Origin of the sequence: Bhargavaea massiliensis (assembly GCF_050480245.1) — a bacterium.
Lineage (GTDB): Bacteria > Bacillota > Bacilli > Bacillales > Anoxybacillaceae > Anoxybacillus.
Genome location: NZ_JBCNEQ010000020.1, coordinates 1 through 47,835, shown reverse-complemented (window position 1 = coordinate 47,835; position 47,835 = coordinate 1). Strand labels below are relative to the sequence as shown.

Genomic DNA, 47,835 nt, shown 5'->3' with positions numbered 1-47,835 from the left:
GGCATGGCCATCGTCCTTTCCCTCATTCTTTCCCTTACCCAATCATATGAAAACAATGAAAGAAATGTGCTCCATAAAAAGAAAGATGTATTATAATATTTCTGAAAAATAATAATTTTTAGACATGAAAATAAGGGGGATTGGGGATGGACGTTCCATTAGTATTAACTCATTTTTTAGATCGTGCCGTGTCGCTTTACGGAGACAAAATTGGCGTCATTAGCGAAGGAAGATCGTTTACATATCGTGAGCTCAATGAGCGCGTCAATCAATTGTCTCACAGGTTAAGTGCTTTAGGGGTAAAAAAGGGGACCGTGTCGCTTATTTAGCGCCAAATACGTTAGAAATGCTCGAAGGATTTTACGGCGTATTTCAAACAGGAGCGATCATGGTGCCGCTTAATATTCGCTTAAAACCAAAGGTGTTTGCCCATGAAAGTCTTGTGGAATTAGAGTCAGTATCCATGCGAAGGTATGGAAGAAGCTCTATAGTACACAAGAACCCCGTGGCTTTAGCCATCGGGAGGTTCAGCGGTATGACATTCGTTCAAGAATTGCCAAAAACGGCATCAGGAAAAATCCAAAAAAAGTGTATTTGCGCAACGAATATTGGCAATCACTCGGAAAAATGGGGAGATATTTGAATTAACGAGGAGGAGTCGTTGTCGATTGACAGGCGGCTCTTTTTTCTTTACGCTGAAATGGAAAAGGAGGAAGATGATGCGTATTTCAACGATGGATGCGGTGCGTGGGGTGGCGTTGCTTGGCATTTTGCTTGTGAACGTTCTCGATTTTTCACTTCCGACGATGTATGTCGACGCTTCAGTATTTGCGAACGATGATGTTGATCGCTTGTTGCTTATGGGTGTTGATCTATTTGCGCAAGCGAGCTTTTATCCGCTTTTTTCGTTGTTGTTCGGTTGGGGAGCGTGGATGATGCTTGAAAAAGGTGGCGAACGATTTCGAGTGACTTTTTTGCGCCGTTTGCTTGCGTTGTTGTTATTTGGCGTCATTCATGCGTTTTTCATTTGGCATGGCGATATTTTAATCGGGTATGCGATCGTCGGGTTGTTTCTTTTTCCGTTTTTTCAAGCGAGCGCAAACACGTTACGTAACTGGGCGCTTTCGCTTTGGAGCAGTTGGGCTTTCGGTTCAACGATACTCATGTGGCTGATGTGGAAAGTAAGTGGTGATGTCGATTTTTCGGAGCCAGAGCTGGCAAAGCAGGCGATCGCAAATTATCAACAAGGCACGTGGGAACAAATTTTTATGCAACGGGTAGCTGATTGGCTATACGTCAATTCGTTGACCCAAACATTCATTTTTGTTTTAACGATTTTGCCATTTTTTTTATTTGGAGCATATATTGCAAAAGAAAAATGGTTTCATCATGTGGCACAACATCGCGAAACGATTCAAAAATGGTGCATCGGTTCATTCGTCGTCGGCATGGCGTTTAAATTATTGCCATATATCGAAAAAAATATCGTCACAACGTATGCCCAAGATATGATTGGTGGACCTGCCCTCGCTTTATTTTATTTGACCGCCTTCTCATTTGTATCAGCGAAAGTGATTCATTTTTTTGCCCCTGTCGGCAAAATGGCGTTCACAAACTATTTGATGCAATCAATTATTTGTACAATGATTTTTTATTCTTACGGCTTCGGATTATATGGGAAAGTAACGCCAAAACAAGCGCTCGCTGTGGCGCTCGGTGTATATGTCATGCAAATATGTTGGAGTCATTGGTGGTTGAAAAGACATCGCATCGGGCCGCTGGAGCGCGTATGGCGATGGATGACGTATGGAAAAAAGAAAACGACATGAATGAATCATGTCGTACATGGCTTGTCCTCTTTTTCTTTATGAGAAAACACGGCCTCTTTTAAATGCTTATTTAACAATTCATCGAGCTCTTGACTGCATTGGATCGTTTCTTTCGCCGAAAAACCGTACATTTGCGCCAATTCAATTAATTGGCGTCTTTTCTTTTCGATGAGGGAAAGAGACATAAGATTCACCAACATTTCTCACTTTCGTTAAAAAGCTGTAAACAACTGTATGTATAAACTATTATACATATTCTGAAGAAAAAGGAAATAGGATAATGTGTTGGAAAATGATTTTTTTCAAAGGAGTTTAGTTATAAAAAAGAGAACATAATGATGTTCGATCATACGAAAAAGGGGATGAGAACATGAAATTTGTTACAGCGCACGTCGGATCAGATGTGTTTGTTGGAGCTGTACATGAAAACGTGATCGTCCATTTATCGAAAGCAGATGAAACGATGCCGCATACGATGATCGAATGCATAGAACTTGGTGAATCGTTTATTGAAAAAGTGCAACTTGTGCTAGAACGTGTGCGACCGGAGTGGACGTATGCGCTTTGCGACGTACAGCTTCTTGCTCCGATTCCGCGTCCGACGAAAAATATTTTTTGTATCGGGAAAAATTATGCGGATCATGCGCAAGAAATGGGCAGTGAGGCTGATCGGGAAAATATAATCGTATTTTCAAAAGCGCCAACGGCGGTCATCGGGCATGAGGCGGACATTTTACGCCATGCGGATGTGACCGATCAGCTCGATTATGAAGGAGAGCTTGCGATTGTTATTGGGAAAAAAGGGAAAGCGATCCCGAAAGAACAGGCGCTCGATTACGTGTTTGGTTATACAATTATAAACGATGTAACAGCGCGCGATTTACAAGAAAGACATAAACAATATTTGCTCGGCAAAAGTTTAGATACATCATGTCCGATGGGACCTTGGATCGTTCATCGTTCCGCTATTTCGGATGCGCATGCGTTACATATCGAAACGAAAGTCAATGGTGAAGTGAGACAATCGGCAACGACGGCACAATTTATTTTTGACATTCCGACGATAATCGCAACATTATCGAAAGGGATGACGTTAGAGCCGGGCGACATTATTGCGACAGGAACACCAGCAGGAGTCGGAAAAGGCATGACGCCTCCGCGCTTTTTACAGTCGGGTGATGTGATTGAAATAACGATTGAACAAATTGGAACGTTGCGCAATCGGGTAAAGTAAAAAGCTGGGATACCCCAGCTTTTTACTGTTCAAATACTTTTTTCACTTTTTCAATTGCCCAATCGAGCTCTTCTTTTGTAATAACGAGCGGTGGTGCGAAACGAATGACTGTGTCATGCGTTTCTTTACATAATAGCCCTTCTTGTTGCAGTTTTTCGCAATACGGACGCGCAGGGACGTGTAATTCGACGCCGATAAACAATCCTCTGCCGCGCACTTCTTTAATGTCTGGATGATTGATTTCGCGCAATTTTTCTTGGAAGTATTGACCGAGCTCAAATGAGCGCTCTGGCAATTTTTCTTCTATGATAACATCAAGCGCAGCGATCGAAACGGCACAAGCAAGCGGGTTGCCACCGAACGTCGATCCGTGCGAGCCTGGATTGAATACACCAAGAATGTCGCGGTTTGCGGCTACGCATGAAATTGGGAATACGCCCCCACCGAGCGCTTTGCCGAGAATGTACATGTCTGGCTCAACTTCTTCCCAATCGCACGCAAACATTTTGCCGGAGCGGCCAAGTCCTGATTGAATTTCGTCCGCAATGTATAAAACGTTATGTTGTTTACATACGTCGTATGCGGCTTTTAAAAATCCTTCTGGCGGAATGTTAATGCCTGCTTCTCCTTGAATTGGCTCAAAAATAAATGCGGCTGTATTTGGAGTGATCGCTTGTTTTAGCGCCTCTACATCGCCGAACGGAATGACTTTGATGCCCGGAAGCATCGGACCGAATCCGCGTTTGTATTCTGGATTAGATGACATCGACACCGCTGTCATCGTCCGACCGTGAAAGTTATCTTCACAAACGATAATTTCGGCTTGATCCGCAGGAACGCCTTTTACGTCATATGCCCAGCGGCGCGCTGCTTTTACGGCTGTTTCGACCGCTTCAGCGCCCGTGTTCATCGGTAAAACCATCTCTTTTTTTGTTAATTTCGCAACTTTTTCATACCATGGACCGAGCTGGTCGTTATGGAATGCTCGCGATGTTAATGTAATTTTATTTGCTTGTTCAATAAGTGCTTGCACGATGCGCGGATGGCGATGTCCTTGGTTCACCGCTGAGTAAGCACTTAACATATCCATATAACGATTACCTTCAGGATCTTCTACCCATACACCTTCGCCTTTCGATAAGACGACTGGAAGTGGATGATAGTTATTTGCACCGTATTTTTCTGTTAATTCAATGATTTGTGCTGTTTTCACGTTAATCCCTCCTATTTCGACGGTCACATATATAACATACTTGAAGTGAATACAGAAAGTAAATAGAAAAGGCGAGCGTTTTCTTTTTCAATTGTTGTATGGACGTGCTATGATAGACATATATGAATTTGAAAGAGAAAGGAGCATGATTATGACACATGCACATATTACGACGTGGGTTGTTGCGCTTATTTTATTTGTCGTTGCGATTGTTTTACAGTCGAAAGGACATGAAAAAACAAAAACGTTACACATGTTGTTGCGCCTATTTTACGTGTTCATTATTGCGACAGGAGCGTGGATTTTACATAGCATGTCCTCCTTCCCATTTCTTTATATCATTAAAGTGATCGTTGGGATATGGGTGATTGGAACGATGGAAATGATTCTCGTTCGGACAGCGAAAGGAAAAAATACGAATATTCTTTGGCTTCAGTTTTTTGTAGCGTTCGTGGTCGCACTATATCTTGGATTTAAGTTGCCGTTTGGTTTTTCATTCTTTTCTTAAAGTTGGCATATTCGCCAACTTTTATCTTTTTCTACCATATGAAAATGTGCTATAATGAAGATTAAGTGATAATTCTAAAAATATAAAGAGAAAGAAAGAGTGGGAAAAAGGGGATGAAATTATTTCAAACGGTTTGTAAAACGTTTGCCGATTGGGAACGATGGGTGAGCGACTCTCGATTATATGAGTATGACCAACTAACGATTTTCGTTTCTTCGCTTTCTCCTTCGTTTCGCATGCAAGTCGAACGGTACGTGCAACATCATTTGCCCCAAGCACAACTGTTTCCAATGATTGGGGATGCATCGGAACATGCCATCATTTGTGCCCTCGTTTTTGACGATTATCGAGCAAATATGGACGAGATACGTCAAAAAATGAAGCTATCTGAACAATATTACCGCTCTTTATTTGAACATAATCCAGACATTGTATATTCCACCGATTTAGAAGGCAATTTCACAAGCGTCAATCCTGCGTTTGAGCGCGTGTTTGGGTATAAGGCAGACGAAATTTTGCATACAAACTCGCTTGATTACATCAAAAAAGAAGATATTGCGCGCGTGCGCCGCTATTTTTATCGCGCGTTAAAAGGAAAGGTGCAACAATACAATTTAGAAATTCCATCGAAATCAGGAGAAGTGTATTTATTCCAAATTAAAAACGTTCCGATTATCGTTGACGGAAAAAAGGTTGGCATTTATGGAATCGGACGCGACATTACCGAACAAAAGCGCGCAGAAGAACATATCAAATATATCGCATATCACGATAGCGACACGGGGCTACCGAATCGGCTGCAATTTACAAATATCGTGAAAAACGCAATTGACAAAGCGAAAGAAACAGGCAGTACACTTGCTGTTTTATTTATTGATATGGATCGTTTTAAAATGGTAAACGATACGATCGGTCATTACGGTGGGGATGAAATATTAAAGCAAATGGCGGAGCGAATAAAAAACATATTGCCATCTGGCGCGCATTTAGGCCGTTTTGGCGGAGATAAGTTTAGCTTATTGTTGACAAAACAAACGGATGTGCAAACGGTCGTTGAATGGGCGAAAAAACTGCTCCAACATATCGCTTCGCCAATTGTGTACGAAGAAAAAGAGTTTTTCTTAACCGCAAGTGTCGGTGTAAGCTTTTATCCAACGGATGGGGTCGATGCGCAGTCGTTATTAAAAAATGCGGATACAGCGGTCAATCGGGCGAAACAAAAAGGCGGCAACAGCGTGAAGTTGTACGCCACAAAAATGAACGAACAAGTGATGTATCGCGTCGAGCTTGAACGATATTTGCGAAAAGCGCTCGAAAAAAGCGAATGTTTTCTCGTTTATCAGCCGCTTCTCGATTTAATGACGGGAAAAATTATTGGGAGCGAAGCGTTGTTGCGTTGGAAACATCCGAAAATTGGGCTCGTTTCTCCACTTGATTTTATTCCGATTGCAGAAGAAATTGGCTTTATTCACGATCTCGGGCGGTGGGTGTTAACAGAAGCGTGCATGCAAACGAAAAAATGGCACGATCTCGGCTTTGATTCGTTAATGATTTCTGTCAACGTCTCAGCGACGCAATTTCAGCATCCGACGTTTTTTGAAGACGTCCAACAAGCGCTCAAGCAATCGCAACTGCCTGCGCATTGTTTGCATTTAGAATTAACGGAAAGTTCGATGCTGCGCAATATGTATTACAGCATTCAGGTGATGAAACAGCTGCAACAACTAGGTGTACACGTGTCGATTGATGATTTTGGGACAGGCTATTCCTCGCTTAGTTATTTAAAAGATTTGCCGATTAACACGTTAAAAATTGACCGATCGTTCATTTACCAACTTCATAAAGACCGTTCGGATATTGCGATCGTCAAATCTATTATTACGATGGGACATGGCTTGTGTTTAAAAGTTGTCGCAGAAGGTGTCGAAACGGATGAACAAATGAAATTGTTGAAACGATTAAAATGTCATTATGCGCAAGGGTATGCAATTTTTAAGCCGCTTTCTGCGGAACAATTTGAACAACAAGTGTTACAAGGGAACGTGGTCATTCAATAATCGAGTTGGACACCGATCACTTTTTTCCCTGATTGTAACGTCAGTTCAAAGCGATGTTGTTTTTCGTCAAAATAATGGTGAACACTACACATGTCAACCGAGTTATCAAACATTAAAAAATTAACCCCTTTTTCAGCAAATAACATATAGTTGTAACAATACAAACAGTCGTACACCGAGAAATTCCACTCGTTTATTAAATGAATAAAATGGAAAAACGCGTGATCGGTTAGCTGAGCAAGCCATTGTTCGTATGCGTGCGACAACGGTTTCATGTAGCGAAGACGATCACCGTTTTTTAATACATAACGTTCTGATATATATATGTCTCCATGTTCTCCGAGCCACCCTTTGATCCATTGACCAAAGCGAAACAATTCCACTTCTTCTGGCAAACTTGTTAGTTCATGCGCTTCATCATCTTCGTCAAAAAATACCCATTCGCCATTTACTTGTTCAACGACACCGTAGATGTAAGCTCGTTTTTGTGTGCGTAATGATGCAAGGCGATCCATTTGTTCCACTCCTTTCGTATCAATTCCCTCCGTACGCCATTATAGACAACTCATCATTTATCTAAACGATGCATAAAATAAAAGCATGCTTCATACTTGTTCACAACAGAAGGGAATGATTGACATGTGTGGAATTACCGGATGGGTTCATTTTGGGCGTCATTTACGTCAAGAGAAAGAAACGGTGCTCAAGATGGCCAATACGCTCTCTTTCCGAGGGCCTGATGATACAAACGTTTGGCTTGACGACCATGCCGCATTTGGACATAAGCGGCTTGTCGTTGTCGACCCAGCAGGCGGCGTCCAGCCGATGACGCGAATAAAAAACGGTTATGCCTATACGATTTGTTATAATGGCGAACTGTATAATACAGAAGATATTCGCAAACAGTTATTGCAAAAAGGATATACGTTTCAAGGGCATTCCGATACAGAAGTGTTGCTTACCGCATACATGGAATGGCGTGAACAATGTGTCGATCATTTAAACGGCATTTTTGCATTTGCGGTTTGGGATGGTGAGCGCCGTCATTTGTTTTTAGCGCGCGATCGTTTAGGAGTGAAGCCGCTCTTTTATCGTCATGAACAAGGAGAGTTTTTATTCGCTTCGGAAATTAAAGCGATTTTAGCGCATCCAAACGTTCGAGCGGAAATTGATCGCGAAAGTTTATGCGAAATTTTAGCGCTCGGTCCGTCACGCACCCCGGGACATGGCGTATTTCGAACGATTCATGAACTGCGCCCGGCTCATGCGATGATCGTTGCCCAACATGGCGTGCGTCAATGGCGATATTGGAACGTCAAAAGCGCACCGCACGTGCATTCATTTGATGAGACCGTGGAACATATTCGGACGTTGCTCATTGATGCGATTACGCGTCAACTCGTTTCGGATGTCCCTGTTTGTACGTTTTTGTCTGGTGGCGTCGATTCGAGCGCCATTACAGCGATTGCTGCGCAGGCGTTTGAACGAGAAGGGAAAGGACCGCTTCATACGTATTCCATTGATTATGAAGAAAATGAACAATATTTTACAGCGAACGCATTTCAACCGAACAGCGACGGACCGTGGATTAAACAAATGTCCGATGCGTTTCAAACCGTTCATCATACGTGTGTCATTTCGCAACAACAGTTAGCCGATGAGTTAAAAGCGGCAGTGATCGCACGCGATTTGCCAGGCATGGCGGATATCGATTCGTCGCTTCTCTGGTTTTGTCGGCAAATTAAGCAACAGTTTGTTGTTAGTTTGTCGGGGGAATGTGCCGACGAAATTTTCGGGGGATATCCGTGGTTTCATAGAAAAGAAGATTTTGAGCGCGACGGATTTCCGTGGATGCGGTCGTTAAATGAACGGTTTGATCTTTTAAATGAAACGTGGCGAGAAAAACTGCCGCTTCATGAGTATGCGCATATGCGTTATAAAGAAACGCTTCGTGAAGTTCCTCACGCAGACGGAGAAAGCGCAGAAGAAGCGCGCCGCCGTGAATTATTTTATTTAAATATGATTTGGTTTATGACGACGCTTTTAGATCGAAAAGATCGAATGAGCATGGCGGCAAGTTTAGAAGTGCGCGTGCCGTTTGCCGATCATCGCCTCGTTGAGTATGTATGGAACGTTCCGTGGGAGATGAAGATGCACAACAATCGTGAAAAAGGCATTTTGCGTAAAGCGTTGGAAGGGATTTTGCCAGATGGCGTCTTGTATCGGAAAAAAAGTCCGTATCCGAAAACGCACCATCCGCGTTATACCGACATCGTTGCTGAACGGTTAGGGACGATTTTAACGAATCGTTCGTCCGTCTTATATGAATTGTTTGATGAAAAGAAGTTAAAAGAACTAGTTGAGACAAAGGGAAACTCGTTCCGCATCCCATGGTTTGGCCAGCTTATGTCTGGGCCGCAACTTTTAGCGTATTTTATTCAGTTTCATGAATGGTTTGAGCATTATAACATTCATTTAAAAGAAAACTGAGAAAACCCGAACAACGTTGTCGTTGTTCGGGTTTTTAAGCTGTCGCTTCCTTTTTGACGAACGATTTTGTGCGCCATACGTTTGATTTCCAGCGCCAATAGACGAGCAAGCCGCGCAGCCATTCGTCCGCTGTAAAGGCGAGCCAGATGCCGACTAAGCCGAGATCGAATAAAATGCCAAGCACGTAAGCGAGTGGGACGCTGACGCCCCACATCGAAGCGATGCCGATATAGACGGGAAATTTCACATCGCCAGCAGCGCGGAGGGAGTTAATAATCACAAGGTTAAACGAACGACCAGGTTCAAGAAGCATCGTAAGTAAAATGAGCGTCCCGCCTGTTTCAATCATCCGTTTATTGCTTGTGAAAATGGAAAACAATTGATCGGAAAAGACGGAAAACAACGCTGCCATCGTAAACGAAATGATAATTGCAAGTCGCAAACTCCGCAAGCAACGGGTATATGCTTCTTGGAAACGTTCTGCACCGACAAGATGTCCGACGATAATTTGTGTGCCTTGCCCGATGGCGACGCTAAATAAAAAAATAAACATCATGATGTTTTGTGTATATACCCTTGTCGTTAACGCTTCTGTGCCAAGCATTGTAATAAAATATGTGATCGCAAGTTGTGACGTATTGTAAGCGACATGTTCGCCAGCTGATGGAACACCAATTTTTAATAATTGTTTGACGTAAGTAAATGAAAGCGCCTCTTTCGCCCAAAGTGGAAGAGGGTACGGGAGGCGTTTCAGCACAACAACAAATCCAACGACAAGACCGATGATTCGGCTGATGGTCGTTGACCAAGCGACGCCTTCTACACCTAAAACAGGTAAGCCAAACGGTCCGAACAACACGAAATAGTTGCCGATAATGTTTAATATATTGATCCCGATTGTAATATTCATCATATCACGTGTAAAACCGTAACTGCGCAAAATGGCGCCGAGCGTCATAATGAGCGCTTGCACAAATAAAAAGCCGCCAACAATCCATAAATACGCGCGCGCATCAGCCATCAGCTCATGCGGTACATTCATCAAGTGAAGAAGCCAATCGCTTCCTGCCCCAAGCGCAACACTTAATGCGATGCCAAATAACAAATTCGCCCAAATGGAAGCCGCTCCGATATAAGAAGCTGTTTTTTCATCGTTTGCCCCAGCATATTGTGCAATTAAAATCGATGTTCCGGTCGCAATAAAACCAAACATGACAACGACCATAGACAATAGTTGATTTGCTACACCGACTGCCGCAACCGCTTCATCTGTGTAGTGGCTAAGCATAAACGTATCGGCATTACCGGTCAACATGTGAAGCGTCAATTCAATAAAAATGGGCCATGTGAGCGCAAATAAAGAAAGTTTTTTTGCCAAACAAGACAACCCCTTTACAATTTCCGACTTACAAACTGTTTTTAGTTTAATAGATTGGATATAATGATGAAAAGAGAAAAAGGCGATGACTTTTATACATTTCCGACTTGAAGGAGGAATTGGATGTATATATCGTTTTCCGTTCCGCCATTTCCGATTTTTATTAAAGGTGGCGAAGCGATGTTTCGCAAAGGAATGAAACATTTTCGTCGCACGTTTTCCGTATTTGATTTACTGTATGTGCAAAAAGGGACATTATATATGACGGAACAACAAGAAACGTTCGCTGTCCGTGAGGGGGAATACGTCATTTTATGTCCATGGTTTGAACATTATGGACATGAGCCTTGTGATGAGGATACATATTTTATTTGGGTTCATTTTTCGGTCCCGCAATACGAGCGCGTGGAAAAACAGCCATACGGATGGGGCGATATTATCGAACGAGAGGCGACGTATGTCGATTATGCGCAATATCGTCTGTTTATTCCACAATATGGAAAGTTAAAACAAATAGGAATGGAGACGATGTTGCAACATATCGTTCGTGAGCAACAAACACCGGATCATTCGTTGGCGCAACAGCTGTTATTTGCACAATGGATCGTTCAATTGCAAAAACAAACGCTTCATATTCCGACAGCTGCCGAGCATGTATGTAGAGAAGCGATGGAATATATTCACCGCCATTATGATGAACCGTTTGAAATGGAGCATCTTGCTTATGCGCTTCGTCTTCATCCCGACTACATTTCGCGCTGCATGCAAAAAACGATTGGAATGAGTGCGCTGCAATATGTAAACGATTATCGACTGCAGATGGCAAAGAAAAAATTAGCCGCGACGAATGAGACGGTCGCGGCGATTGCAAAACAAGTCGGATTTGAAGATGGTGCGTATTTTTCTCGTGTATTTAAAAAAATGGAAGGGATGACCCCGAGCGAGTATCGTCGTTTTATACAGCGGACGTAGGCTGTACAAGTAGCATGAGAAATCCGTACGGCTCAATTGTCATCGTTTGCTTTGTAAGGAACTCGTTCGTCCAAAGATTTGTGATCGTTTTGTCTTTAAGTGAAAATGGAACGGTCCATGTAAGCGGTGTTTCCGCATTGTTTAATACGCAAACGATCGTCTCATCGTCGTATGTTTTGACATAAGCGATATGATTTGTTTCATCGTTTGTTTCTAACACATGAAATTCCCCAAATCGCAAGGCGCGATACTGTTTGCGCAACGCAATGAGCGTTTGTACGTGTGCGAATATATCGCGGTCTTGCTTTTCTTTTTCCCATATCATACATTTGCGGCAAAGCGGGTCTTGGCCGCCAGTTAAGCCGATTTCATCGCCGTAATAAATGCATGGAGAGCCGCTGAAAGAAAGCTGGAATGTAAACATGAGCTTCACTTTTTCTTTTTGTTCACCGCATTGCGTTAAAATGCGCGGCGTGTCATGGCTGCCGAGCAAGTTAAACGCGACTTCGTTTACGTTGTGCGGATAGTTATGCAACACATTTACGATCGTATAAGCAAATTCGCTTGCACGTACGTTTCCTTTCGCAAAGTAGTTGAGCGCCCCGTTTGTAAACGGATAGTTCATCACGGCGTCAAATTGATCTCCGCGTAGCCACGGCATTGCATCATGCCAAATTTCCCCAAGAATATAAACGTCCGGTTTGATCGCTTTCACCGCTTGGCGAAACTCGCGCCAAAATTGGTGATCGACTTCGTTTGCAACGTCTAACCGCCAGCCGTCAATATCGAACTCGCGAATCCAATATGTTGCGACATCTAATAAATATTGTTTCACTTCCGGGTTTTCTGTATTTAATTTCGGCATTTGTGGCACAAACGCAAACGTATCGTAATTTGGAATTGGTTCGGTTTGAAGCGGGAATTCACGAATATGGAACCAATCTTTATAGCGTGATTTCTCACCGTTTTTCAATACATCTTGAAACGGAGCGAAATAATAGCCGCTATGATTAAATACTGCATCAAGCATAACGCGAATGCCTTTTTGATGGCACGCATGAACGAGACGTTTAAATGTTTGTTTGTCGCCAAATTGCGGATCGATTTCGAAATAGTCGATCGTGTCGTATTTATGGTTCGATGGTGCTTTGAAAATAGGTGTAAAATAAATGCCGTTAATGCCGAGTTCGACAAGATAGTCTAATCGTTCAATAATGCCTTCGAAATCGCCACCGAAAAAGCTCGTTGTCGTTGGTTCCACGCTTCCCCATGGCAGTGTATTTGGCGGGTTTAAGCGCGGATTGCCGTTAGCGAATCGTTCAGGAAAAATTTGATACCATATTGTATTTTTCACCCAAGCAGGTGCGTCAAAGACGTCGGCACGATTTAAAAACGGGAAGCAAAAATAATAGGCGGTATCGTCCGTCGGCGCTTCTTCGTAAAAACCTTTTTCCGTATATATGAGCATATTGCCTTGAGCATGTAACTCAAAACCGTAGCGCAGGCGGCGATACGGGGGCTGCACAGCGATAAACCAATAATCAAATAGCGCGTCACAACCGCTTTTTTGCATTGGTTGTTTTTCAAACTGCCATGCGCCATCTTTCCAAACGTACGGATCGCCAAATAACAAATATACAGCATCGACATCGTCTTTTTTTGTCCGCAAACGAATATGTAGCGTTCGTTCGTCGTATGCATAAGCAAACGCATCTTTTGGACGATGGTAAATCGCTTCTTTCAACATGTTTCAACCACTCCTCTCAATTTTACGCGCAATCGATTGCGCTTTTTGTCACATGTTTAGGTGTTCCCGTTTTTCTCTTTTACAGAAGCGTATACAACCTTTATGTCAAGCGTAAAATCAACGGAAGTAAAAAGTCAACATTCATTCAAAAAAAGATGAAAAAAATAGTTGTCAAAACGGAAAATGATTGTATAATGAAGATGAAGATTGTGCAATCGCTTTCGCAAAAAAATGAAAGCGTTTGTACGTACTGCTTAAAACATAGGAGGGGTCGAAATGAAAAAGACAGTGTCCATTTTTTCATCGCTTGCGTTACTTGCAGGTGTGATGGCAGGTTGTGGTCCACAAGATGAGGCAAAACCGAAAGAAAATGAAAATGAAGGAAAAACTGAAGTGTCAGAAGATGGCATGCCGCCGAAACCGGAAAAGCTTGTCGTTTGGGAAGACCTGAAACGCGGTGTGGCGTTAGAGCCAGCAATTAAAGCATTCGAAGAAAAGTATGGTATTAAAGTAGAGTACAAAGAAGTTGAAATGGCGACAAAAATGCGCGATCAGCTTCGTTTGGACGGTCCAGCAGGAACAGGTCCTGACGTTATTACTGTTCCACACGACCAAATCGGTCAGCTCGTTACTGAAGGATTAATTCGTGAAATTCAAGTCGACCAAGCTGTATTAGATAAGTTTACAGAATCTTCTATCACTGCGCAAATGTATGATGGAAAATTGTACGGACTTCCAAAAGCGGTCGAAACACCTGTGTTCATCTACAATAAAAAGTTGATGGACAAAGCGCCAGAGACGATGGATGAGCTATATCAGTTCTCAAAAGAGTTTACAAAAGGAGGCAAATACGGTTTCTTAGCGCTTTGGGATAACTTCTATTTTGCACACGGCGTCATTGCTGGTATGGGCGGCTACGTATTTAAAAATAACAACGGTGCGTTAGATCGCAATGACATCGGTCTAAATAACGAAGGTGCAGTAAAAGGGACAGAATACATTCAACAATGGTATAAAGAATTGTTCCCGAAAGGTATTATCGGTGAAAGCGGCGGTTCAGCGATGGACGGTTTATTCAACGAAGGAAAAGCGGCATCTGTCATGAACGGTCCATGGGCGTTCCAAAGTATGCGTGATGCAGGCATCGATATCGGAGTGGCGCCAATGCCAAAACTGCCAAACGGCGAGCCTATGAAAACATTTATGGGTGTAAAAGGATGGCACGTATCAGCGTTCTCGAAACATCCTGAATGGGCAACAAAATTAATTGAGTTTATTACAAACGAAGAAAATGCGAAAAAACGCTTTGAGTTAACGCATGAAATTCCGCCAGTAAAATCGCTCATTGACGATCCGGTAATCGCAGAAGACGAAGGAGCGAAAGCAGTCGCAATTCAATCTCAATACGCTGTTCCAATGCCAAACATTCCAGAAATGGCAGAGGTATGGGGTCCAATGGCGACAGCGCTTCAGCTTGTAGCGACCCAAAAAGCAGAGCCGAAACAAGCGCTTGATGAAGCTGTAAAAACAATTAAGACGAACATTGAAACAAACCATCCAAGCAATTAAGAAACGAGCGGTATCTCTCTTGTAGAGGTACTGCTTCAACTTTCTATCGTTTGTTTATTTATTCACAATGCAGGTGGGCTCCTCGCAATTGGTCAGAAAGGAGACAAAGTCAATGGAAGCACAAATGTATCAATCGAACCATCGGAAAATTGCCCTCGGTTTATCCATTATTCCGGGATTTGGTCAATTGTATAATCGTCAATATGTGAAAGGTATTTCATTTTTTATTTTAGCTGCGTCTTTTCTTATCGTGTTTAAAGATTTGTTAAATATGGGATGGTGGGGGTTATTTACGCTCGGTGAAGTTGTTGGACGAGACCATTCTATTTTCTTGCTTGTTGAAGGAATTTTAGCTGTTATCGTATCTGTTTTTGGGTTAGGATTTTACGCATTCAATTTACGCGATGCCTATAAAAACGGGCAAAAGCGTGATTTAGGTTTGAAAATTAGCTCGCTGCGCGAGCAATATCGTGCGCTCGTTGACAACGGCTTTCCATATTTAATGATTTCACCAGGATTTATTTTGCTTGTGTTTGTCGTTATTTTCCCGATTATTTTCGTCGTCTTATTGGCGTTTACAAACTATGACTTATATCATTCACCGCCAGCGAAACTTGTTGACTGGGTTGGGTTTCAAAACTTCATTGACTTAGTGAAGCTCGATCTTTGGCGGAAAACGTTCATTAACGTCCTCGCATGGACGATCGTTTGGACGTTCGGTGCAACGACGTTACAAATTGCGCTCGGTATTTTCTTAGCGATTATTGTGAACCAAAAAGATTTAAAAGGAAAAGCGATCATTCGGACGATTTTCATTTTACCTTGGGCAGTTCCATCGTTTGTAACGATTCTCGTTTTCTCAGGTATGTTTAACGAATCGTTCGGAGTGATTAATAAAACGATTTTGGCGTCGTTAGGCATCGAACCGATTGAATGGATGACCGATCCGTTTTGGACGAAAGTGGCGTTAATTCTCATTCAAACGTGGCTCGGCTTCCCGTTCGTCTTTGCGATGACGACAGGAGTATTGCAAGCTATTCCGAACGAATTGTATGAAGCGGCGACAGTTGATGGCGCATCAAGTTGGCAAAAGTTTACGAAAATTACCCTTCCGCTCGTGTTGTATGCGACAGCGCCAATTTTAATTACGCAATATACGTTTAACTTCAATAACTTTACCATCATTTACTTATTTAATGGTGGTGGCCCTGCGATATCTGGGCAAAATGCTGGTGCGACTGACATTTTAATTTCGTGGATTTATCGTTTAACGATGACATCCGCCCAATATTCGAAAGCAGCTGCCATTACGTTACTTCTTTCCCTCGCTGTCGTATCAGTAGCGCTATGGCAATTTAGAAGAACAAAATCATTTAAGGAAGAGGATATGATGTAAGATGGATATGAAAGGACAAAAACTCATTCGGTTGACGTTGTCGTATGCAGTCGTTTTGGTGATGACGATCATTATCGTCTATCCGCTTCTTTGGGTCGTTGGCTCGTCATTTAATCCGGGACAAAGCTTATCTGGGTCAAAAATGATTCCAGACAACGCCACGCTAGCGCACTATAAAGAATTGTTCGATACATCGCAAAGCGATTATTTGACTTGGTATTGGAACTCGTTAAAAATTGCGACGTTGACGATGATTTTTTCCGTTATTTTAGTAAGTTTAACGGCGTATTCGTTTTCCCGTTACCGCTTCGTCGGGCGTCGAAACGGATTGATGACGTTTTTAATTTTGCAGATGATCCCAAACTTTGCGGCGCTCATTGCTATCTTCATTTTAGCGCTTTTAACAGGATTAGTTGATACGCATTTAGGGTTAATTCTCGTATACGTCGGTGGAGCCATTCCGATGAATACGTGGCTGATGAAAGGATATTTAGATACGATTCCGAAAGAGCTTGACGAATCGGCGAGAATTGACGGAGCGGGGCATTTGCGCATTTTCTTCCAAATCGTTTTGCCGCTTGCGAAACCAATTATTGCGGTTGTGGCGCTCTTTACGTTTATCGCTCCGTTTGGCGATTTCATTTTAGCGAGCGTGTTGCTTCGCAGCAAAGAAAAATATACGCTTGCGGTTGGATTATACGATTTAGTGGCAAAACAGTTCGGCAGCGAATTTACAACGTTTGCGGCAGGTTCCGTTTTAATTGCGGTGCCGATCGCTATTCTCTTCCTTTCATTCCAAAAGTATTTCGTCTCTGGCTTAACGGCGGGTGGAACAAAAGGGTGAGAAACGAAAGGAAAGAATCGTTTTGGTTCTTTCCTTTCTTACTATTTTATTTAGAGATATGTTAACATAAGAAGCTTTGGAATGAATGGGGAGTGAAATGAAATGAAACGTGTATTTCGCGCGCTACTTATTTTTGTTTTGTTGTTGTCCGTGACGGCGCCGGTAAGTGCGAAAACGGAGCGAACGTGGCAAGATGAACGCATATATTTTATTATGGTCGACCGTTTTAATAACGGCAATCCAAAAAATGACTATGAAGTGAACGTGCATGATCCAAAAGCATATCATGGCGGTGATTTGCAAGGAATTATTGACAAGCTTGACTACATAAAAGGAATGGGCTTTACAGCCATTTGGCTCACGCCTATTTTTGCGAACGAAAAAGGCGGGTATCACGGTTATTGGATTGAAGATTTTTATAAAGTGGAAGAACATTTTGGTACGCTCGATGATTTCAAACGGCTTGTAAAAGAAGCACATAAGCGCGATATGAAAGTCATTTTAGATTTTGTCGTCAATCATACAGGATACAATCATCCGTGGCTGAACGACCCTGCGAAAAAAGATTGGTTTCATGAGAAAAAAGACATTTTCAATTGGGCAAATCAACAAGAAGTTGAAAATGGCTGGCTGTTTGGTCTCCCAGATTTAGCACAAGAAAATCCGGAAGTGAAAGCGTATTTATTTGATGCGGCTAAATGGTGGATTCAAGAAACGGACATTGACGGCTATCGTTTAGATACGGTCAAACATGTGCCAAAGTGGTTTTGGGACGAGTTTTCTAAAGAAGTGAAATCAGTGAAAAAAGACTTTTTCCTTCTCGGTGAAGTGTGGCATGACGATCCGCGTTATGTAGCGGAATATGGGAAGCACGGAATTGATGCGCTCATCGATTTTCCGTTTTATAAAGAAGCGTCAACGATTTTTTCAAACGTCGATCAATCGCTTGAACCGCTTTACAACGTATGGAAGCGAAACGAGGCGTTTTATGACCGTCCGTATTTACTTGGCACGTTTTTAGATAATCATGATACCGTTCGTTTTACACGGTTAGCATTGCAAAATCGCATCAATCCGGTGACGCGTTTAAAGCTTGGATTGACGTATTTGTTTTCGGCACCAGGCATTCCGATTATGTACTATGGAACAGAAATTGCGCTTGATGGCGGGGAAGATCCAGACAACCGTCGTTTAATGAATTTCCGTACAGATAAAGAGCTCATTGACTATGTCACAAAGCTCGGTGAATTACGCGAGAAGCTTCCGTCACTCCGCCGCGGCGATTTTGAGTTGCTTTATGAAAAAGACGGCATGGCGTTGTTTAAACGAACGTATGAAAACGAAACAGCGGTCATTGCGATTAACAATACGTCAAAAACGCAAAAAGTAACGCTCGATGACGAATTAGAACAAGGAAAAGAATTGCGCGGGTTGCTTGCAGGAGATTTAGTGCGAAGCAAGGACGGGAAGTATGACATCATTTTAGATCGTGAAACAGCGGAAATTTACGTACTTGCGCCAAAAACAGGGTTAAACATTCCGTTTATCGCGGCACTTCTTGCGGTATATACAGCATTTGGACTGTTTTTATACTTAGCGCGAAAACGAAAAGCACGATGAGAATGTGGGGGTAAGCGTGTATGCTAGAAGATACGAGTTTTGCGATTCGGCCGATTGATCGGACCGACGAGAAAGAAGTGTGGCAACCGATTGGGGATGTGCAAAAAATTGAAGAAAAAAAACAAATATTTGCATTTACTTGTGATCAAGCATTAGGTAAAATACGTTTTTATCGTGACGATATCGTTCGGGTGACGATCGATCCGTTCGCTGGGAAGTACGATTCCGTCAGCCCAGCGGTGATCGCAACGCCAGAAAAAGTGGACGTGCACGTTCGTGAAGGAGAACATGGCTGGGAGCTGCAGACGAAACAGCTGACGGTCGTCATCGAGCGAAGCCCGTTTCGGTTAGCGATATACGACAATGAAGGAACGTTGCTTGTGCGCGATGAACAACCTGTATGTTTTCAAGCAAAAGGGCGTATACGCTGTGCACACGCGCTCACCCCAACAGATGTCGTATATGGATTAGGAGAAAAAACAGGTGTGTTAAATAAGCGCGGTGCAGTATGGACGATGTGGAATACGGATGTGTACGCGCCGCACAATTTAGAAACAGACCCATTATATCAGTCGCATCCATATATGATGATGTTAAAAAACGGGCATGCGCACGGCATTTTTTTCGATCATACGTACAAAACGACGTTTGATTTACGCCATGAATCGTTTTATACGTTCTTGGCGTATGCGTGTCGCATTTGTTGGTGATGTACCGTTCACAATTGTTGTTAATGGGGAACAACGAGTCATCGATGAAGCGACAAACACGTTTGTTTTGTAAGGGGTGGGGGATTTTTATGACAGTAACGATTAAAGACGTAGCGAAGCGAGCGAATGTGGCGCCATCGACCGTTTCCCGCGTCATCGCAGATAGCCCGCGCATTAGCGAAAAAACGAAGAAAAAAGTGCGTGAGGCAATGAAAGAGCTTGGCTATCATCCGAATTTTATCGCGCGCAGCTTAGCGAATAAATCGACGCAAGTGATCGGGCTCGTCATGCCAAGTTCAGCAGATAAAGCGTTTCAAAACCCGTTTTTTCCGGAAGTCATTCGCGGCATCAGCAAAGCGGTGCATGACCGGCAATATGCTTTGCAGTTGTCAACGGGGGAAACGGAAGCGGAAATTTACGATGGCGTTGTGCATATGGTGCAAGGAAAGCGCGTCGATGGTGTCATTTTGCTGTATTCGCGTGCGAACGATAAAATTATGGCGTATTTACAGAAAGAAGATGTACCGTTTGTTGTCATTGGGAAACCGCATAAAAAAGCGGAAGAAATTACGCATGTTGATAACGATAACGTTCGGGCGGCGCGTGAGGCGACAGAATATTTAATTGAACTCGGTCATGAGCGCATCGCGTTTGTTGGTGGAAACGTCAATCTCGTTGTAACAATGGATCGTTTGCGCGGTTATGAAAAAGCGTTAAAATCTGCAGGTCTTGTATATCGAAAAGATTACATTGTGCATGAAGAATTTTTAAAAGAAGGCGGACAAGAGGCGATGAAAGAGTTGCTTTCACTTGCTGAACCGCCAACCGCGCTCGTTGTGGCGGACGATTTAATGGCTCTTGGGGTATTAAATACGCTTGCTGAAATGGGGTTAAGCGTGCCGCGAGATGTATCGATCGTCAGCTTTAACAACGTACTTTTATCGGAAATTTCCCGTCCTCCGTTAACGTCGGTAGACATTAACATTTTCCAACTTGGCTTTGAAGCGGCAAGAAATTTAATACAACAAATCGAAAACCCAAATGAGCCGATTAAGCGAATCGTTATTCCACATACGATCGTGAAACGATTTTCGTGCGATTATTACAAAGCGCCTTCCAAATAGGAAGGTGTTTTTTTTGTAAACAGGCTAGGCGAGGAGGAAAAAATAGTGTATGATATTCTTAACATTCATGCTCTTTGAAAAACAATATACGATGAGCAAGTACGGTGCATACGTTCGTATGCTTAAAAGGGAAGAACGGTGCAAAGCCGTCGCGGTACCCGCCACTGTGATGGGGAGTTTCGCTGCAACGTGCCACTGATTTTTTGGGAAGGCGCAGCGAAATGATGAACCTAAGCCAGGAGACCTGCCTGCTTGCGATACGTCGGCTGCCTACGGGAATATAGGGAGACGTGCGGGGACGATGGACGTTATATATGCTTAGTGACGTATGCTCTATTTTTTGAATCTTTCGTTTTTTCTGCACCTCTGTCTAGAGGTGCTTTTTTATTTTGAAAAAAGGGGCGACATATATGGCAACATGGAATTTACAAGGAACGACACATCACGTGCTTATTTGCAACGGAGGAAGCTGCATGAGAAAAGGAGGGGAAGAGGTGACGCAAGCGATTCGTGATGAAATTGATCGATTGCAATTGCATGCCCACGTTCATACAACTCGAACACGATGCAACGGTCGCTGTGAAGATGCGTGTGTTGTTATCGTGTATCCAGAAGGTGTTTGGTATCGTACGATTGATGAACAAATAGGGAGGGACATTGTACGAAAACATGTAAAAGACGGAGAAGTGTTGCATAATTATGTGACGTATACGTACGATGAGGGTTTTGTTATACCTGAATATAGCGTAGCAACAGGTGGGAAAGAAAAGTGAAGAAATCGTTGTTTTGGATCGTTAGTGCGTGCTTTACTATGTATATTTTATTTGCACTTTCACCTTCTGTCTATGCGATGCACATTATGGAAGGATTTTTGCCGTGGCAGTGGGTGCTCGTTTGGTGGTTGTTATTTTTGCCGTTTTTCTTTGTAGGCTTGCGGACAATGACGCGCATCGTAAAGCAACAGCCGGAAACGAAAATGCTGCTTGCGCTAGCGACCGCATTTACATTCGTTCTTTCCGCTTTAAAAATTCCATCTGTCACAGGAAGCAGCTCGCATCCGACAGGGACAGGCCTCGGTGCGCTGTTATTTGGGCCGTTCGTCATGACGGTCATCGGTACGGCTGTGTTAATGTTTCAAGCATTATTGCTTGCGCATGGTGGATTGACAACGCTCGGTGCAAATGCGTTTTCGATGGCGGTGGTCGGTCCGTTTGTAGCGTACGTGTCGTTTGTTGCATGCCAAAAGCTTCGCATTTCGATGCGCCTTTCTGTTTTTGTGGCGGCGATGTTTGCCAATTTAGCTACGTATGTGATGACATCGATACAACTTGCGCTAGCATTTCCAGACGCAACAGGCGGGGTATGGGGGGCGTTCTTAAAGTTTGCTTCCATTTTTGCTTTCACTCAAATACCGCTTGCAATTACCGAAGGGCTTCTGACTGTTGTTGTATGGAATTTTTTACATACGTACACGAAACAAGAATTAAATATATTGCAACAGAAAGGGGCGTCTGCTAAATGAACAATCGACTATTGCTTTTCCTTGCCGCACTTTTGATCGTTTTGCCGCTCGTCGTTGTAAAACATACGGAGTTTGCTGGGGCAGATGCGCTTGCGGAGGAGATGATTCAACAACTTGCGCCCAATTATGAACCGTGGTTCGATGTGTTTTTTGAACCGCCCGGCGGGGAAGTAGAAACATTGCTATTTTCATTGCAGGCGGCAATTGGAGCGGGAGTGATTGGCTACATTATCGGCTTGTATAGAGGGCGAAAACGAAATGGTTAGCTGGCTTGACGAATGGGCGTATCGCAATCGGCTCGCGAAACTTCGGGCGACATTTAAACTGACATTTTCATTTATTTTGCTTATATGGGCGATGATTGGAACGAATGTCGGTCGGCTGCTTATGATCGGATGGATGCTCATTTGGCTCATTGTTTATGCGCGCTTACCGTGGCGTGCTTGCTTACGTGTTTGTTTACTTTTTTCGCTCGTCATTCTTTGGAGTAGCGCACCGCTTCTTCTTTCATTTGATGGTGATGTTGTGGACGTTTCCTATGTAGGTACGATTTGTTTACGAGCGTTTACATGCTCGCTCGTTCTTTTTTTTCTTACCGCAACAACGCCATTTTTTCGCTTGGCATGCGCACTGCAAACATTGCGCATCCCGCGTGTACTAATAGAGTTTCTATTGTTAACGTACCGTTTCATTTTCATGTTGGAAAAGGCAGCAAGGGAGTTGTTTGTTACGGTGCGCGTGAGACAAGGGGAACGAAATTGGCGGATCGCTTCACTTGCTGTTGCACAATTGTTACGCCACACATTGCATCAATATGAGGCGATGGTCATTGCGCAAAGAGCGCGCCACGTCTCTTTTACAGTTCCGCGGTGCATGGACGAGCAATTGCCAAAAAGGTATGTCATTGAAGCATCGCTTGGCATCGTTGTTTTACTCATCGTGGAGGGATTATATGTTGCAGTTTCATGATGTTCACTATACGTACCGAAACGGTGCGCACGTCTTAAAAGGAGTATCGCTTACGATCGAACGCGGAAAAAAATATGCATTGATCGGAAAAAACGGTTGTGGAAAAACAACATGGTTGCTTCATACAAACGGCATTTATCGCCCAACAAAAGGGGAGGTGTATTGGGAAGGAAAACGTGTAAAGGAACATTTACGTCAACATGTCGGCGTCGTTTTTCAAAATCCAGAACATCAATTTTTAGCACCAACGATTGAGGAAGAGCTTGCGCTTAGTTTGCAAGGTAATAGCGAACGGATCGAACGAGCGATAAAAACATTTTCGCTTGCTGAATGGCGAGACGTGCCCATTCATCATCTCAGTCTCGGACAAAAAAAGTGGTTGTCGCTCGCTGTAGCGATGGCCTCTCAACCGGAGTTGCTTATTGTCGATGAGCCAGCTGCTTATTTAGATGCTGCACAGAGCGAGCGCCTCATCATGAAACTAAATGAGTGGCACGAAGCAGGTACGACGCTCGTTGTCATCACTCATGATTTTGATTTCGTATGGCAATGGGCAGACGAAGTGTTTGTCATGCATGATGGACGCATCGTTTTGCACGGTACACCTGCGTTTATATTTTCACAAGCGGATATTTTTCACCAGCTTCGTTTGCCGCTTCCTCTTCTTTTACGCATATGGATGAAGGAAAATAAGACGTGTACAGAACAACAACTGTTTGAATGGATCGAACGATGGAAAAAGGGGTGAAAACATAATGGGAAAATTGTTTGTTGTCGGTTTTGGCCCAGGAAGTGTTGATCATATGACGAAACGGGCGCGTGAAGCGATTGAAGAAAGCGATGTTATCGTTGGTTATAAAACTTATATCGACTTAGTTGTCGATTTAATCGATGGAAAAGAAGTGATTAGCACAGGGATGACGGAAGAGGTGAGTCGAGCACAAGAAGCTGTAAAGCAGGCGGAACGCGGAAAAAACGTCGCTGTCATCTCGAGCGGAGATGCCGGGTTGTACGGAATGGCTGGGCTTGTTTACGAGGTGTTAATTGAGAAAGGATGGAGAAAAGAAACGGGAGTGGAAGTAGAAATCATTCCGGGCGTTTCTGCAATTCATTCTTGTGCCGCTTTGCTAGGGGCACCGATTATGCACGATGCATGCACGATTAGTTTGAGCGATCATTTAACACCATGGCACATCATCGCAAAGCGAATTGAGGCAGCCGCAGCAGCTGACTTTGTTATTGCGCTATACAATCCGAAAAGCGGTCGCCGTACCCAGCAGATTGTCGAAGCGCAACGTATTTTATTAACATATCGTTCACCACATACACCTGTTGGTCTCGTCAAAAGCGCGTACCGCGAACGACAACATATTGTATTAACAAGTTTAGGAGACATGTTAGAGTACGACATCGGTATGTTAACGACCGTTATTATTGGGAACTCTTCCACATTTGTTTACGATGGACTGATGATTACACCCCGTGGTTATGAACGGAAATATAAGCTAGCGAGCGCTGTTCAACCGTTAAAGCCACATGAACGGTTGCGACCAGAGGCGGAACCGTGGTCACTCGCAAACGTGCGCGCGATTGCCGAAGAAGCGTACGAAAAAGTGAGTGCTCCAAAACAGATAGAAAGATTAGAAATAGCAATTAGTCCAGGGGTGACAAATAAAACGTTAACAACGAAACAAATGATAGACATTGCACGCATCGTTGGTGAAAAAGGAACGATTACGTACACACCAGATCATTATCTTAAAGTGACGATGGAAACAGAACGACCAGACGAAGTTGTTCGTGAGCTTTTAGAAGCTGGTTTAACCGTCGCCCCAACAGGAAATGTATTTGTTATGAAAGCGTGTGATTTTTGTGACGGAGAGAAAAAAGACGCCATTCCTTATGCTGAACAATTATACAAACAATTTGGCGGGATGGAATTGCCAAAAGAATTGCGGCTTGGATTTAACGGGTGTGGCATGGCTTGTTATGGCGCTGTCCATGAAGATATTGGCATCGTCTATCGGAAAGGAGCATTTGATTTATTTTTAGGAGGAAAAACTGTAGGAAGAAATGCGCATCCCGGTCAGCTTGTCGCCGAAGGCATTCATCCAAATGATCTTGTTGAAACAGTTGCTCGTATTGTTAGGCAATATAAAGAGGAAGGATATGCGAATGAACGTTTCCATAAATTTTTTGAACGAAAAAAAGAAGTCGGCGGTTTTGTTTACGGTGAAACGTTAAAAACAGAGCCAGCGGCATGTGGGGAGTGAGGCAAATGAGAGCAATTTTATTTGTTGGGCATGGAAGTAGGGATGAAGAAGGAAACGAGCAAGTACGTCAATTTGTTCAACACATTCGTCCGCAAATTGATCAGACGTTTTATGTGTACACGTGTTTTTTAGAGTTCGGTGTCCCATCTGTTATAGATGGCATTGCTCACTGTGTGGAACGAGGGGCAACGAGTGTTACTGTTATTCCGATCATTTTGCTTCCGGCTGGACATTCGAAGTTGCATATTCCGGCAGCGATTGATGAGGCAAAAGAACGTTACCCGTACGTCTCATTTACGTACGGAAGACCACTCGGTATTCATGAAGAAACGTTTACCATTTTAAATGATCGTCTGCAAGAAGCAAACGTTGCGATAGATGAGCAGACGGCGGTCATTTTGCTTGGGCGCGGTGGGAGCGATCCAGATGCCAATAGCGATTTGTATAAAATTGCTCGTTTATTTTGGGAACAAAACAAACAAGCAATCGTTGAGCCAGCGTTTATGGGGGTAACAAATCCATCGTTAGATGAGGCAGTGGAACGATGTGTAAAACTCGGGGCTAAAACAATTGTCGTTTTACCTTACTTTTTATTTACAGGCGTACTTATAAAGCGGTTAGAAAAGCGAGTTTCCGAGTTTCAAAGCACATACTCGGACATTTCGTTTGTGCTTGCGCATTATTTTGGATTTCATCCATCGCTACAGACGATTGTGCTCGATCGGTTGCAAGAAGCAATAAGCAATTCGGTTCGTATGAATTGTGATACGTGTCAATATCGTCTTCATGTCGCCGAACATCATCACCATCATCACCATTACGATCATTGAGGTGAAGCACATGATTATGATGTTATCAGGAACAAGCGATGCGAGACAGTTAGCGCTAGCTATTCGCGATGCGGGATATGACATATTTGCGACCGTCGTTACCGAACATGCGGCAGAGCAGATGGCTCATGTCGGCATTCATGCGCACGTCGGACGATTAACAGCGTCACAAATGATTGCGCTCATGAACGAACATAAAGTTAAGGCGATCGTTGACGCGAGCCATCCGTTTGCGGAAGAGGCGTCGCGGCAAGCGATGCAGGCAGCAGGGAAAGCAAATGTCCCGTATATTCGTTATGAAAGAAAAGAAAGTGTGATTACGTATGATCGTGTCACATTTGTCGATAGCTATGAAGCGGCGGCACAGTATGCAGCAAAAAAAAGAGGAGTCATTATGCTTACGACGGGAAGCAAAACGTTACACATTTTTGCAGAGCAGTTGCTTCCGCTTCCCGATGTTCGCCTCATTGCCCGTATGTTACCGCGGAAGGACAATATGGAAAAGTGCGAACAATTGGGCTTTCCACAAGAAAATATTATTGCGATGCAAGGTCCGTTTACGAAACAGTTAGATGTTGCACTTATGAAACACTTCGGAGTGACGCTTCTTGTGACGAAAGAAAGCGGACGAGTTGGCTTCGTTGATGAAAAAATTGCTGCGGCGCAAGAACTCGGTATTGAATCAGTCATCATTCGCCGCCCAAAACTTGCTTATCCAAACGTGTACAATGAGTTTTCCGACATCATTCGCGCACTTGAGCGCGAGATAAAAAAGGAGGAAAAGTAAATGTTTCGTCCAATAACTGTGCAACCAGAACAAATTGAGCAAAAAAGCTTTCAAATCATTGATGAAGAAATAGGGGAGCATCCGTTTTCAGAAGAGCAATACGCCATTGTTCAACGCGTCATTCACGCGAGCGCGGACTTTGAATTAGGGAAAAGTTTGTTGTTTCATCCGCGAGCGGTTGAAGCAGGAGTGGCTGCGATTCGTGCGGGGAAAAAGATTGTGGCTGATGTACAAATGGTGCAAGTTGGAATTAATAAAGCGCGTATTGAAAAATATGGTGGGAGCGTTCATGTATACATTTCTGATGAAGATGTGATAAAAGAAGCGAAACGATTAAACACAACGAGAGCGATTGTTGCGATGCGCAAAGCGGTGCAAGAAGCGGAGGGGGGCATTTTTGCCATTGGTAACGCTCCGACAGCTCTACTAGAACTCATTCGACTAGTGAAAGAAGGGGAGGCGCGCCCAAGTCTCATTATCGGGTTACCCGTCGGATTTGTCTCAGCAGCAGAATCAAAAGAAGAATTGGCGAAATTGGATGTTCCGTTTATCACAAATATCGGGAGAAAGGGAGGGAGTACGGTAACTGTCGCCGCATTAAATGCGTTGTCCATTTTAGCGGAGCGAGAATAAGTATGGAAAAAGAAAAGTTGCGTGAAGGATATACGACAGGGGCGTGTGCAACGGCTGCGACGAAAGCAGCGTTATGTGCACTCATTACTGGTGTAAAACAGACAGAAGCAACGATTATGCTGCCGATCGGGCGTGAGGTGACGTTTCCCATCGTTGCTTGTGAAATAGAGAAAGATCGAGCGAGCGCGACTGTGATTAAAGATGGGGGAGACGATCCTGACGTGACGCACGGTGCTTCCATTATTTCAACTGTAAGATGGGCGAAGGAAGGGATTCATATTGATGGGGGAGAAGGTGTCGGAAGAGCAACGAAACCGGGATTACCTATTCCCGTTGGCGAAGCAGCGATTAATCCGGTACCGCGACAAATGATGACGGAAGTTGCTATTGAGCTGCTTACACAATATCGTATTCATCAGGGAGTGCACATTGTCATTTCTGTTCCAAATGGAGAAGAAATTGCGAAAAAAACATTAAACGGCCGTCTTGGTATCGTTGGAGGCATTTCGATTTTAGGTACGCGTGGGATCGTCGTCCCATTTTCGACGTCTGCTTACCGAGCAAGCATTGTACGTGCGCTTGAAGTTGCGGTCGCTTGTGGCTGCGATCATGTTGTTGTCACCACGGGTGGAAGAAGTGAAACATATGCAATGAAACAATATCCTCATTTGAAAGAAGAAGCATTTATTGAAATGGGGGATTTTGTTGGATTTACATTAAAACAATGTAAGCGGCTCGGGATAAAAAAAGTGTCGCTCGTTGGGATGATGGGGAAGTTTTCAAAAGTTGCGCAAGGAGTAATGATGGTTCACTCAAAAAGTGCGCCTGTTGACTTTCAGTTTTTAGTAGACGTTGCGAAACAATCGGGTGCCCCGATCGATCTTGTTGAAGCAATTAAACAAGCAAACACAGCGTCGCAAGTTGGCGATATGATGTATGAAGCTGGACATTTGTCATTCTTTCATTTGTTATGTGACTATTGTTGCCAACATGCGTTGCGGGAAGTGAATGGCGGACTTCTTGTTGAGACGACGTTATATACGCTGAAAGGGCAATGTTTAGGAAAGGCGGTGCGAAGCGATGGAGCGAATGAAGTTAATCGGGATTGGTGCTGACGGAGCAGCATCCCTCCCTACGCTATATAAACAATGGATTGATGAAAGTGAACGGCTTGTTGGTGGGGAACGGCAATTATCTTTTTTTCCTTATTATCGAGGGGAAAAAATCGTTATTCGAAACAACTTAACGTCACTTTTAGCGACGTTAATAAGCGAACCGAAAAAAACAGTCATTTTAGCTTCAGGGGATCCGATGTTTTATGGAATCGGTAGTTATTTAGCAAAAAAAGTGCCGATTGAAGTATATCCTTCTGTAAGCTCGCTACAATGGGCGTTTGCGAAAATGGGAGAAAGTTGGCATGATGCATACATCGTTAGTTTGCACGGGCGTACGATGAAAGGGTTCGCGCAACGAATTGACGGAAAGGAAAAAGTGGCGGTTTTGACGGATGATACGAATGATCCACGAGCGATCGCTTCGTACTTATTGTCATACGGAATGACGGAATACGAAGCATTTGTTGGAGAAAATCTCGGAGGTGAAAACGAGCGCTGTCGTCTTTTGACGCTAGAAGAAATGAAAGATGCTTCTTTTGCTCCGTTAAATATCGTTATTTTACGACGTACAAACAAAGATCCAAGCTGGACGTTTGGAATTAATGATGAGGAGTTTTGGCAAAGGAAGCCAGAGAAAGGGCTTATTACGAAAAAAGAAGTGAGGGTATTAAGTTTGCAGGCGCTTCATCTTCATGAAAAAAGCGTTGTATGGGACATTGGCACATGTACAGGGTCGGTAGCTATTGAAGCGGCAAAAATTGCTCGTGAAGGAGCAGTATTTGCAATTGAGAAAAACGCCTATGATATCGAGATATGTCAGAAAAATATGAAAAAATTTCGCGTAGATTTTACACTCATTCACGGCCGCGCGCCAGAACATTTGGAGCAGTTTCCTGATCCAGATGCGATTTTTATTGGCGGCACATCAGGGAGTTTGCGTGACATTATTGCTGTTTGTTGTACGCGATTAAAAAAAGGTGGGCGCATCGTCATCAATGCGGTCACGGTCGAAACGTTATATGAAGCGATCGATGCATTACGAAGCTATGGATATACTGTTGATATTTTGCTCGCCCAATTTTCACGTAGCAAACCGATTTTACAATTGACGCGTTTTGATGCATTAAATCCAATATATATCATTTCAGCATGGAAGAGGGATACAGAATGATTGGTACGTTATACGGCATAGGAGTTGGTCCGGGGGACCCAGAACTACTAACAGTCAAAGCGTTTCGTAGATTGAAAGAGGCGCACGTCATTGCTTATCCAAAAAAGGCGAATGGCAGTAAAAGTTATGCGCAACAAATTATTGATGCGTACTTTTCTTCAGAGGAAAAACATATGCTTGGTCTTGTATTTCCGATGACGAAAAATGAAGATGTATTGCGCAAAAAGTGGGATGAAACGGCCGATGCTGTATGGGAGTATTTACGCGCAGGAAAACATGTTGCGTTTGTGACGGAAGGAGATCCGCTTTTATATAGCACATGGATTCATTTTATGCGCACGATGCAAATGAAATATCCAGACGTTTCGATTGAAATTGTACCTGGCATTTCATCAATGAATGGGGCGGCAGCACGTTTGCAGTTGCCACTAGCGGATGGGGATGAGACAGTTGCCATCGTCCCAGCACGAGATGATTATGATGCGATGAAAAAAGTGATTGAAACGCACGATTGCGTCATTTTTTTAAAAGTCGCAAAAGTGATGTCGCTGCTTCTTGCCATTTTAAGGGAGATGAATATAACAAACAAAGCAGCAGTTGTGACAAAAGTGACATCTCACGAAGAGGTCATATGGAATATTGAACAGTTGGAGCAAGTGTCATTACCTTATTTAACATTAATGGTGGTGAGAAAGTGAAAATATATATTGTCGGCGCTGGTCCGGGAGCGAGCGATTTAATTACAGTCAGAGGAATGAAGCTGTTGCAGCAAGCGGATGTCATTTTTTACACGGATTCGCTTGTTAACGATGGGTTGCTTACATATGCCAAAAAAGACGCGCGTATTTTTTGTACTTCGGGCATGCATTTAAAGCAAATCGTTTCACTTATGTGTGAAGAAGTGAAAAAAGGGAACATGGTCGTCCGTCTTCATACAGGAGACCCATCCGTTTATGGAGCAACGATGGAGCAAATTGTGCTGTTGAAAAAAGAAGGCATTGACGTTGACATCGTGCCGGGGGTTAGTTCTGTATTTGCTGCCGCCGCTGCGGCACAAGTAGAATTGACCGTACCGAATTTAACGCAAACGGTCATTTTAACGCGAGCAGAAGGAAGAACCCCAGTTCCTGAAAAAGAACAGCTCGCTTCGTTGGCGCAACATCATTGTACAATCGCTCTTTTTTTAAGCGCAACGTTAACGAAAAAAGTGACTGCAGCCCTTCTTGAAGCAGGGTGGAGTGAGCATACTCCTGTCGTTGTTGTGTATAAAGCAACGTGGCCAGACGAAAAAATTGTACGCACAACGGTTGGCATGCTTCATGAAGAGATGCAGCGCCATGGCATTCGCCAACACGCTCTTATTTTAGCGGGATGGGCACTTTCGAATGAACTAGATGCATCGTATCGCTCAAAATTATATGATGAAACATTTACGCACGGCTATCGCAAAGGGAGGGAGTAGAGATGTATGCGGTTGTAGCGATTACAAAGCATGGGGTAGAAATAGCGAGAAAACTGCACGAAAAACTTCCTGATGCGCACATTTATTATACGGATAAGTTTGCCAAAGGTGACGAAGAGCAAAAAGGTATTCGTTTATTTTCAGGGAACGTTCGCGTTCATTTAGCAACGTGGTTTGCGACGTATCGCGGGCTCATTCTTATTATTTCGCTCGGTGCCGTTGTACGCATGATTGCGCCGTTGTTAAAAGATAAAAAAACAGATCCAGCCGTTGTCGTGATTGATGATAAAGCGGAGCATGTCATTAGTGTGTTGTCCGGCCATTTAGGTGGGGCAAACGAATTAACGCGCCAAGTAGCGGCATTGCTGCATGCCCGTCCAGTCATTACGACAGCATCCGATGTGCAGCAAACGATTGCGGTTGACTTATTCGGTCACTCGTTCGGATGGGAATGGGAAAATGAAAACAATTTGACACCTGTGAGCGCCGCCGTTGTGAACGAGCAACACGTCGCGATTGTCCAAGAATCAGGGGAGCGGCATTGGTGGACATATGATGCACCGCTTCCAGCGAACATTCGTACATATGGGTCGATTGCGGAAGCGCTGAAAGCAAGGCCTGATGCAGCATTAGTTGTGACGCATCGGCTGCTCGAGAAAGAGGAACAAGCCATTTTACAACATGGAGTGTTGTATCGTCCGAAAGTGATTGTTATTGGCATCGGGTGCAATCGTGGGACAAGCGCACAAGAAATTGAACAAGTCATTTGCGATACGTTACAACAGCTTCGTTTTTCGCTAAAAAGCGTGAAAGCATTATGCACGATCGATTTAAAAAAAGATGAAGAAGGGTTGCTAGCCGTCGCAAACAAATATGGATGGCCGCTTATTTTTTATACGCCCGAACAATTAAACGCCGTTCCGATTGATGAACCGTCTGAAACAGTATTTCGCTATACTGGGGCATATGGTGTAAGCGAACCTGCAGCGAAGCGATATAGCGGACAAAATAAGCTTGTGTTAACGAAAAAAAAGAGTGGGAATGTGACGATTTCTGTTGCACTATGGGAGGGACAAGAGTGAGGAGAATTGTCGTTGCAGGAACGGGAAGCGGTGTCGGCAAGACGACGGTGACGCTCGGCTTAATGAGCGCATTTAAACAAAAAGGATATGTTGTGCAAGGTTTTAAGTGCGGGCCTGATTATATTGATCCGACGTATCATACAGCGGTAACAGGAAGACGTTCGCGCAACTTAGATAGTTGGATGGGGAACGAACAAATTGTGCGCCACGTATGTAGCCGTGGGAGCGAAGGAGCGCATTTGTCGATCATCGAAGGGGTGATGGGACTATTTGATGGGAAGCGAGCGACGGCAAATGAAGGTTCCACTGCAGAAATTAGCATCATCACGGAAAGCCCGGTGTTGTTAGTCGTTGATTGTTCAGGAATGGCGCGAAGTGCGGCGGCTGTCGTGCGCGGGTTTCAACGGTTTGATGAGCGCGTTCGCATCGTTGGAGTTATTGCGAATCGCGTTGGGAGCGAAGGGCATTTTCGCCTCGTCAAAGAAGCGATTGAACAACGATGCGGTATTCCTGTCGTTGGCTATTTGTTAAAAGAAAACGATTTGAAGATTCCAGAGCGTCATTTAGGGCTTGTTCCTTCTGTCGAGCGGGGAGAACTTCAGCCGTTTTTTAATGAGCTTGGCAAGCTAATAGAGAAAACGGTTGATTTGGATGCGATATGGGACTTAGCCGAGGCGAATGAGCTGACGAGCGCTCCATTTTTTCAGCCGAAGCAAACGTACGATGTGCGCATAGCTGTCGCGAGAGATGCTGCATTTCATTTTTATTACGAAGAAAATTTAGAAATGCTTCGGGCGTATGGGGCAACACTCGTTTATTTTTCTCCACTCGTCGGTGAATGCGTTCCGCACGATGTACACGGGTTATATATTGGAGGGGGATTTCCAGAGGAATTTGCAGCTGAACTTGCCCGTCATGAACAAGCGAAGCGTTCGATTGCCGAGGCGATTCACCGCGGTTTGCCGACGCTTGCGGAGTGCGGCGGATTTATGTATTTAACGGAAGGAATTATGACGACAACTGACGAACGATATTATGAGATGGTCGGCGTCATCCCAGGATACGTACGTATGCAGCAAAAGCTCGCTGCTCTCGGATATCGCGAAGTGACGGGACGAAAGGGGAACTTTTTGCTTGAATATGACAGAGCAAAAGGTCACGAATTTCATTACTCGACGTTTGTCCCACGCAAAGAAGAAAAGTTTGCATATGAAGTGAAAGGGTTGCGAGGATGTAAATTAGATGGCTATATGGATAAACGTCTTATTGCCGGCTACGTTCATTTTTATTTTCCATCAAATCCTTTGCTTGTTGAGCGATGGCTCAAGGCGTGTAGCGAGGTGAAAGACGATGCGTAAGGCGCTTCCAATTATGTTTCAAGGGACGCATTCAGATGCCGGAAAAAGCATCCTTGCCACTGCTTTTTGTCGCATCTTTGCACGAAAAGGATGGAAAACGGCTCCATTTAAATCACAAAATATGTCGCTTAATTCATATGTGACGGTTGACGGAAAAGAAATCGGGCGCGCGCAAGGGGTGCAGGCGGAAGCAGCAGGCGTGTTGGCGACGACGCATATGAATCCGATTTTAATTAAGCCAAGCCGTGATCAAGAAGCGCAAATTGTCGTACATGGAAAACCGTACGGAAATATGAAGGCGAGCGACTACCGAAGCGAGTTTTTTCATACTGGACTTCAGCTTATTCAACAATCGCTTGATATGTTGATGAAGCAATACGATCGGCTCGTCATCGAAGGAGCCGGAAGCCCCGCAGAGGTAAATTTAAATGATCGGGAGCTTGTGAATATGCGTGTAGCACGCATGGCGAATGCGCCGGTCGTGCTTGTTGGTGATATTGAACGCGGCGGAGTGTTTGCGAGTTTAGTCGGCACGTTGCAGCTATTAGAGGAACAAGATCGCCACCGCGTCATTGGTGTCATCATTAATAAATTTCGCGGCGACCTTTCACTTCTTCAACCGGGTCTGCGATGGTTTGAGCAATATACAGGCGTGCCGGTGCTCGGGGTTGTGCCGTATGTGCCTATGCGAATCGATGCTGAAGATTCGGTGACGCTTTCTCGTTATACGACAAAAAAAGACGATACGAAAGCGATCGATGTAGCGGTCATTCAATACCCACGTTTGTCAAATTTTACAGACATTGATCCGTTTTTTGCAGAGCCAGACTGTTCCGTGCGGTTTGTGTCGGATGCGTCGTCGTTAGGCGAGCCAGACATACTCATTTTGCCTGGAAGTAAAAATACGATTGAAGACGTTCGTTTTTTAAAAGAAACCGGTTTATTTTCTCACATTCGCCGTTTATATGAACGATCGGATGTGACAATAATCGGTGTTTGTGGCGGATATCAAATGCTTGGACAGTGTATAAAAGATCCGTTTCATGTTGAAACACCGCTCGATGACATCGATGGATTAAGTTTGTTGCCGATTGAGACGACACTCTCGTGTGAAAAAACGACAGTATTATGTGAAGGAACATTAGTGTACAAAAACGAAATGTTTTATGTAAAAGGTTATGAAATTCATATGGGACGTTCGATCGTAAAGCAAGGTGATCCACTTATTTTGTTAAAAGGAAAAACAGACGGGTGTAAAACAAAAGATGAACGCATCATTGGTACGTATATGCACGACATATTTCATAACGACGCGTTTCGTCATTATTTGCTAAATGATGTGCGAGGAAAAAAACAACTTTCACCGTTAATGGAGCGCCCACATTATCGGCAATTGCGAGCGCAAGCATTTGATGACTTAGCTGATTGTGTTGAAAAACATGTCGATGTGAAAGCGATTGAACGAAAAATGATCGAATTTCAAAAGGGGAGATATGGTGATGCATAAAGGAAAAGTGTACATTGTCGGGGCAGGCCCAGGGAATCCGAAGCTCATTACTGTTTATGGACGAGAATGTATTGAAAAGGCGGACGTTATTATTTACGATCGCCTCATTAGTCGCGAACTGTTGGCTTACGCGAAAGAAGGGACAGAATTTGTATATTGTGGAAAAGAACCGAAAAAGCATGGAAATATTCAACAACAAATTCACGAATGGCTTGTACAATATGCGTTGCAAGGAAAAACAGTCGTACGATTAAAAGGCGGCGATCCGTTTATGTTCGGTCGCGGTGGCGAAGAGGCAGAACATTTACGCGCACATGGCATTCCGTATGAAATTGTCCCCGGGGTGACAGCTGGTGTGGCCGCGCCAGCATATGCTGGCATTCCGGTGACGCATCGCAACTATGCGGGTGGGGTGACGTTCATCGCTGGACATCAAAGCGGAGAGCGCGATCGCATTCGTTGGGATGCATTAAGTCAAGCGACAGATACGATCGTATTTTATATGGGGATGGCAAATATCGCTTACATTTGCGAACAGCTGAAACGTCATGGAAAAGATGAGCATACGCCGGTGGCGGTCATTGAATGGGCAACGACAAATGAGCAACGAACGGTCGTAGGTACGTTACAAACGATTGTTGACATCGTACAAGAGAAAAGACTTTCTTCCCCTGCTATTATTGTCGTCGGGGATGTTGTGAAACTGCACGATCAGTTAAAGTGGATGGAAGAAACATGGTGATTGTTTATACAGGAGACGGGAAAGGAAAAACAACTGCCGCGGTCGGTCTTGCCGTTCGTGCGGCAGGTCATGGGAAAAAGGTGATCGTCATTCAATTTATTAAGTCGCCGCACCGTCCATATGGCGAAGCGAAAATATTACAGCAGCTCGGCATCGACGTGCATCAAACAGGTGTAGGATTTACATGGACGAAAACGCCAGCTGAGCATCGCGAAGCGTTACTAAAAGGGTGGTCGTTAGCGAAAGAACGTGTGCAATCGGGGATATACGATGTCGTCATTTTAGATGAGTTAAATGTGGCGTTAGCAATTACATCGTTTCCAATTGACGATGTTTTGCCAATACAAGATGTTGTGCATACGCTAATGAACAAGCCTGCGCATACGCACGTTGTCGTAACAGGAAGAGGTGCAAAAGAGGACATCATTCAACTTGCTGATTTAGTGACGGAAATGAAAGAAGTGAAACATTATTACCATGAAGGCGTTCATGCGATCAAAGGGATTGATTTGTGAAAAAGCTGACTAAAGTCAGCTTTTTCACAACACATTAAAGTATCTCGCTTCCGGATGGGCGAAGACGATCGCTGAAACGGATGCTTCTGGTTCCATCATATAGCCTTCCGTTAAATGAATGCCGATTTCTTCTGGGCGTAAAAGGCGGAATAGTTTCTCTTGGTCTTCGAGATTTGGACAAGCAGGATAGCCGAAAGAAAAACGTTGTCCTTGGTATTTTGCTGCAAACCGTTCTTCCATCGTAAAATCAGGCGAATCAGGAAAGCCCCAACGGTCGCGCATAATTTGATGAACGCGCTCTGCTAATCCTTCCGCTAGTTCAAGCGCTAACGCTTGAATCGCATGGCTCTTTAAAAACTGCCCTTCTTCTTTGAAACGTAATGCTAAATCGCGTACACCTGCTCCAGCGGTGACAGCAAATAGCCCGACGTAGTCGATTTGTTCATTAGAAAGATAGTCTGCTAAACATAAATACGGTGCTTTCGTTTGCCTTGGAAACGTAAACGTTTCAATGACCGTTTGTTGATCGCGCGGGTCGTAAATGATGACCGTATTGCCGTCGCTTTTCGCTGGGAAAAATTGATATACCGCTTTTGGTGCAAGTGACGTTGTTTGTTTTGCTTCAGCGAGCAGTTCATCGATCAACTCTTTTAACATGATCGCTTTTTCGTTTCCTTCCGCCAATAGCTTTTTTACATTTCCTTTTAAACCGAGATGGTGGCCAAGAAGCATTTGCCAATTGACGTACGGTTCAATATACGAAAGCGGAATGTGTTGCAATATATGTCGCTCTGTATCGGTCGGAACATAAACGGGCGCCGGCTTCACGTTCGATTTTGTCATGACGGCGACGGCGCTTTGTCGTTCCGTTACACGTTCAATTTTTTCTTTTTTCTCATAGGCGATGTCTTGTTGGACGATGCGATTCGCAAGCGTAAGTCCTTCCATCGCGTCTTTGGCGTATAAGACGATGCCGTCATATTCGGGGGCAATTTTCGTATCAGTAAACTTGCGCGATAGAGCCGCGCCACCAACTAAAATCGGTAACGAAATGCCGGCTTGTTTTAAGTCTTGCGCGGTAAGCACCATTTGTTGTGCCGATTTCACAAGCAGCCCCGACAAGCCAATCATATCTGGCTGTTCGTGACGCACCGCTTCGATCAGTTGTTGTGGCGTCACTTTAATGCCTAAGTCAACGACGCGGAACCCGTTGTTGCTTAAAATGATGTCGACTAAATTTTTGCCGATGTCGTGCACATCGCCTTTGACGGTCGCAAGCAGCACCGTTCCTTTCGTGCTCGTTTCATTTTTCTCCATATACGGCTCTAAAAAGGCGACCGCTGCTTTCATCACCTCCGCGCTTTGCAGTACTTCCGCAACGATGAGCTGGTTATCATTAAACAAGCGACCGACTTCATCCATCCCTTTCATCAACGGACCGTTAATAATGTCAAGCGGACTGTACGTTTGTAAAGCGAGCGTCAAATCTTCGATCAGTCCGTCTTTCGTTCCTTCGATGACGTATGTGGCGAGCCGTTCTTCTAACGTCATATGGACGTTTGCTTGTTTCGGCTGTTTCGTTTTATCGCGATAAAATTGAATAAACGCGTTTAACGTTTCATCGTTTGTGTCGAATAACAATGCCTCGGCTAAGCGTACTTCTTCTTCTGGAATGGAAGCGAATCGCTCTAATTTTTCCGTATTGACGATCGCATAATCGAGCCCGGCTTGTGTGCAATGGTATAAAAAGACGGAGTTTAACACTTCGCGTCCGACAGGTGGCAAACCGAAGGACACGTTACTAATGCCGAGTATCGTTAAACAGTTTGGTAAATGTTGTTTAATGAGACGAATGCCTTCGATCGTCTCTTTTGCTGCGCCAATATATTGTTCGTCTCCTGTGCCGATCGGAAAAACGAGCGGATCGAAAATAATGTCGTGCGGTGAAACACCGTATTTGTTGACGAGTAAATCGTATGAACGAAGGGCGATGTCCAGCTTTCGTTTCGCATCAATCGCCATCCCTTGTTCGTCAATCGTGCCGACGACGACCGCTGCCCCGTATTGATGAAGGAGCGGAACAATTTTTTCAAACCGCTCTTCTCCGTCTTCTAAATTAATGGAGTTAATGATCGCTTTTCCTTGTGAATACGACAATGCGCAGGCGATGACGTCTTCATCGGTCGAGTCGATAACAAGCGGCACTTTTACTTTTTTCACGACTTGTTGAATAAATTGCTCCATATCTTCTTTTTCATCGCGGTCAGGGTCCGCTAAACAAATGTCGATGACGTGCGCCCCGTTTTTGACTTGAGCGCGAGCAATTTCTGCCGCTTCTTCATATTTTCCTTCCGCAATGAGCCGTTTAAACTTGCGCGAACCGATGACGTTTGTTCGTTCTCCGACAAAAAGCGGGCGCATCGTTTCGTCGTAAATGAGCGCATCAATGCCAGAGACGGCGTGCATTGCAAACTGCTTCGGAATCGTACGCGGTGGAATGTCGCGAACGGCTTCGGCGATCGCGCGAATATGTTCTGGCGTCGTGCCGCAACATCCGCCGACGATATTTAACCATCCTTTTTCGGCAAATTGGCGAATTTTTTTCGCGAGCATTTCCGGTGTTTCGTGATAACGCCCTTCTTCGTCTGGAAGACCTGCGTTCGGATAACAGCTGACAGCCGTGTTCGCTATTGAAGCGAGTGAGCGCAAATGATCGGTCATAAATTCAGGACCTGTTGCGCAGTTTAAGCCGACCGCCAATGGTTTCATATGTTGAATAGAAATAAAAAACGATTCGATCGTTTGACCCGCAAGCGTCGTTCCCATCGGTTCAATCGTTCCAGAAATCATAAGCGGCACTTGTTTTCCGACCGCTTTAAACGCTTCTGTTATGCCGATAAAAGCTGCTTTGACGTTTAACGTATCTTGGCACGTTTCTAACAACAACAAATCGACGCCGCCAAGCAATAAACCGCGCGCTTGTTCTTCATAGGAAGAAACGAGTTCAGCGAACGTTGCTCCGCCTGTGACAGACAACGTTTTTGTCGTCGGGCCCATCGAGCCAGCTACGAAGCGAGGCCAATCGTTCGTTGTATATTTTTCTGCCACTTGTTTGGCGAGTTTAGCGGCTTCGATATTTAATTCAAGCGCCAAATGGCCGAGGTTGTATTCGTCTAAGACGATGCGTGTCGCACCAAACGTATTTGTTTCGACGATGTCCGCACCTGCCGCAAAATAAGCTTCATGAATACGCGAAATGACGTGCGGGGCAGTGAGCGTTAAATATTCGTTACATCCTTCAAACGCTTCACCGCCAAAATCGTCCGCTGTTAAGTTGGCCGCTTGGATCATCGTTCCCATCGCACCGTCAATAATTAAAATTTTCTTTTCGAGCTGTTCAAATAAACTAGCCATGGTAAACCGTCCTTTCTTTTGCGAGCCGCTCTTTTTCATGAATGTAGCGAACGAGTTCGACCGTCATGTCGTAGCGTAAAAATGGTGTAATTAAATAGATGCCATGGAATAAATCGAATGCTGCATCGATGAGCGATTTGGCGATTGCCAATCCTTCTTTTGTTGCTTGAATCGGGTCGTTGGCACAAGCGGCCATGCGAGCGCGAATGTCATCAGACAATGTAATGCCCGGCACTTCATGGTGTAAAAAGTCGGCGTTGCGCGCGCTTGTCAAAGGCATAATGCCGATGTAAATCGGTGTTGATAAATGCTTTGTCGCTTCATAGACGTCTTCAATTTGTTTTTCGCTATAAAGCGGCTGTGTTAAAAAGTAGTGCGCCCCGCATTCGATTTTTTTCTCTAGCCGCTTGACCGCTTTATCTAGATGGCGTACGTTCGGGTTAAAGGCAGCGGCGATCGAAAAATTCGTTTTTTGTCCGAGTGGTTTGCCCGAATACGAAAGCCCTTCGTTAAATTGCCGAATTAACGAAATAAGGTCAAATGACGATAAATCGTATACGGACGTTGCCCCCGGAAAGTCGCCGACTTTCGATGGATCGCCGGTTAAAGCGAGCACATCGGTCATGCCGAGCGTATAAAGCCCCATTAAGTGCGACTGCAAGCCGATCAAATTGCGGTCACGGCATGTAATATGAATAAGCGGGCGCATGTTCAGTTGTTGTTTCACGATCGTTCCGACAGCGACGTTGCTAATGCGAGGTGTTGCAAGCGAGTTGTCGGCAAGCGTTAACGCATCAATGTGTGCTTCTTTTAATGCTTTTGCGCCTTCTAAAAATTTTGTTAAGCCGAGTTTTTTTGGCGGATCGAGCTCGACGATAATCGACCGTCGCGTGCGTGCGATGTCGGCGAGGGAAGGCTCTTTCGTTTGTTCTGCTTCTTGAACGATGATCGTATGTCGTTGTTTTACTTCTTTTTTATATACAGGTGTGCGATCGGAAAGAGCGCGGGCGATTGCAGCAATATGTTTTGGCGTCGTGCCGCAACAGCCTCCGATGAGCCGAACTCCTTGCTCGCGAAAGGCACGCGCCGTTTCTTCAAAATATTGTTCGCTCGTTTCGTAAATGAAGCGGCCGTCGCGATATTGCGGCAAGCTTGCGTTTGGATATACCGATAAAAAAGCGCGTGTCGGAATCGGCACTTCTTCAAGCGAGCGCAACATATGATATGGGCCGAGATGACAATTTAAGCCGACGACATCGGCGCCAAGTTGTTCTAATTGATAAAGCGCTTCAGCAAGCGGCGTGCCATGTTGCAAGACGCCAATGTCATGAAGCGTGACGTGGGCGATGATCGGCAACGTCGTTTCTTTACGAGCGATGGAAAGAACAGTTTGTAATTCTTCGAAATCGTAATACGTTTCAAGTAAAAGTCCGTCAACATTTTCGTTTAACAACACATACAGCTGTTCACGGAACGTCCGTTTCACTTCTTCAAGCGAAATCGTGCTTTTGTTTGTGCTGCGCAATCCTCCGATCGTACCGAGCACGTAGGCGCGTCCTTTTGAGGCTTGTTTGGCAAGTTGGACAGCCGCTTTATTGATTTCTTTCACATCGTCTTGCAAGCCGTAGCGAGCAAGTTTTACATAGTTGGCGCCATATGTGTTCGTTTGGATCACTTCAGCTCCTGCTTCGATATACGCTTCATGAATATGAACGATTTCTTCCGGTTTTGTTATGTTTAATTCTTCAAAGCAACGATCGATGCCGTGCGCATATAATAATGTCCCCATCGCTCCATCGGCGATGACGATGCGATGTTTTAAATCGTCTAACAGTCCCACGTCCATTCCTCCGTTTCTTTTTCAAACTAAAAAAGTCTTCTCCATAAGAAGAAGACGTTGTGCGCTCCTTCTTATCTTCCAAGCGAATCGCTTGTCTGGACTTAGCACCTTGACGATCGTCAGGTTGCTGAAGGTTCATCGGGCCAGTCCCTCCCCTTCTCTCGATAAGACGTTATATGAAGTTACTCATAAATGTAACTGATTTTTTAGAAATATTCAACTATTTTATTTAAAAATAAAAAAGAAGGCGTATTACCTTCTTTAGCGATAGTTGACGAATTGGACGTCGATTGGCAAGTCTGCTTCGCGAATGGCGGCGATGACTTTTTGCAGGTCGTCTTTACTTTTGCCGCTGACGCGAATTTGATCTTCTTGAATTTGACTTTTTACTTTTAAGCCTGTATTTTTAATGATTGTGTTAATTTTTTTCGCATTTTCTTTGTCGATGCCTTGGACGAGTTTTGCACGTTGGCGCACCGTTCCGCCAGAAGCAGGTTCGATTTTTCCGTACTGAATGTTTTTCGTTGGTACGCCTCGTTTAATAAGCTTGCCGATGAGCACATCTTTGAGTTGTTCGAGCTTAAATTCATCGTCAGAAATTAAAATGAGTTCATCTTTTTCAAGCGAAATGTCGCTTTTGCTCCCTTTAAAATCATAGCGGTTTTGAATTTCTTTTAACGCGATGTTGACGGCGTTTGTTACTTCCGACAAGTCGACTTTTGACACAATATCAAATGAACTTTCTTTTGACATCATTATCACCTCAACATGAATTCGTTGTGTTTCCATTATAGTCGATTGTTGGCATATGAACAACTTTACAAAATATTTATATTAAAAAGTAAACAAACTGTCGAATGTTGTCGATATAATAAATGAAGTGAGATTTAATCGAATAGTAAGGAGATGAGGAAATTTTATGAAAAAAGTATTTTCACTCATCGTGGCAATCGTTTTGCTCGTTGCCGCAGGGTGTTCACAAACGAGTTCCTTTCAACCGAAAGAGCGTGTAAAAATTGGCATTATGTTATCAGACGTTGGACTTGGCGATCAATCATTTAGCGACTCCGCGTTTAAAGGATTGATGAAGGCGCGTGATGAACTTGGCGTCTTTTTTGATTATCGCGAGTTAAAAGAAACGGGAACGTATGAAAAAGGGTTAACGGAACTTGTTGAAGCTGGAAACGATCTCGTCATCGGACTTGGGTTTATGGTGCAACAAGATTTAGAAAAAGTCGCGAAAAAATATCCGAAACAACAATTTATATTAATTGATGCGGTGTCTGATTTACCAAACATCACTTCGATTACGTTTAAAGAAGATGAAGGAAGCTTTTTAGCGGGCGTCGTCGCTGGCATGTTGACGAAAACGAACAACGTTGGCTTTGTTGGCGGAGCGGATGTGCCGTTAATTCGCAAGTTTGCGAATGGCTTTATTCAAGGGGTAAAAGCGGTGAAACCAGAAGTAAACGTGCAAGAAGTGTATGCCGGCAATTTCGGTGATGACAAACTTGGGGCACAAATCGCCAAACAAATGATTGCCAATGGGGCAGATGTGTTGTATGCAGCAGCAGGGTTTACAGGCGTTGGGGTGTTACGCGAGGCGGAGATGAACAAAAAGTACGCGATCGGTGTTGATAGTGACCAATATTTTTATGCGGAAAAAGCGGTTGTCACATCGATGTTAAAAAATGTAGATGTGGCATTATATACGGTCATTAAACAGTATGTTGAAAAGAAAGAAGTGCCGAAAGGAACGGTTGAACTTGGCTTAAAAGAAAACGGCGTCGATTTAGCACCGATTCGTGTCGTGACGCTCAGTCCAGAACAACAAGCGACGCTTGAAAAATGGAAAGAAAAGGCGACAAGCGGCATAGCACAATAAAGGAGGGATACGATGTCGATTAAACAACGATTATTATTTCATTCATTAGCAACGCCAATCATTGCCGGCGCCATTATCGTGTTTATTATTATGAACATGCTTTCGATTCAATCGTCCAATCGGGATTTCGTGCCGCTTATGATGAAGGCGCAACATCTACAAGCAGAGCTGAAAGCGACGAAGCAAAGTTTAAGCAACTATGCTTATAGCCCGACAGAAGGAAACAAACAAGAAGTGCTCGTTCATCTCGAAGAATCCGAAAAGTTACTTCACGTATTAAATAAAGGGCTGACACAATCGTACGTTCGCCCTGCGCTTGAACAAGCCAATAAAAAATTTGCCGCGCTAGCAAAAGAATCAAAAGTAGCGCTTGACGAACGGAATGTCGCAGAAATTCGCCGCCAGTCGATGCGAGCAGAAGGGGTATTAAACGATATATACGTCGTAAACACATATGTCGCTGAATATTATGCGTATATGCAACAAACGTTACAAAAACAAATTGAGCGCGTCATTACGATTTCGCTTGTTGGGATTGCTGTTTTGTTATTGTTTGCGGGATTTAGCGGATTCCGACTAACGAAAAAAATTACAACTCCTCTTCGTCATATTGCACAAAATGCGAAACAAATTGCAAGCGGCGATTTGCGTATTGAACGTGTTCAATATGACGGAAAAGATGAGCTTGCTGATTTAAATGCGGCATTTACAACGATGGCTGATCAGCTCAATAGCTTGCTTCAGTCGATCGATACGGTAAGCAAGCAAGTCGAGTCGTTTGCAAAAGAAATTGATGAAGAAACAAAAACGTTAACAGAAATTAATAATCAAGTGGCTGTATCAACAAATGAATTGTCGGCTGGAGCGCAAAGCATTTCCGAAGATTTACAACATGCAGTACAGCTCATTGAACGAATGGAACACACTGTACAAGAGAACGTAGGGCGTACCGAACAAACGGCTCGTTATAGCGATGAAGCGGTCGAAGCGATTGAGCACGGTCAAGCGGTGTTGGCGGAACAAAAAGCGTTTATTGATGAAAATGCACAAGCGACTGCCTCCATTGAACAATCGACTGAACAGTTTGCGACGTATGCAAGAAAAATTGAAGATATGGCAAAAGCAGTATCCGACATTGCGACGCAGACGAACTTATTGGCGCTAAATGCGGCGATTGAAGCGGCGCGAGCAGGGGAAGCAGGCAAAGGATTTGCAGTCGTCGCCGAAGAAGTGCGCAAGCTTGCGGAAGAATCATCAAAAGCGACAAGCCAAATTTTTGAGATGGTTCACCTCATTCAATCGGGGTTAACGAACGTCACCGAAGCGGTTCGCCGCGCGGTAGATATTGCTGAGGCGCAAACAAAAGCAATTGAAACAACGACAGAGGCGTTTAGTGCCATTGAGAAAAAAGTACACCATATTACGACCGATATTCAAGCGCTTGTCATCGGCATGAATGAATCGAAAGAGCTTGGCAAAAACGTCTTGCAAAATGTTGAAAGCATTAGTGCGGTCGTTGAACAGTCGGCAGCAGGCAGAGAAGAAATTGCCGCGTCGATGGTGGAGCAGTTAGAAGCATTCAAAAAAATGAGCGAAAAAGTGACGACGTTGCGTCAACTTACCGATGATTTACAACGGACGATGGCAAAGTTTCAAATGAAATAGAAAAAGATGCTCCGCGCGAGCATCTTTTTCTTTACAAATGATTCGTTTCTTTCGAGTAGGCGCGTTTGCCAGCTTGGCGGTTTTTTTCGCGCTCCATATTTTTTTCGTGTCGTTTCGCGTTATTGTCTTTTGCTTTTTTGTCATTATCGCTCGTCATCGTTTCGCCCCCTTTGAGAGGTAGTGTAATCATTGCTCGAGTTGCTTATTCAAGAAAAAGAGGGCGATCGTGCCTGGGCCAGCATGCGCTCCGATGGTGCAGCCAATTTCAGAAATGAAAAATTGTTTGCAACCGAACGTTTCTTCAATCATCGCTCTGAGTTCAAGCGCCGTTTGTTCATCGTCGCCGTGGCTAATGCCGATCAGTTGATTTTGAACGTCTGCCCCGCGCTCTTGCATGAGCTCGATCATGCGTTTAAGTACTTTTTTCCGTCCGCGCACTTTTTCAATCGGAATTAATTTTCCGTCCTCGACGTGAAGAAGCGGTTTAATGTTTAATACTCCGCCAACAAACGCCGCCGTTTTGCTGACGCGGCCACCGCGTGCTAAATATTGCAAGTCATCGACGGTAAAAATATGTTCCATGTGGCGACAATACGTTTCAATGGTTGTAACGACATCTTCATACGCCATGCCGCTTTCCGCTAGCTCGACTGCTTTTTTCACGACAAGTCCAAGACCGAGCGATGCGCATTTTGAGTCGATGACTGTCAATTTTGCATGGGGGTATTGTTCAAGCACAGCGTTTCTCATCATAACAGCCGTTTGATACGTGCCGGATAAAGCAGAAGAAAAAGCAATATAAATGGCAGGAATATTTTCTTTTGCAAATGTCGTAAATAGTTCTTCCATTTGTGAAGGTTTCGCTTGCGATGTTTTCGGCACATCTCCGTTGCGCATCGCGTCGTACACTTGCTTAGGCTGAATCGTCAGCTGGTCGTCGTAGTCGCGGTCGTTTATATGAACGACTAATGGGAAAAAAGCAATTTGTTTTTCTTGTATAAAAGAAAGTGGCAAATCGCACCCGCTATCCGCTATAATTTTAATATTCACTTCCATCACCCCTGTGTATGTACTTACTTTTAAGTGTAGCGATTATCATGAAAAAAAACAATTTTATCGCTTTATTAGGAGGATGCTTTGTGAATGTCAAAAAATTATTTGTCGTTGCCATTGGCGGACTGTTGAACGCCATCGGCATGAATTTATTTTTAATTCCAGCGAACGTATATACGAGCGGATTTGCTGGCGCTGCGCAGCTCATTTCAAAAGTTGTTGGCGACTATACGCCTTATGCTATTTCGACAGGTTTGTTGCTCTTTTTATTTAACATTCCTGTGGCCATTTTAGGATGGAAAAAAGTAGGGAAGTCGTTTACGTTTTATAGCTTTTTAAGCGTCGTATTTATGTCTTTATTTCTTGAACTCATTCCCGTTCGTCCGCTTTCTGAAGATATTTTATTAAATGCGGTATTCGGCGGGGTCATTGCGGCAGCTGGAACGGGCTGGACGTTAAAATGGGGGGCGTCAACAGGCGGATTAGATATTATTGCGCTCGTATTGTCGCGTGTAAACGATCGTTCGGTCGGCACGTACATTTTTGCGTTAAACTCGATTATTATTTTAACAGCTGGATATGTGTACGGATGGGAAAAAGCGTTATATACGCTCGTGACGTTGTATGTGACAACGCGTGTCATTGATGCAATTCATACGCGCCATCAAAAATTGACAGCGCTCATTATTACGACAAAAGGAGAAGAGATGAAGCAAGCGATCAAGTCACAAATGATTCGTGGCATTACCGTCATTCCGGCGAAAGGAGCATTTTTAAACGAAGATAAAGATATGCTTATGATCGTTATTACACGTTATGAGTTGTTTGATTTAAAACGAATTATTAAAGAAGTCGATCCAAAGGCGTTTACAAATATTATGCAAACGACAGAAGTTGTCGGGTTTTTCCGAAAAGATTAAAGCTGCGCGTGACGCGCAGCTTTTTACAATGTATCGAGCTCATCTTGCAAATTGTGCAACTGTCTTCGCTCCGCATCGTTCGCATTCGCAAAAGCGGATGAGAGCGCATTTTTCGCTACAGCGATGGCGCGTTCTGTTTTTTCCTCTTTTGCTTTAGCGACAGCTTTTTTCGCTTGTTGAAATAACGGATTGCCCATATTAAAATCCCCCAAGGTTTGTATGATCCGCTTTTTCTGCTTTGCGTTGTTCCGCTTCTTCGTATGTCATATGATACGGAATGCGTTCATCATGTTTATATACCGCATCGGCGCCCTGTTGAATGAAGCGCTTTGATTTATTTCGTTTGCCCACATGACATTCCCCCTTGTTTGCCGCTTGTGACTCATATTTCGCACCTTGGT

The 47,835-nt window shown here is 44.0% G+C and carries 45 protein-coding genes, 1 pseudogene and 2 riboswitches; of the genes and pseudogenes, 34 read left to right on the top strand and 12 right to left on the bottom strand.

Features of this window, described 5'->3' with window-relative positions:
- Positions 1-146: 146 nt before the first annotated feature.
- Positions 147-418: pseudogene (locus ABEV15_RS05955) on the top strand (AMP-binding protein); the annotation flags it as partial.
- Positions 419-719: 301 nt separating this feature from the next.
- A complete protein-coding gene (locus ABEV15_RS05950) occupies positions 720-1,829 on the top strand; it encodes a DUF418 domain-containing protein (RefSeq protein WP_498852650.1) in 1,110 nt (369 codons plus the stop codon).
- A 5-nt stretch (positions 1,830-1,834) separates the two neighbouring features.
- On the opposite strand, the gene ABEV15_RS05945 is transcribed toward ABEV15_RS05950, so the two are convergent.
- Entirely contained in the window at positions 1,835-2,014 is a 180-nt protein-coding gene (locus tag ABEV15_RS05945) for an aspartyl-phosphate phosphatase Spo0E family protein (protein WP_498852653.1), read from the bottom strand.
- A 185-nt stretch (positions 2,015-2,199) separates the two neighbouring features.
- Here ABEV15_RS05945 and ABEV15_RS05940 point away from each other — a divergent pair, with 185 nt between their 5' ends.
- Positions 2,200-3,063 (top strand): fumarylacetoacetate hydrolase family protein, encoded by an 864-nt coding sequence (locus ABEV15_RS05940; protein ID WP_498852649.1) that lies wholly within the window; start codon positions 2,200-2,202, stop codon positions 3,061-3,063.
- A gap of 22 nt (positions 3,064-3,085) precedes the next feature.
- Here the strand turns inward: ABEV15_RS05940 and ABEV15_RS05935 are convergent, their stop codons facing one another.
- A complete protein-coding gene (locus ABEV15_RS05935) occupies positions 3,086-4,276 on the bottom strand; it encodes an ornithine--oxo-acid transaminase (RefSeq protein ID WP_429631336.1) in 1,191 nt (396 codons plus the stop codon).
- Between the two features lie 151 nt (positions 4,277-4,427).
- On the opposite strand from ABEV15_RS05935, the gene ABEV15_RS05930 reads away from it, so the two are divergent.
- Both ABEV15_RS05930 and ABEV15_RS05925 read left to right on the top strand, forming a co-directional pair.
- Positions 4,428-4,784 carry a YisL family protein gene (locus tag ABEV15_RS05930; RefSeq protein ID WP_429631537.1) on the top strand — a complete coding sequence of 119 codons (357 nt, stop codon included), beginning with the start codon at positions 4,428-4,430 and terminating at the stop codon, positions 4,782-4,784.
- 113 nt (positions 4,785-4,897) lie between these two features.
- Entirely contained in the window at positions 4,898-6,841 is a 1,944-nt protein-coding gene (locus ABEV15_RS05925; RefSeq protein WP_429631338.1) for a putative bifunctional diguanylate cyclase/phosphodiesterase, read from the top strand.
- Here the strand turns inward: ABEV15_RS05925 and ABEV15_RS05920 are convergent.
- Positions 6,835-7,356, bottom strand: a complete 522-nt coding sequence (locus ABEV15_RS05920; RefSeq protein ID WP_498852648.1) for a DUF2777 family protein — start codon at positions 7,354-7,356, stop codon at positions 6,835-6,837. The two genes, ABEV15_RS05925 and ABEV15_RS05920, sit on opposite strands and share 7 nt — an antisense overlap.
- A gap of 124 nt (positions 7,357-7,480) precedes the next feature.
- Between ABEV15_RS05920 and asnB the strand changes: the two genes are divergently transcribed.
- The gene (gene asnB, locus ABEV15_RS05915) at positions 7,481-9,331 is read left to right on the top strand and encodes an asparagine synthase (glutamine-hydrolyzing) (protein ID WP_498852652.1); all 1,851 of its coding nucleotides are present in this window, start codon (positions 7,481-7,483) and stop codon (positions 9,329-9,331) included.
- 34 nt (positions 9,332-9,365) lie between these two features.
- Here the strand turns inward: asnB and ABEV15_RS05910 are convergent, their stop codons facing one another.
- A complete protein-coding gene (locus tag ABEV15_RS05910) occupies positions 9,366-10,709 on the bottom strand; it encodes an MATE family efflux transporter (RefSeq protein WP_498852647.1) in 1,344 nt (447 codons plus the stop codon).
- Positions 10,710-10,832: 123 nt separating this feature from the next.
- Between ABEV15_RS05910 and ABEV15_RS05905 the strand changes: the two genes are divergently transcribed.
- Entirely contained in the window at positions 10,833-11,681 is an 849-nt protein-coding gene (locus ABEV15_RS05905) for a helix-turn-helix domain-containing protein (protein WP_498852646.1), read from the top strand.
- Here ABEV15_RS05905 and ABEV15_RS05900 read toward each other — a convergent pair.
- Complete coding sequence (locus ABEV15_RS05900; protein ID WP_498852645.1) at positions 11,665-13,428, bottom strand: alpha-glycosidase; 1,764 nt, start codon at positions 13,426-13,428, stop codon at positions 11,665-11,667. The genes ABEV15_RS05905 and ABEV15_RS05900 overlap by 17 nt on opposite strands.
- Before the next feature lie 276 nt (positions 13,429-13,704).
- Here ABEV15_RS05900 and ABEV15_RS05895 point away from each other — a divergent pair, with 276 nt between their 5' ends.
- The 24 genes from ABEV15_RS05895 (at position 13,705) to cobO (ending at position 36,657) form a co-directional block, all read left to right on the top strand.
- Positions 13,705-14,997, top strand: coding sequence for an extracellular solute-binding protein (locus tag ABEV15_RS05895; RefSeq protein ID WP_498852644.1), 1,293 nt, complete (start codon positions 13,705-13,707; stop codon positions 14,995-14,997).
- A 112-nt stretch (positions 14,998-15,109) separates the two neighbouring features.
- Complete coding sequence (locus ABEV15_RS05890) at positions 15,110-16,393, top strand: carbohydrate ABC transporter permease (RefSeq protein ID WP_498852643.1); 1,284 nt, start codon at positions 15,110-15,112, stop codon at positions 16,391-16,393.
- Position 16,394: 1 nt separating this feature from the next.
- On the top strand, positions 16,395-17,237 hold the full coding sequence (locus ABEV15_RS05885) for a sugar ABC transporter permease (RefSeq protein ID WP_498852642.1): 843 nt from the start codon (positions 16,395-16,397) through the stop codon (positions 17,235-17,237).
- A gap of 102 nt (positions 17,238-17,339) precedes the next feature.
- Complete coding sequence (locus ABEV15_RS05880; RefSeq protein ID WP_498852641.1) at positions 17,340-18,857, top strand: alpha-amylase family glycosyl hydrolase; 1,518 nt, start codon at positions 17,340-17,342, stop codon at positions 18,855-18,857.
- Between the two features lie 20 nt (positions 18,858-18,877).
- Positions 18,878-19,567, top strand: a complete 690-nt coding sequence (locus ABEV15_RS05875; protein WP_498852640.1) for a hypothetical protein — start codon at positions 18,878-18,880, stop codon at positions 19,565-19,567.
- Between the two features lie 89 nt (positions 19,568-19,656).
- A complete protein-coding gene (locus ABEV15_RS05870) occupies positions 19,657-20,691 on the top strand; it encodes a LacI family DNA-binding transcriptional regulator (protein ID WP_498852639.1) in 1,035 nt (344 codons plus the stop codon).
- 84 nt (positions 20,692-20,775) lie between these two features.
- A riboswitch (cobalamin riboswitch) is annotated at positions 20,776-20,957 on the top strand.
- A gap of 144 nt (positions 20,958-21,101) precedes the next feature.
- Positions 21,102-21,464 (top strand): (2Fe-2S) ferredoxin domain-containing protein, encoded by a 363-nt coding sequence (locus tag ABEV15_RS05865; protein ID WP_498852638.1) that lies wholly within the window; start codon positions 21,102-21,104, stop codon positions 21,462-21,464.
- A complete protein-coding gene (locus ABEV15_RS05860) occupies positions 21,461-22,213 on the top strand; it encodes an energy-coupling factor ABC transporter permease (RefSeq protein ID WP_498852637.1) in 753 nt (250 codons plus the stop codon). The genes ABEV15_RS05865 and ABEV15_RS05860 overlap by 4 nt, the downstream gene beginning before the upstream one ends.
- Positions 22,210-22,479, top strand: coding sequence for an energy-coupling factor ABC transporter substrate-binding protein (locus ABEV15_RS05855; RefSeq protein ID WP_004891947.1), 270 nt, complete (start codon positions 22,210-22,212; stop codon positions 22,477-22,479). The genes ABEV15_RS05860 and ABEV15_RS05855 overlap by 4 nt, the downstream gene beginning before the upstream one ends.
- Positions 22,472-23,182 (top strand): CbiQ family ECF transporter T component, encoded by a 711-nt coding sequence (locus ABEV15_RS05850; RefSeq protein WP_498852636.1) that lies wholly within the window; start codon positions 22,472-22,474, stop codon positions 23,180-23,182. The genes ABEV15_RS05855 and ABEV15_RS05850 overlap by 8 nt, the downstream gene beginning before the upstream one ends.
- Positions 23,166-23,930, top strand: a complete 765-nt coding sequence (locus ABEV15_RS05845) for an energy-coupling factor ABC transporter ATP-binding protein (RefSeq protein ID WP_498852635.1) — start codon at positions 23,166-23,168, stop codon at positions 23,928-23,930. Before ABEV15_RS05850 ends, ABEV15_RS05845 begins: the two co-directional genes overlap by 17 nt.
- A gap of 4 nt (positions 23,931-23,934) precedes the next feature.
- Complete coding sequence (cobJ, locus tag ABEV15_RS05840; RefSeq protein ID WP_498852651.1) at positions 23,935-25,455, top strand: precorrin-3B C(17)-methyltransferase; 1,521 nt, start codon at positions 23,935-23,937, stop codon at positions 25,453-25,455.
- 5 nt (positions 25,456-25,460) lie between these two features.
- Positions 25,461-26,285 (top strand): sirohydrochlorin chelatase, encoded by an 825-nt coding sequence (locus ABEV15_RS05835; RefSeq protein ID WP_498852634.1) that lies wholly within the window; start codon positions 25,461-25,463, stop codon positions 26,283-26,285.
- Positions 26,286-26,295: 10 nt separating this feature from the next.
- Positions 26,296-27,072 carry a precorrin-6A reductase gene (gene cobK, locus ABEV15_RS05830; protein WP_498852633.1) on the top strand — a complete coding sequence of 259 codons (777 nt, stop codon included), beginning with the start codon at positions 26,296-26,298 and terminating at the stop codon, positions 27,070-27,072.
- Entirely contained in the window at positions 27,073-27,705 is a 633-nt protein-coding gene (locus tag ABEV15_RS05825) for a precorrin-8X methylmutase (protein WP_498852632.1), read from the top strand. It abuts the gene before it with no gap.
- A gap of 2 nt (positions 27,706-27,707) precedes the next feature.
- A complete protein-coding gene (locus ABEV15_RS05820; protein WP_498852631.1) occupies positions 27,708-28,820 on the top strand; it encodes a cobalt-precorrin-5B (C(1))-methyltransferase in 1,113 nt (370 codons plus the stop codon).
- Positions 28,786-29,991, top strand: coding sequence for a precorrin-6y C5,15-methyltransferase (decarboxylating) subunit CbiE (gene cbiE, locus ABEV15_RS05815; protein ID WP_498852630.1), 1,206 nt, complete (start codon positions 28,786-28,788; stop codon positions 29,989-29,991). Before ABEV15_RS05820 ends, cbiE begins: the two co-directional genes overlap by 35 nt.
- Entirely contained in the window at positions 29,988-30,689 is a 702-nt protein-coding gene (gene cobI, locus ABEV15_RS05810) for a precorrin-2 C(20)-methyltransferase (protein WP_498852629.1), read from the top strand. Before cbiE ends, cobI begins: the two co-directional genes overlap by 4 nt.
- Positions 30,686-31,453 carry a precorrin-4 C(11)-methyltransferase gene (gene cobM / locus ABEV15_RS05805; RefSeq protein WP_498852628.1) on the top strand — a complete coding sequence of 256 codons (768 nt, stop codon included), beginning with the start codon at positions 30,686-30,688 and terminating at the stop codon, positions 31,451-31,453. Before cobI ends, cobM begins: the two co-directional genes overlap by 4 nt.
- A gap of 2 nt (positions 31,454-31,455) precedes the next feature.
- Entirely contained in the window at positions 31,456-32,535 is a 1,080-nt protein-coding gene (locus tag ABEV15_RS05800) for a cobalt-precorrin 5A hydrolase (protein ID WP_498852627.1), read from the top strand.
- Positions 32,517-33,893 carry a cobyrinic acid a,c-diamide synthase CobB gene (locus ABEV15_RS05795; protein ID WP_498852626.1) on the top strand — a complete coding sequence of 459 codons (1,377 nt, stop codon included), beginning with the start codon at positions 32,517-32,519 and terminating at the stop codon, positions 33,891-33,893. The genes ABEV15_RS05800 and ABEV15_RS05795 overlap by 19 nt, the downstream gene beginning before the upstream one ends.
- Positions 33,886-35,400 carry a cobyric acid synthase gene (locus ABEV15_RS05790; protein WP_498852625.1) on the top strand — a complete coding sequence of 505 codons (1,515 nt, stop codon included), beginning with the start codon at positions 33,886-33,888 and terminating at the stop codon, positions 35,398-35,400. The genes ABEV15_RS05795 and ABEV15_RS05790 overlap by 8 nt, the downstream gene beginning before the upstream one ends.
- Positions 35,393-36,142, top strand: coding sequence for a uroporphyrinogen-III C-methyltransferase (gene cobA / locus ABEV15_RS05785; protein WP_498852624.1), 750 nt, complete (start codon positions 35,393-35,395; stop codon positions 36,140-36,142). Before ABEV15_RS05790 ends, cobA begins: the two co-directional genes overlap by 8 nt.
- The gene (gene cobO / locus ABEV15_RS05780) at positions 36,136-36,657 is read left to right on the top strand and encodes a cob(I)yrinic acid a,c-diamide adenosyltransferase (protein ID WP_498852623.1); all 522 of its coding nucleotides are present in this window, start codon (positions 36,136-36,138) and stop codon (positions 36,655-36,657) included. The genes cobA and cobO overlap by 7 nt, the downstream gene beginning before the upstream one ends.
- Before the next feature lie 24 nt (positions 36,658-36,681).
- Here the strand turns inward: cobO and metH are convergent, their stop codons facing one another.
- From metH to ABEV15_RS05765, 3 genes are all read right to left on the bottom strand, one after another.
- Positions 36,682-40,071: a methionine synthase gene (metH, locus tag ABEV15_RS05775; RefSeq protein ID WP_498852622.1), complete on the bottom strand. Its 3,390-nt coding sequence runs from the start codon at positions 40,069-40,071 to the stop codon at positions 36,682-36,684.
- Positions 40,064-41,911, bottom strand: a complete 1,848-nt coding sequence (locus ABEV15_RS05770; RefSeq protein ID WP_498852621.1) for a bifunctional homocysteine S-methyltransferase/methylenetetrahydrofolate reductase — start codon at positions 41,909-41,911, stop codon at positions 40,064-40,066. The genes metH and ABEV15_RS05770 overlap by 8 nt, the downstream gene beginning before the upstream one ends.
- Positions 41,912-41,979: 68 nt before the next feature.
- Positions 41,980-42,082, bottom strand: a riboswitch (SAM riboswitch).
- A gap of 90 nt (positions 42,083-42,172) precedes the next feature.
- The gene (locus ABEV15_RS05765) at positions 42,173-42,664 is read right to left on the bottom strand and encodes a YajQ family cyclic di-GMP-binding protein (RefSeq protein WP_498852620.1); all 492 of its coding nucleotides are present in this window, start codon (positions 42,662-42,664) and stop codon (positions 42,173-42,175) included.
- A 166-nt stretch (positions 42,665-42,830) separates the two neighbouring features.
- On the opposite strand from ABEV15_RS05765, the gene ABEV15_RS05760 reads away from it, so the two are divergent.
- Together ABEV15_RS05760 and ABEV15_RS05755 are read left to right on the top strand one after the other, a co-directional pair.
- Positions 42,831-43,796 (top strand): BMP family lipoprotein, encoded by a 966-nt coding sequence (locus tag ABEV15_RS05760; protein ID WP_498852619.1) that lies wholly within the window; start codon positions 42,831-42,833, stop codon positions 43,794-43,796.
- Positions 43,797-43,808: 12 nt separating this feature from the next.
- Complete coding sequence (locus tag ABEV15_RS05755) at positions 43,809-45,461, top strand: methyl-accepting chemotaxis protein (protein ID WP_498852618.1); 1,653 nt, start codon at positions 43,809-43,811, stop codon at positions 45,459-45,461.
- 31 nt (positions 45,462-45,492) lie between these two features.
- Here ABEV15_RS05755 and ABEV15_RS05750 read toward each other — a convergent pair whose 3' ends face one another.
- Positions 45,493-45,618, bottom strand: a complete 126-nt coding sequence (locus ABEV15_RS05750; RefSeq protein ID WP_003395443.1) for a DUF3941 domain-containing protein — start codon at positions 45,616-45,618, stop codon at positions 45,493-45,495.
- Positions 45,619-45,647: 29 nt separating this feature from the next.
- The gene (locus ABEV15_RS05745) at positions 45,648-46,511 is read right to left on the bottom strand and encodes a DegV family protein (RefSeq protein ID WP_498852617.1); all 864 of its coding nucleotides are present in this window, start codon (positions 46,509-46,511) and stop codon (positions 45,648-45,650) included.
- An 89-nt stretch (positions 46,512-46,600) separates the two neighbouring features.
- Here ABEV15_RS05745 and ABEV15_RS05740 point away from each other — a divergent pair, with 89 nt between their 5' ends.
- Positions 46,601-47,434, top strand: coding sequence for a YitT family protein (locus tag ABEV15_RS05740; protein ID WP_498852616.1), 834 nt, complete (start codon positions 46,601-46,603; stop codon positions 47,432-47,434).
- Between the two features lie 23 nt (positions 47,435-47,457).
- On the opposite strand, the gene ABEV15_RS05735 is transcribed toward ABEV15_RS05740, so the two are convergent.
- Together ABEV15_RS05735 and ABEV15_RS05730 are read right to left on the bottom strand one after the other, a co-directional pair.
- Positions 47,458-47,631, bottom strand: coding sequence for a DUF3813 domain-containing protein (locus ABEV15_RS05735; protein ID WP_498852615.1), 174 nt, complete (start codon positions 47,629-47,631; stop codon positions 47,458-47,460).
- 1 nt (position 47,632) lies between these two features.
- Positions 47,633-47,835: hypothetical protein (locus ABEV15_RS05730; RefSeq protein WP_498852654.1), on the bottom strand; the 203-nt coding region annotated here is incomplete at its 5' end.

Bases quoted from the DNA above. Each gene is read 5' to 3' on its own strand.
- ABEV15_RS05835 (WP_498852634.1), top strand. From the start codon at position 25,461: ATGAGAGCAATTTTATTTGTTGGGCATGGAAGTAGGGATGAAGAAGGA.
- ABEV15_RS05870 (WP_498852639.1), top strand. From the start codon at position 19,657: ATGACAGTAACGATTAAAGACGTAGCGAAGCGAGCGAATGTGGCGCCA.
- ABEV15_RS05875 (WP_498852640.1), top strand. From the start codon at position 18,878: ATGCTAGAAGATACGAGTTTTGCGATTCGGCCGATTGATCGGACCGAC.
- ABEV15_RS05865 (WP_498852638.1), top strand. From the start codon at position 21,102: ATGGCAACATGGAATTTACAAGGAACGACACATCACGTGCTTATTTGC.
- ABEV15_RS05900 (WP_498852645.1), bottom strand. From the start codon at position 13,428: ATGTTGAAAGAAGCGATTTACCATCGTCCAAAAGATGCGTTTGCTTAT.
- ABEV15_RS05885 (WP_498852642.1), top strand. From the start codon at position 16,395: ATGGATATGAAAGGACAAAAACTCATTCGGTTGACGTTGTCGTATGCA.
- ABEV15_RS05940 (WP_498852649.1), top strand. From the start codon at position 2,200: ATGAAATTTGTTACAGCGCACGTCGGATCAGATGTGTTTGTTGGAGCT.
- metH (WP_498852622.1), bottom strand. From the start codon at position 40,071: ATGGCTAGTTTATTTGAACAGCTCGAAAAGAAAATTTTAATTATTGAC.
- ABEV15_RS05735 (WP_498852615.1), bottom strand. From the start codon at position 47,631: ATGGGCAATCCGTTATTTCAACAAGCGAAAAAAGCTGTCGCTAAAGCA.
- ABEV15_RS05905 (WP_498852646.1), top strand. From the start codon at position 10,833: ATGTATATATCGTTTTCCGTTCCGCCATTTCCGATTTTTATTAAAGGT.
- cobO (WP_498852623.1), top strand. From the start codon at position 36,136: ATGGTGATTGTTTATACAGGAGACGGGAAAGGAAAAACAACTGCCGCG.
- ABEV15_RS05750 (WP_003395443.1), bottom strand. From the start codon at position 45,618: ATGACGAGCGATAATGACAAAAAAGCAAAAGACAATAACGCGAAACGA.
- ABEV15_RS05820 (WP_498852631.1), top strand. From the start codon at position 27,708: ATGGAAAAAGAAAAGTTGCGTGAAGGATATACGACAGGGGCGTGTGCA.
- ABEV15_RS05855 (WP_004891947.1), top strand. From the start codon at position 22,210: ATGAACAATCGACTATTGCTTTTCCTTGCCGCACTTTTGATCGTTTTG.
- ABEV15_RS05845 (WP_498852635.1), top strand. From the start codon at position 23,166: ATGTTGCAGTTTCATGATGTTCACTATACGTACCGAAACGGTGCGCAC.
- ABEV15_RS05760 (WP_498852619.1), top strand. From the start codon at position 42,831: ATGAAAAAAGTATTTTCACTCATCGTGGCAATCGTTTTGCTCGTTGCC.
- ABEV15_RS05945 (WP_498852653.1), bottom strand. From the start codon at position 2,014: ATGTCTCTTTCCCTCATCGAAAAGAAAAGACGCCAATTAATTGAATTG.
- asnB (WP_498852652.1), top strand. From the start codon at position 7,481: ATGTGTGGAATTACCGGATGGGTTCATTTTGGGCGTCATTTACGTCAA.
- ABEV15_RS05850 (WP_498852636.1), top strand. From the start codon at position 22,472: ATGGTTAGCTGGCTTGACGAATGGGCGTATCGCAATCGGCTCGCGAAA.
- ABEV15_RS05800 (WP_498852627.1), top strand. From the start codon at position 31,456: ATGTATGCGGTTGTAGCGATTACAAAGCATGGGGTAGAAATAGCGAGA.
- ABEV15_RS05925 (WP_429631338.1), top strand. From the start codon at position 4,898: ATGAAATTATTTCAAACGGTTTGTAAAACGTTTGCCGATTGGGAACGA.
- ABEV15_RS05930 (WP_429631537.1), top strand. From the start codon at position 4,428: ATGACACATGCACATATTACGACGTGGGTTGTTGCGCTTATTTTATTT.
- ABEV15_RS05880 (WP_498852641.1), top strand. From the start codon at position 17,340: ATGAAACGTGTATTTCGCGCGCTACTTATTTTTGTTTTGTTGTTGTCC.
- ABEV15_RS05825 (WP_498852632.1), top strand. From the start codon at position 27,073: ATGTTTCGTCCAATAACTGTGCAACCAGAACAAATTGAGCAAAAAAGC.
- ABEV15_RS05795 (WP_498852626.1), top strand. From the start codon at position 32,517: ATGGGAGGGACAAGAGTGAGGAGAATTGTCGTTGCAGGAACGGGAAGC.
- ABEV15_RS05950 (WP_498852650.1), top strand. From the start codon at position 720: ATGCGTATTTCAACGATGGATGCGGTGCGTGGGGTGGCGTTGCTTGGC.
- cobK (WP_498852633.1), top strand. From the start codon at position 26,296: ATGATTATGATGTTATCAGGAACAAGCGATGCGAGACAGTTAGCGCTA.
- ABEV15_RS05920 (WP_498852648.1), bottom strand. From the start codon at position 7,356: ATGGATCGCCTTGCATCATTACGCACACAAAAACGAGCTTACATCTAC.
- ABEV15_RS05890 (WP_498852643.1), top strand. From the start codon at position 15,110: ATGGAAGCACAAATGTATCAATCGAACCATCGGAAAATTGCCCTCGGT.
- ABEV15_RS05790 (WP_498852625.1), top strand. From the start codon at position 33,886: ATGCGTAAGGCGCTTCCAATTATGTTTCAAGGGACGCATTCAGATGCC.
- cobA (WP_498852624.1), top strand. From the start codon at position 35,393: ATGCATAAAGGAAAAGTGTACATTGTCGGGGCAGGCCCAGGGAATCCG.
- ABEV15_RS05895 (WP_498852644.1), top strand. From the start codon at position 13,705: ATGAAAAAGACAGTGTCCATTTTTTCATCGCTTGCGTTACTTGCAGGT.
- cbiE (WP_498852630.1), top strand. From the start codon at position 28,786: ATGGAGCGAATGAAGTTAATCGGGATTGGTGCTGACGGAGCAGCATCC.
- ABEV15_RS05755 (WP_498852618.1), top strand. From the start codon at position 43,809: ATGTCGATTAAACAACGATTATTATTTCATTCATTAGCAACGCCAATC.
- ABEV15_RS05765 (WP_498852620.1), bottom strand. From the start codon at position 42,664: ATGTCAAAAGAAAGTTCATTTGATATTGTGTCAAAAGTCGACTTGTCG.
- cobI (WP_498852629.1), top strand. From the start codon at position 29,988: ATGATTGGTACGTTATACGGCATAGGAGTTGGTCCGGGGGACCCAGAA.